We start from the raw sequence: 57,671 nt of genomic DNA on the forward strand, positions 1-57,671 counted from the left end.
CAGAAGCCGACCTTGATATACGGCTCTACCCGCCAGTAGAAGCCGATGCTGCCGGACACGGAGAAGAAGTTCAGCAGCGTCTGCATGACGATGCCGACGCCGAGGCCGACCGCGACGCCGGCGATGCCGAATTGGCTGCCGAAGACGAAGATCGACGCCGTCTTGAACGCCGTGGCCAGCACGAAGTTCCACAGCGCGGCTCCCGCCCGGCCGAGGCCGAGCAGAATCGCGTGCAGCGGCGCGTCGAAGTAGTGGAGGAAGAACATCGGCGCCAGGATCTTGAGCAGCAGCCCCGCTTCCGGCGCGTGATAGACGAGCGTCGTCAGCGGCGTGGCCCAGACGAACAGGATGACGGTCGCCGGCGCGCCGATGAGCAGGCCCATCCGCAGCGCTTGGTCCATCCGCGTGTGCATGAGCATGCCCTGCTTGTTCACCGAAGCTTCGCCGATCGCCGGGATGAGCGCCGTGGACAGCGAATGCGTGATGAAGCTCGGCATGAACAGGAGGGGAAAGGCGTAGCCGGCGAGCATGCCGAACTGCTTCGTGGCGACCGCCGTGCCGATGCCGGCGAGCGCCAGGCTGCTCGTGATGAGCAGCGGCTGGAAGGCGCCGTAGACCGACTGGACCACGCCCTGCCCGGTGGTCGGCAGGCCGATCTTCAGCAGCTCGGAAAGCGCGGGCTTGCCGGTCCTCAGATGGTTCGACCACGTCTCGCCCGGCTCCTTCGCTTCGCCGTGCAGCTTGTAGCTGAAGCCGAGGAACAGCAGGCTGACCGCTTCGCTGACGACGGAGGCGGCCATGGCGCCGGCGGCCGCGTACGCGACGCCGTACGGCATGAGCAGGTGCACCAGCGCGAGCACGCAGGCGATCTGCACCGTATGCTCGAGCACGTCGGAGGCGGCGATCGTCTTCATGCGCTGCATGCCGCGGAAGTAGCCCTTCAGCACGGCGGAGACGGCGACGATCGGCGCGATCGGCGTGATCGCGAGCATCGCGTAATACGCCCGCTGATCGCTCAGCAGCAGCTTGGCGATCCATTCGGAGCCGAGCAGCGAGGCGGTCGTGAGCGTGACGCTCAGGATGCCGGTGACGGCCAGCGACACGTGCAGGATGCGCCGCACCTTCGCCCGCTCGCCGCGGGCGCTGGCTTCCGCGACGAGCTTGGAGATCGCGACCGGCAGGCCGAGCTCCGTGATCGTGATGACGAGCGGCACGAGGGGATGCGCCATCATCAGGATGCCGATGCCCTCCGCGCCGAGCACGCGGGCGACGAACATGCCGCTGATGAAGCCCAGGATCCGGTTCACGAAGGCCGCGACGGACAAGACGAGCGTGCCTCGCATGAACGAATGTTCCGGTTTTGCCATGATAAGGGTACCTCCCGATGCTCGAATACTTACATGTGTATTCCGGCCGCGGGACAGACATGCGAACAAGCTCGCGGCCCGGCCGATCGCCCGCCCGTTGAATGTCCGTGAGGGCGGCGCCGGGTCGCGCGGCGCTTGCCGGGGCGGCGCGCTTGGGCCATAATGGGAACGGACGCCTATTCATGAAGACTGGACGGTGAATCCCTGAATGAACGAACCCCGCAAGCTCAATGTAGGCGTGCTCGGCTGCGGCCCGATTTCGCAGGCGGCGCATCTGGAGGCGTGCGCGCGCGCCCGCAACGCGGACTTGTACGCGATCTGCGACGTCGCCCCGGATCTGCTCGATAAAATGAACGCCAAATTCGCGCCCGCACGCGCCTACTCCGATTACGACGCCATGCTCGCGGACCCGAACGTGGACGCCGTCGTCATCGGCATCGCGGACCAATTCCACGTGCCGATGGCGGAGAAGGCGATCCGGGCCGGCAAGCACGTGCTGGTCGAGAAGCCGCTCGGCGTGACGATCGAGGAATGCGAGGCGCTGGAGGCGCTCGTCCTGCGGACGGACAGGGTGATGCAGGTCGGCAACATGAAGCGCTTCGATCCCGGCATCGCGTACGCGCGGCGCTTCATCCGGGAGGAGATGGGCGAGATGCTCGCGCTGAAGGCCTGGTACTGCGATTCGACTTATCGGTACGAAGTGACGGAGAACGTCATGCCGATTCTCGCCGCGAGCGAAGCGGCCTTGAAGCCGGAGGGCAACCCGAAGCTGGACAAGCAGCGGTACTTCATGATGACGCACGGCAGCCATCTGGTGGACACGGCCCGGTACTTGGGCGGCGAGATCGAGAGCGTCCAGGCGTGGCACGCGCAGCGGTTCGGGGCGTACAATTGGCTCTGCACGGTCGAATTCGCAAGCGGCATCGCCGGCCAGCTCGACCTGACGGTCGCCGTCCGCATGGACTGGCACGAAGGCTTCGAGGTGTACGGCGAGCACGGCAGCGTCGTCGCCAAGACGTACAATCCGTGGCTGTTCAAGGCAAGCGACGTGGAGGTGTTCTCGGCACGGGACGGGGTGTACCGCAGGCCGCTCGGCGCGGACGCCCACGTCTACCGGCTGCAGCTGGAGGGCTTCGCCGACGCGATTCTGCGCGGCGCGCCGCAGATCGGCGCGACCGTCGCCGACGGCACTCGGAACCTGCGCGCCATGGTCGCGATCGCGCGGTCGGCGGAGAGCGGGCGCAAGGTGCGGCTGGACGAAGTCGGCGGCGCCGTCTAGCGCGGGCGGCCGCCGGCGGCCTTCGGACGCGCCAGATTGCGTTTGCCGTCGGCGTTCGGCGCATCGCCCGGCCGGCGAAGATCGCATCGCGGGCGCTGCCATTGACCCTCTCATGGGCGTCAGGGTTTAGAATGGAACCACCCCATGCGGAAGGAGGGGACGACGGATGCGGATCGGGGAATTGGCGGCGCGCACGGGCGCCAGCATCCGCTCGCTGCGGTACTACGAGCAGCAGGGGCTGCTGACGCCGCTGCGGGAGGATAACGGGTACCGGGTCTACTCGCCGTTCGCGGAGGAGCAGGTGCGGACGATCCGCCTGTATTTGAACCTCGGGCTGACGACGGACGAGATCGCGGGCATCCTGCAATGCGTGCTGATGAACAAAGAAGCGTTCTGCGAGCAAGTGCTTCCCATCTACCGGCAGAAGCTGGAGCAGATCGACGAGCAGCTCCGGCTGCTGACGGGCATTCGCCGCAACTTGGTCGACCGCATCGACGCCATCGCGCGCGAACGGCAAGGCGAAGCGCGCGACGCTTAGACGGTTGCGATCGCGCGAGCTGCGCGGCACCGGCGCGTGCCGCTTCAGCTCCGGCAGCGGGCGCGAAGCGGAGGAACGCCGCCAGGGAGCGGCCGCGAATCCGCTCCGCGAACGAAGAAGAGGACCCCGCCGCAAGGCAACGGGGTCCTCTTCTTCGTTCCGGTCCGTTCGTTCGGGTCCGCATGCTCCGATCCGTTCGTTCCGGTCCGCTTGGTCCGCGGCCCGAACGCCGCTACGACCGGACCCGCGCTTCCTTCAGGCTCCGCAGCATCCGGAGGAAATTGTCGGCGTACTTCTCGCAGGAGAAATGCGTCTTGATGTGGCGTTCCGCCTGTTTGACGATCCGCCTGCGCAGCGGCGCGTCCCCCATAAGCGACTGCGCCGCCTGCACGGCTTTGGCGATATCCGTCCGGGGATACAGCTTCCCGGTGACGTCGTGCTCGAGAAACCGGCGGATGCCGTCCGAATCCGTCGTCAGCACGGGACAGCGGCACAGCATCGCCTCCGCGACGGCGTAGCCGAAGCCTTCCAGGATGGACGTCGACAGGAGGAAGCCGCCCGAGTCGCCGATGATCGACATGTAATCCGCCATCTGCTCGTGCGGAATGTTGGCGTGCATCACGAGCTTCTCCCGCAGCCGGAGGGCGTCCACCCATTGCTCGAACAGCGCCTTCTCCCGCGGCTCGCCCAGACTCAAGTCGCCGAATACCCACAAGTAGCAGGCCGGCTCCAGCGCGACCAGCCTCGCGCCGATCAGCAGGAAGTCCCGCCAGTTTTTGTTCTCCTCGATGCGGCCGACCCAGCCGACGACCGGGAAGGGCTTCGGAGGATAGGAGACGTAGCCGAAGTCCTTCGTATCGAGCGGGTCGTCGAAGCAGAAGTGCGGGACCCCCGGCATATTCTCGTTCATCAGCTGCCGGATATGGCTCGTTTCGGGATACAGCACGGCGTCCGCCGTCTGCAGCACGCGCCCCGCGATGTCCCGCAAGATGTCGCTCGCGGTCTTCAAGGTGCCGAGGCCTTGAATTTCGAAGATGAGCAAGCCCTCGTAGCCGATCCGCCGCAGCAGCTGCATCAGCACCACGTCGCTGCAAACGACGACGGCGTCGTACCGCTCGCGGTCGACGAGCCGCTTGATCGCCGCTTCGTCGTTCGTGACGAAGGTCGGGATGTTCTTGATGTTGCGCCGCCCGTTGCCGTCGACCGTGTAGAGCAGATGGCATTCTACCTTCTGCTGATTCAGCGCTTTGCAGCGGATCCGGTTCAACGTTTCCATGCCGCCGCTCGGGTTGAAGAACGTGAAGAGGACTTTCATGTGGCATCACCCGATTGCGCGCGGATCGTCTTCAAGCTGTCGATGAGCGCCTGCCGGCGGTACAGCTCGTCGTAGACGGCATGCGCGGCCGAAGCGAGCTCATGCCGGTAGCCGAGCTGCGTGCGGTCGTCGGTGTAATAGTCGGACAGCGCGCTCGGCGGCGCCTTCTCCAGCTGATCGTACAGGACGTTCATGTCCATGGCGTCCTTGAACAGCCTCGGCCCGAGCACGTAGCCATAGGGCGTCTGGAGCATCTGCGCCGCGTGCAGCAGCGCCGTCGCCGCGCTCGCGCCGGGAAACCATTTGAAATCCGTCACCGGATGCGAGATGCGCGACAGATCCGCCGTGACCCGCATATCCGGCGACAGGTCCAGGACGTAGCATAAGTAATTGCTGAACGTTTGCTCGTATAAGTTTTCGATCCGTTCGATCGCCTGCGGACCGGACTCCGCGAGCGGGTACAAGATCGTGACGGCCGGCGCGATGCCGCGGCGCATCCGGGCTTGATGCCGGGTCAGATGATACGCGTACCGCCACTTGCGGTGCTGTTCCGCCGTGCGAAGCGAGGCCGACACGCTGAAGGCGGAATCGACGCGGTAATCCATCAGCTCGACGGGGAGGAACTTGATCTCGCAATGCTCGGTCAGCTTGAGCCAGTAATCGTAATCCTCCACGGGCGCCATCCCGTATCCGTCCGTCATCGCGGCATAGCAGGCTTTATACATAAAGGAAACGCCGACGATCGAGGAGTCCAGCAGCTTCTCCTTGGGCTGCGACTGGTACTGACGCTGGACCGCGAGGTGCTGCTCGGAATTAAGCGGCCGTCCCTCGTCGTCGATGGACTGGAACGAGCTGTACACGAGCCCGAGCTCCCGCGGGCCTTTCGCGAGCGCGCTTCGGAGCGTGTCGAGAAAGCGGGGATAGTACACGTTGTCGGTGGATACCCAGGTCAGATACTTGATCTCCGGCTTGCCGAGAAGCGCCTTGAATCCGGTATTGAGCGCCGCCGCGACGCCTTGGTTGAAGGCATGGGAGATCACCTCGGCGCGGCGGTCGCCGCCCAGCAGCCCGCGGACGAGCGGCTCCATTTCCGGCGCGCCGTCGATGACGACGACGAGTTTGTAGTCGCGGAACGTTTGCTTCAGCACCGAGTTCACAGCCGCTTCCAGAAACGCGGGCTTTTGCTTGTAGACGGGCATGACGATGCCTAAATCGGTCATTCTCCTCGCTCCTTCCGCCGCAGCGATCTTGTAGCCAGTGTATGACGGCGGCCTGCTTTTGCTTGTGCGGCTATCCGGTCCGGGCGGCGATTCGCGCGGCGCGGACGCGAAGAAAGCCGGCGTATCCGCCGGCTCCCTCTGCCAATTGGCCCTGTTCCCGAACGATTATGCACCCGGCGGGGTCGCCAGCAAGGAAATCTCGGTCATTTCTTCCTGCAGCACGCGGTGGCCGTCGACGATTTTGCCGAATTCGTCCAGCCCGAAGGTCGTCATGACGACCTCCGTCAGCGGACCGATGACGGAAGTCTGCACTTCGTACGCCAGATTGCCGGCGATGAAGAAGCTGCGGATGTCGCTCGACTTGGCGTCGACGATATAGCCCGTCAAATAGGCCAGCGTCAGTACGCCCGTCGTGGCCGGCACGATGAATACTTCGACGATGACGAGCGCTTCGATGTTGGCGTTGTTGCGGGCGTTCACGACGACGTTCGATACCGCGGATCCCACGGAGTCGACATTGGTCAACAATCCGGTTGTAAATGGCATGTCCTCACTTCCTTTTCTCCAGGATATACCAGCTTATTCCTATCGAGAGGGAAGTTGCGAGACGAATTTCCGGCGCGAACCGCCCGTTTTGCGGCTCATCGGCATCCGTACAATCCGTTTCGGGACAGCACCCGTACACTGCCTTTAGAAGATTCATTAAGGTCAAATTAAGAGGGAGAAGGCCAATGACCAATTTCAACTTTCAGGTAACGCCGACGGGCAACAACAAGTTCGAGCCGAGCGTCGCGGTCAACCTGCTAGTGCCGGGCATCATGGTATCCGTCGCCGTCGACGAGACGACGGGCGTGCCGCTGATCGGCGCGTACCGGTCGCTGGACGGGGGCTTCAGCTGGTCGAACAGCCTGCTGCCGCTGCCGGCCGGCTACACCGGCGCGGAGGCGCCCTATGTATCCTACGGCTTCCCCAACGTTTTCGTCGTGACCGCGCACGTATTTCCGGGACCCTCTTCCGGTACGGCCGTGGCCTACACGTCCACGGACAACGGCGCCACGTACGGCGCGCCGGTTGTCATCGGGTCCGGCTACGGATCGTACATCAACAACGACGAAACGAACGTCTATATCGATACGTCGCAGTCGAGCCCATACCTCGGCAATATGTACATCAGCTACAACCACCAGTTCAACGTCGAAAACGGCGGCAACTCGACGGCGTTCATCCAGCGGCTGAAGAGCAATTCCACGACGTGGGACCAGCCGATCCTGCTCTCGAGCGAAGCCGATCAGGTCGAACGGCCGGACATCACCGTCGACTTGACCGGCATCGTCTTCGCGGCTTGGGTCACCGTTGACCCGAACTTCCGGTTCATCGTGCGGACATCGCTGGACGGCGGCACAACGTTCGACGGCGGCGTCGTCGTCTCCGCCGTCGTGCCCGTGCCGTCGCCGCTGCCCGTCGTCGGTTACAACTTCCGGGTCCTGACGTTCGCCGCCATCTCGTCGGACCGGTCCGTCGGTCCGTTCACGGGCACGGTCTACGCCGTCTGGCAGGATAACCGGCTGGGCTACGCGGACATCTTCATGTCGAAGCGCTCGACGGTCGACGGGTCCTGGTCCGTACCCGTGACGATCACGGGCGCGCCGGCGAACTCGCAGAATTTCTTCCCCGACGTCGACGTCGATCCGCTCACGGGCGTCGTCAACGTGATCTACTACAGCAACCAGGTGAACGGCTTCGACCTCGACGTCTACGTCGCGCGCTCCATCAACGGCGGCGCGACCTTCACGAACACGCGCATCACGAACCAGTCGTTCAACCCGAACGGCACCTCTCCGGTGCCCGTGCCGCTCATCGGCGATTACATCTCGATCGCGAGCGTGCCGCCGGGCGGCTACATCGGCGTCTGGATGTCGACGCAGCCGGCGGGCACGCAAACTATTTTCGCGGGCTATTCCGATATCGTCATTACGTAAGATCGCGGTCGTCAATCGCCGCCACTTGGCGGGGCGGCCGGACGCATACGGAAGCAACGGCTCATGCGGGCGCATGAGCCGTTAACCGTTTTCCGTCTGCGCTTCCCGTCTGCGCGAACGGGCATGTCCGACATGTTCACTTGGATGGACTGAGACCTAGGATGCCGTTCAGGTCGTTCTGCCTGAAGTGCTGATCGGTCACGAGATTCCCGAATTCGTTGATCCCGTAGACGGACAGCGCGACGCTCGGCGGCAGGAGGGACGTGTACATCTGCACCTCGTACGCCACGTTGCCCGCGACGCCGAACATCCGCACGTCGTAGGAATCCGGCGGCACGGTGTAGGAGACGAGATAAGGCGTATAGAAGACGGACGAATCGGCGGACGCGAACAGCTTCACGATGACCAGAAGCGGGTTCGCCAAATCCAGGTTCCGCGCGTTCACGACGACGTTGGCCGCGGCCGAGCCGATATCCCGCGTGTTGGTGACGATCCCCGTGGAATAAGGCAACTCGCATCACCTCCTTTCGGCGAGACATGCTCCATTCTATGAAAATCGTTTCAAAGGCGTACAGGCGAACCGCCGGCCTCGCGCAAATCCGCGAACGGCGGTCATTCGCGCGGCGCAAGCCGCCGGCGACGGATGAACCGCGATGCCGGGGACGGCGGCAAAAGAGGTATTGTGGGATGATCGCGCAGCGGCTATAATCATATGTGCCCGTGCACATGAAACCGTTAACACGGACAAGCGCGGCGACCGGGAGAACATCCACAACGCGAGGTGAACGAGGTTGAAGATTAGCCAAGAAGAACTGGAAACGCTGCAATTGAACGAAGCGACGATCGAGCTCGCCGTCAACCTGATCAAAGTAAACGGCTACGTCCTTTTCGAAGGCGTGCTGCCGGAGGCGAAAGTAACCGAGCTGCGCGAAGCTTTCAAGGCGAGCATGAAGTGGTTCCTCGATAAGCACGGCGAAGCGATCTATCTGAACAAGACGGGCTTCAACGAAGGCACGAACCACCTCGGCATCTTCCTGCCTTTCGCTCCGCCGTTCAACGATCCGCTCGTCATCGAGCATCCCTTCGCGCTCGCGGTCATCGACCGCCTGCTCGGGCCGGACCATGCCGTAACGCTGTTCTCGTCGAACACGTCGCTGCCGGGCGGCCGCAAGCCGCAGCCCGTTCACCCGGACTACGGCGCGCGCTTCGGCGACCTGTGCAAGGTCTCGCTGCCGATCACGGACCTCGTGTTCAACATACCGCTCGTCGACGTCCACGAAGGCAACGGACCGATGGAGATCTGGCCGGGCGGAACGCATTTGCTGCCGGACAACTATTACGGGCCGAACGGGCCGAACCCGGAGGAGCTCGCGCCGCACATGCATTCGATGAAGGTGCACATGCCGGCGGGCTCGATCCTGATCCGCGACGTCCGCATGTGGCACCGGGGAACGCCGAACCGGAGCGACGAGATCCGTCCGAATCTGGCGCTCATCTACAGCGCGTCCCACCGCGACAACACGGTGCAGATTCCGCAGGAGACGTACGACGGGTTATCCGAGCGGGCCAAGCATCTCTTCCGCTGGCAGAAGATCGGCTATCCCGCCATCGAGCCGACGCACGAATAGACGCCGCCGCGCATGCCGCCGGTTTGCCCCGGCCGGCATGGGCACGGCCGGCATGAAATACACCCGAACGCGAGCCGCGGATTCCGCGGCTTTTTGCATGGACACGACGCGCGGCGGTCCGGCCCGGCCGGCTTGCGCCGGAACCGAGGTCGTTAAGCGGGGCGGCGTCCCAGCCGGCCTCAGGTCAGCTCTGCCCGAGCCCAAGGCCGCAGAAGGTCATAAAACCGTCAATACGATCCTATTACGTCGTAGTTGAAGCGTCTCCGGCGCTCTATAGTGAATGGGAGAGGATCAGCAAACGATAGGATGTGAGACGATGCAACCGAAAGTGTTGACGAACGCGCAGATCGAGCAGTTCATCGAGCTCGGCTACGTGCATCTGGAAGAGGCGTTTCCGCGCAAGGCGGCGCTCGCCGCGCAGGATTACCTGTGGGCGCAGGTCGAGAAGCGAGGGGTACTGAAGCAGGACCGTTCGACCTGGAACCAGCCGATGGTGCATATCCGGGAGCAATTCGACGCGGAGGAATTCCAGGCTTGCAACACGCTGCGGCTGGCCGACGCCATCGAAGACGTGGTCGGCGCGGGCCGGTGGAAGGAGCGTTCCGTCTACGGCCAAGAAGGGGACAAGACGCTGTGGGGCTGGTGGCCGGTGAATTTCGCCGCCGGCGCCGATCAGCCGTGGGACGTGCCGACGAACGGCTGGCACTGGGACGGCATGAGCCGCCCGCATTACGTGGACAGTCCGGAGCAGGGACTGCTGCTGCTCTGCATTTTCTCCGACATCGGCCTGCGCAGCGGCAGCACGCTCGTGGCCGAAGGCTCGCACAAGATCGTGTCCAAGCTGCTGGCGGAGCATGGCGACGGACCGATGGCGGGCGAAGCGATCCAGCTCGCGAACCGCTCCCATCCGTGGCTGCGGGAGCTGACGAACACCAAGGAGAGCGACACGGGCGCCGTCGACGTCTACGCGGACGGCGCGGCCGCGCAAGCCGCGCCGGCAGCCGAGGCGGGGAATCGCGTCGCGGCGTTCATGGAGCGGGAGCACGCGGACGCGGACGGCTTCCGCCTGCGCGTCGCGGAGACGCCCGCGTCGGCCGGCGACGTGCTGCTCTGCCATCCGTTCCTCTACCACTGCGCGTCGCAAAACCATTCCGGCGTGCCGCGGTTCATGTGCAACCGCGCGACCCCGCTCGTCCGCCGGATGAATCTGAACCGGGCGAATCCGGCCGAGTACTCGCCGCTCGAGCTCAGCGTGCGGCAGTCGTTCGTCCGGGCGTAAGCCCGCGAGCGGCCGAAAGGAGAACCCGCGAGGCGCCGCGCGACGAGCGTTCCGGGTTCCTGCCGGGCCGCGCCTCGGTCCTGCTCCGTCTTCATTACAGCCGCGCGTCTCATGAAGAGCCGCGCAACGGGCTGCCGGAATTTTCCGGCAGCCTTGTTGACGTTGCGGGACAAGTATTCTAGGATAATGGCATACGCAAGCTATTCAAACCGACAAAGGAGTCACGCACATGCATAACAAAGCCGAGCGGCTGCAGCGGGCGAAGCCGCCCGTCGCCGAATCGCCCCCGGAGCTGGCCCACCGGCTGCCGCCGGGCCAAATTTGGACGGAGCGGTTTCCGATCCTCCACGAGGGCGAGGTGCCGAACTACGACATGGCGGCCTGGAATTTCCGGCTCTTCGGCGAAGTCGGAGAGGAGCTCGTCCTGAGCTACGATGACCTGATGGCGCTGCCGCAAACCGAAATCCAGGTCGACATTCACTGCGTCACGCGCTGGTCCAAGGCGGATACGACCTGGAAGGGCGTACGCGTCCGGGATCTGCTCGAGCGGCTGAACGTCGAACCGGAGGCGCTTCACGTTATGGTGCATGCCGACCCGGATTACGAGACGAACCTGCCGCTGCGCGACTTGCTCGGCGATCAGGTGCTGCTCGCCCACACCTACGACGGCCGGCCGCTGACGGCGAAGCACGGAGGACCGCTGCGGCTCGTCGTGCCGCATCTGTATTTCTGGAAAAGCGCCAAATGGGTCCGCGGCTTCGAATTCATGAAGCGCGACCGGCCGGGCTTCTGGGAGCGCAACGGCTTCCATAACGTGGCCGAGCCGTTCCGGGAGGAGCGGTTCTCCGAGGAAGGCCATATGCCGGAAGACGAGTGGAAGAATTTCGAATTTGATTGAATGCAGGCAGAAGAAGGCTGAATAAGGGCGGGATGTACGTCGCTCGAAACGGCCGAGGAGCAAGGGAGCTAGTCAAATCGAACGAAATCGGGCGATGAGGCGCGACGACCGTCAAGCGATGAACATCATGAATCCCCGCGCAGTCCGATATCCGTGAAAGAAGAGGTGCGTCCATGTCAGCGCTGGGAACGAAGAAGATCGCATTCATTACGCTGTTCGTCGAAGATTTGCCGCGCGCGAAGACGTTTTACGAGGCGGTCTTCGGCTCGCCCGCCGTATTCGAAGATCCGCATTCCGCCGTCTATCCCTTCGGCAACCTGAGCATCAACCTGCTGATCGCGTCCGAGGCGCCCGGGCTGATCGGCCCGGCGAAGGTCGCGGGCGGCGAGGCCGGCTCGCGGTTCCAATTCACGATCCCGGTCGAGGACGTCGACGGCGCGTGCGAGGAGCTGCGAGGCCGCGGCGTCGAGCTGCTGAACGGCCCGATGGACCGGCCGTGGGGCGTCCGCACCGCGTGCTTCGCCGACCCGGACGGCCATGTCTGGGAGCTCGCGCAGCAGCTGGGTTAAGCGTCGTCGCAACATGAAGAAATCCGCGTTCGCGCGGCTTTTTTTGTTGCTTCATGACCGCGCTTGCCCGGCGTGATCAGTCCAGCTCGACGTTCTTCGCGAACAGGTCGCTCAGCTGCTCCGCCATCGCCTCCGGGGAATGGGGCATGGCGCGCCGAATCCACCATTCCACGATGCCGACGAACGCGGAGGCCATGAATTCGGCGTGCAGCTCGTGATCGACGCGCGCCGCGCCGCCGTTCGTCTCAAGCTTTCGCCGGACGCCGCCGGCGACGAACGCCAGCATCCGTTCCCGGAACACGGACGTCCGCTGATTGGCGAACATGGCCGAGAAGAACGGATAGTTCGCCGCGAGGTAGTCGAAGACCGGCTTCAGCTCGCTGCCGAGCGCGGGAATATCGTCCGTTGACGCGGCGCCGCCGTGCCCGCAGAAGGCAAGGAGCCGGTTTAGATGGCTGTCGATGTTTTTGTCGAGGAGATCGTATTTGTCCGCGTAATGCAAGTACACCGTTCCGCGGTTCACGTTGGCGCGGTCGGAAATGTCGTTGATCGTAATCTGCTGGAACTCCTTCTCGGCGAACAGCTCCAAAAACGCTTTATTGATCGCTTCCCGCGTTTTCACCACGCGGCGGTCGAGTTTGGCTTCGGCGTTCATGGCGCACGCTCCTTTCGTTAATCAACATCATCCGATCGGATGTCGCATATGGGACGAAACCGCCGACATCGGCGATTGAAGTCCCGTTCGATCTCCTTATAATGATAATCAACGAACGCCAAATATTCAACGCGTGTTGAGTAAAAAGCGTTCGAAATCGATTAGGGCGAGGGGAAATCGAGCATGAATAACATCACGGGGAAAGTCGTCGTCATTACGGGCGCGTCGAGCGGCATCGGGGAAGCGACGGCCAAGCGGCTGGCGGAGAAGGGGGCCAAGCTGGTAGTGGCCGCACGGTGCGAGGACCGGCTGAAGGCGCTGGCGGCGGAGATCGTCCGGGCGGGCGGGGAGGCGGCGTACGCGGTCGCCGACGTGGCATCGGCGGAAGACATGCGCAAGACGGCGGGCCTGGCCTTGGAGCGTTACGGCCGGATCGACGTGTTGGTGAACAACGCCGGCATCATGCCGGTGTCGCGGCTGAGCGAGCTGCGGGTCGAGGATTGGGACCGGATGATCGACGTCAACGTCAAAGGCGTCCTGCACGGCATCGCGGCGGTGCTGCCGGCCATGCGCGAGCAGCGCTCCGGGCACGTCGTCAACGTCTCTTCGGTGGCGGGTCACGTCGTGAGTCCGACGTCGGCCGTGTACAGCGCGACGAAATTCGCCGTCCGGGCGATCACCGACGGGCTGCGCCAAGAGGAATCGGCGGCTTCGGGCATCCGCGCGACGGTCGTCTCGCCGGGGATTACGGACACGGAGCTGCTGAACACGGTGACGAGTCCCGAGGCGCAGGCGATGGCCAGCCATTTCCAAGGCATGGGCATCTCGCCGGACCGGATCGCGGACGCCATCGTCTATGCGATCGGGCAGCCGGACGACGCGAGCGTGAACGAGATCGTGATTCGGCCGACGGCGCAAACGATGTAACCGCCGATCAGCCGGCAAGCGCGCAAAGCAAGCAAAAAAAGCAAACCGGCAAAGCAGACGAATCCGACGTAACCGGCCGTCCCGAAAAGGGACGGTTTTTTGCGCGGTTTTGCGGCGATTCCGCCGATCGGATGACGGGCAAGCGTTATGGGAAGACTTTGGGAGGACAACAACGAAAGCACGGCCGTGCCACAAGCGGTAAACGAGCCCTACGAGTAAGTTTTAAAATGTCATTTTCACTTCAAAATCATGCGCTGGAAGCCGCTGCTTCCTCCGTTAATCGACGCGAACGGCCCGAGTGTCGCATAGGGGACAGAAGAGCCGACATCAACGATTGAAGTCCCGCCGGAACTCCTTATAATGATAATCAACGGACGCCAATTATTCAACGCGTGTTGAGTAATCGGCTTCGATTCGATAGGACGAAGGAGAAGATCGAGGATGGACAACATAGCGGGGAAAGTCGTCGTCATCACGGGCGCGTCGAGCGGCATCGGGGAAGCGACGGCCAAGCGGCTGGCGGAGAAGGGGGCCAAGCTGGTGCTGGCGGCACGGCGCGAGGACCGGCTGAAGGCGCTGGCGGATGAGATCGTCCGCCTGGGCGGCGAGGCGGCGCACGCGGTCGCCGACGTGGCATCGGCGGAAGACATGCGCAAGACGGCTGGGCTGGCCATGGAGCGTTACGGCCGGATCGACGTGCTGGTCAACAACGCGGGCATCATGCCGGTCTCGCGGCTGAGCGAGCTGCGGGTCGAGGATTGGGACCGGATGATCGACGTCAACGTCAAAGGCGTGCTGCACGGCATCGCGGCGGTGCTGCCGGTCATGCGCGAGCAGCGTTCCGGGCATATCGTCAATCTCTCCTCGACGTCGGGCTACGCGGTCAGTCCGACGTCGGTCGTGTACGGCGCGACGAAGTTCGCCGTCCGGGCGATCACCGACGGGCTGCGCCAGGAAGAATCGGCGGCTTCGGGCATCCGCGCGACGCTCGTCGCGCCGGGCTTGACCGAGACGGAACTGCTGAACGGGCTGACGAGCCCGGAGGCGCGGGCGATCGCCGAGCGGATCAAGGGGCTTGGCATGTCGCCGGACCGGATCGCGGACGCCATCGTTTACGCGATCGGGCAGCCGGACGACGCGAGCGTGAGCGAAATCATCGTCCGTCCGACGGCTTTGGCCATGTAACGGAACGAGCGGACATACGAGAAGCCGACCGGGCCGGTCGGCTACTTTGCGTATCCGTTCATGCGCATCGGAATTATTAATTTGCTTTAATGGCCATACCAGCCTACAACACGTCCGGCCGGCCGGAATACGTTGTGGCATCTCCTCCCGAACCGAAAGGAGCCCGCCATGAAGCTGCTGATCATCGCTCCCGAACAAATTCCCGTTCCGCCGAGAGCGGGCGGATCGGTCGAGAACGTCATCCACCAAATCACGAGCCGGCTGCCGGAGGGTCACCGCGTCACCATCGTCAGCTTATGGCGCGGCTATTTGCCCCGCAAGTCGGTCAACGGTCCCGTCACGAATTTGCGGGTGCCGGGCGGCTCGAAGAAGCGGTATCTCGCCAATGCGCTGCGCCGCGTGAAGGGCCTCGCGTTCGACCTGATTCAAATCGACAACCGTCCGGGCTTCGCCGCCGCCGTCCGGAACGCGTTTCCCCATACGCCGATCGCCGTGTTCATGCATTCCATGACGTTCGCGTCGCCGCCGATGACGACGAGGCGCAAGGCGAACGCCGATTTCCGGCACGCCGACCTCATCGTCGGCAACAGCTTGTCGCTGCAGCGCTCGCTGATGCGCCGCTTCCCCGCGCACCGGAGCAAGATCGCCTACGTGCATCTCGGCGTCGACACCGCGCAGTTCCGGCCGGGCGGCAAGCCGCGCCGCGGCGGCTATCGCTTCCTGTTCGCCGGCCGCATGATTCCGCGGAAGGGCGTGCCGACGCTGCTGCGCGCGTTCAAGATCGCCCGGAAATCGGTGCCGTCCATCCGGCTGTCCGTCGCGGGCGGGACGGGCAAGGCGGCCTATCGGGCTTTCCTGCGCCGCACCGCGCGCCGGTTGAACGTCCCCGTGCAGTTCAAGGGGAACCTGCCGCGCAAGCGCATGCCGGCGTTCTACCGGTCCGGCGATTGCTTCGTCTGCCCCTCGCAGGAGCATGAAGCGTTCGGGCTCGTCAACGTGGAGGCGATGGCGAGCGGGCTGCCCGTCATCGCTTCGCGCAACGGCGGCATTCCGGAGATCGTGAAGGACGGGCGCAACGGCTTTCTCGTGACCCGTTACGGGAAGCCTTCCGCGTTCGCCGCGCGGATGGCGGAGCTGGCCCGCTCCCCGGAGCTCCACCGGCGCCTCTCCGAGCAGGCGCGAACGGACGCGGAGCGCTATTTCGGCTGGCAGCTGACGGCCGCCAAGCTGATGGAGCTCTATGCGGAACGCTTGAAAACGGCCTCGGCCGGCAGGCGGACGAAATAAACCGCGGAGGTTCCGGCCGCGGGCCGGCGGCCGACGCGACCGGCGCGACCGCCGGCCGACCGCGATTCCGCCGGCCCGTAGGGACTTCTTGGCGCGATCAAACGAACGAACCGTGGCGCGCATGCGCCCGGAGCCGGACCTCGACGACCGTTCCCTCGCCGGGTTCGGACGCGATCGTTATGGCGCCGCCGTGCGCCTTCGCGATCCATTCCGCGATGGACAGCCCGAGACCCGTGCCGCCTTCCGCGCGCGAACGGGCTTTGTCCCCGCGGTAGAAGCGGTCGAACACGCGGGGGAGGTCTTCTTTGGCGATCCCGCAGCCGGTATCCGCGACGCCGATGACCGCGAACGATGCCTGCCTGCGGACCGTAAGCGCGATGCGCCCGTCCGGCGGCGTGTACTTGAGCGCGTTGTCCAGCAGGATCGCCAGCAGCTGGCGGACGCGCTCTTCGTCGCCCCGGATCGGCACCGGCGCATCCGCCTCGCAGCGGATCGCCACGCGCTTGGTCGCCGCGAGCAGCCGGAAGCGCGACGCAAGCTCGCGCGCGAGGACGTCGAGCTCGAAGTCCTCGGGGCGCAGCAGGAGACGGTCCGAATCCGAGCGCGCCAAGGTGAGCAGATCGTTGACGAGCCGGCTCATGCGCCGGCTTTCCTTCAAAATGACGTTGATCTGGCCGGCCTCCCGTTCGATGGTGTGTCCGGGGACGCGAAGCAGCAGCTCGGTCTGGGCCTGAACGACCGCGATCGGCGTGCGCAGCTCGTGCGACGCGTCCGCGACGAACCGCGTCTCCTTCTCCCGGGACCTGCGGATCGGCACGAGGGCTCTTCCGGCCAGAAACAGTCCGAGCGGAAGCGAGACCGCCACTCCGGCCGCGGCCGCCGCGTAAATATCCATCCGCAGCGCGCGCAGCGTGCCGCGCGCGTCGTCCAGGTTGCGGACGATGCCGATCTCGGCGATCGTGCGCGGCTCGAGCGCGAGATTGGGATAATTATACGCGCGGTAAGCATGCCCGTTCGCCATTAGCGTGCGGAGCGCGTTCTCGCCCTCGGCCCGCTTGAAGCGCGCGGCCAGCGCGTCCGGGAACGACCGGTTCGGCATCTGTCCGATCAGCTCGCCGCGGGCATCCCAGAACAGGTACGTCGTCGTTTCGTCCTGCGCGGGATCGGGGCCGCCGGCCGCCATCGCGGCGGACAAGTCGTGCAGCGAGGCGATCCGGCTCTCGGCGGCGCTGATGAACTCGTCCGCGTCGTGATACAGGCGGAACCGCATGTGGACGTAGAGCAGCGAGCTAAGCGCCAAGAGGACGAACAGAATGACGACCGCGTTCAGGACGGCAAGCTTGAGCCGGATGCTAGCGAACACGGGCTTTCCCCTGGAGCTTGTAGCCGGCCCCGCGAACGGTGCGCAGCATGGCGTCGGCCTTGTGGGCCGACAGCTTCCTGCGCAAATGATGCACGTAGACGTCGACGGCCGAAGCGCCGACCGCCGAGTGCAGGCCCCAGACGCGGCTCACGATCTGTTCCCGGGTCAGAATCTGGTCCTGATGGCAGATCAAATATTCCAGCAGCTCGTATTCCGTCGCGGTCAGCCGCAGCGCCTTCCCGCCGACGACCGCGTCCCTGGCCGCGGGCACGAGGCGGACGGAGCCGCAGGCAAGCTCGCCTTGCAGGCCGAGCGTGCCCCTGCGGCGGAGCACCGCCCGCGCCCGCGCCAGCAATTCCGAGACGGCGAACGGCTTGACGACGTAATCGTCGGCGCCGGCGTCCAGCCCGCCGACCCGGTCTTCGACCGCGTCCTTGGCCGTCAGCAGAATGATCGGCACGAGCAGGGCTTGCTCCCGCAGCTTGCGCATGATGTCGAAGCCGCTTAGCCCGGGCAGCATCACGTCCAGCACGATCAGGTCGTGGATCGCCCGGGACGCTTGCGCGTAACCGTCCTCGCCGTTGTCGGCGCCGTCGGTCCGGTACGCTTCGCTTTCGAACGCGCTTCGGACGATCCGAAGCAGCGCCGCGTCATCTTCGATCACCAGCACGCGCATGTCCGTCTTCCGCCTTTCCCGTTCCGTCGTTATGGTTCGCATCGCCTTAGTATACGGGAAGCGGACGCGAGAAATGATCGATCGGCGGGAGGAGGACCGTAATTAGGAGGCGTTCCTCCGCGAACCGGGCGGCGAGCGGCGCAGGTCGCGCGGACGTAACCGCTCGGTTTTACGGAGCGGCCGATGATTTAACGGCATTAATTATAGGAGGATTATTATTTCATGGCGTTAATTATGCGGTCACTCGACGGAGACTTTCGCTAGTCGCAACGGCCCGGAGCTTGAGGCGAATTGGCTGAAGCCGGAGGTTCGGGTATAATCGGGGTGCTAGCCAATCTCACACCTCAAGGAGCTGCACTTATGAAATTGATCGATCTCAGCGTTTCCATCAGTCCCCGCATCCGCGAGCCGCTGCCGGCGGCCATCGAATACGCATGCCACGAAGACGGCGCGAAGCAGGCGGCGGCCGTTCTCGGCCTGAAGCAGGAGGATTTTCCCGAAGGCAAAGCATGGGCGACGGAAACCGTCACGTTGAATACGCACGCGGGCACGCATATCGACGCGCCGTGGCACTATTGGCCGACGTCGGAGGGCGAGAAGGCCAGAACGATCGACGAGCTGCCGCTCGAATGGTTCTATGGCGACGGCGTGCTGCTCGACTTCAGCGCGAAGCCGCCGGGTTACGAGATCACGAAGGAAGATCTGATCGCCGAGCTGGACCGGATCGGGTATGCGCTGAAGCCGCTCGACATCGTGCTCGTCCGGTCCGACGCCGACAAGCGGCTCTACGACGACAACTACGCCTTTCTGCATGCCGGCGTGTCGGCGGAAGCCACCGTCTGGCTGCTCGATCAAGGCATCAAGGTCGTCGGCACGGACGGCTGGGGCTGGGATATCCCGCTCAATCTGCAGGCCGCCGCGTACAAGGCGCAGCCGCGCGACGGCGTGCTGTGGGCCGCGCACTACGTCGGCAAAGACCGGGAATACTGCCAGATCGAGAAGCTGGCCAATCTGGACCGGCTGCCGAAGCCGTACGGCTTCAAGGTGGCGTGCTTCCCCGTGAAGATCGAGCGGGCGAGCGCGGGCTGGGCGCGTCCGGTCGCCATCTTCGAAGACTGATGCCGGCGGAGCGAAGCGCCGCCGAAGTGGCTTGGACGACGTTCGAGCACGGCTTCTTCGAGGGGCGGCCGATTCGGCTGGCCGCGACCGAAACCGGGCTCTGCCTCGTGACGCTGCCGGGAGAATCGTTCGACCGCTGGCAGTCGGTGCTTCGGAAGCGCATCCCCGGCGCCGCGTTCGCGGAGGACGCCGTCCGCATGGCCCCATACGTCCGCGAGCTGGACGAATACTTGGCCGGCGGCCGCAAGGCGTTCGCGGTGCCGACCGATTACCGCGGCACGCCGTTCCAAATGGCCGTCTGGCGGGAGCTGGGCCGCATTCCGTTCGGGGAGACGCGCAGCTATTCCGAGCTCGCGGCGGCGCTCGGCAAGGAAGCCGCCGTCCGGGCCGTCGGCGCGGCCAACGGGGCGAATCCGATGCCGATCGTCGTGCCCTGCCACCGCCTCATCGGCAAAGACGGCGCGTTGACGGGCTTCCGGGGCGGCATGCGCATGAAGGAAGCGCTGCTTCGCCTGGAAGGCTTCGGGGACTTCGCCGCGCGCGGCCACGAACGGTACCGGTTTTGACGGGCGGCGGCGCGGCGGACACGATCGCGCCGCGGCATGGCGCGAACGTCGTCGACGATTGCCGGGCGAATCGTCAACGAGGTCTGTTCATGAACGCACGACAATAAACGCACGACAATGAACGTGCGGCTACGAGCATGCGGCTACGAAGCGCGAGCGCGCCGCCGGCCGCTCGTTTCGATTTCTGATGAATAAGAACCGAATGCTTCGCGCAAACGCGCGAATAAGCCGGCCGGCGCCTATGCCCGCCGGCTTATTTTGCATACGCAAACCTCAGTGAAATATGTCGAGTCATGTCGCAGGAAAGGGAAAAAGGAAAATACGACAATATTTTCAGGCCTTGTCGCAATATTAGAGCTATTCTTAAGTCAAATTTAGGATGCGGAATGAATGGAGATTATGCTAAATTAGTGGATAAATCCACGATGGATTTTGCCGATCTGGACAGATCGCCGCGAAATAATTATGATCAACGTTGACGCGTCCCTTTGGTTGCGAACCGGCCGAGATCGACCCGAAGCCGGCACGTTTGCAGGAACTTGCTTCTGACGTTTATGAAAACGGATACAAGAAAGGGTGAGCGGCGTGTTTTCGTTATTGGTTGTGGAGGACGAGCGTTGGATTCGCAGAGGGCTGTGCGAAACGATCGATTGGGCGACGGAAGGCATCCGGGTGTCGGGAGAAGCGTCGGACGGGGAAGAGGCCATGCGCTTCATGGAGCGCCATTCGCCGGACATCGTCATCACCGATATCGTCATGCCCGTCATGGACGGCATGACGTTCCTGAAGACGATGCGGGAACAGAAGATGTCGTCGGAGGTTATCATCATGAGCGGCTACAGCGATTTCGAATACGCCCGGACCGCGCTTAAGAACGGCGCGTTCGATTACGTGCTGAAGCCGATTCACGAGCAAAACATGCTGGGCGTCGTGCGCCGCTGCGTGCAGGAGCTGGAACGCAAGCGCAAGGCCGAAACCGAGATGAACCGGCTGGCCCGATCGGCCCGCGAGACGCTCTTTCTCGCCCGCCAGCGCTTGTTCGAAATGCTGCTCACGGAAGCGCCGTATTCGCCGGGCTGGCTGCCGGAGCAGATGAAGGCGCTTCAGATCGAGCTCGATCCGTGCCGCATTCGCACGTTCGCGGTGAAGATCGTCGATTGGGGGGACAAGGCCAAGACGGACCGGGACCGCGCGCTTATCCTATACGCCTTGTGCAACATGCTGGAGGAGACCGGCGCCCGGTTCGGCCCGGTCGTCGCGTTCCCGATCCATAACCAGAAGACGGCGGGCGAAGCGGACGTCGCGATGCTGCATACCGAGCGGTATCCGATCGGCAGGCAGGAGCCAGGCATCGCCGCCGACCTGCCCCGCTTGATCGGACAGGCGGAGGCGATGCTCGGCGTGCGCATCGGCATCGGCTACTCCGGCGAAGCGAGCTTCGGCCGGCTGGCGGGCATGTTCGAGGAGGCGCTCCACGCCGCCGCCTACTGGTTCTACGAGGGCGGCGGCAGCCTGCGCGGCGCCGAGCCGATCGCGGGCGCCATGCAGGCGGACTTGCCCTATTGCGGGCCCGCCGGCTGGGACTCGCGCTTCGCCTCGGCGCTGAAGATGGGCGACGCCCGGCTGCTCGAGCAGCTCGTCCGGGAGCTGGCCGAGCATCTGCGCGAGCACCGCGCCAAGCATCTGCCGCTGACGATCCGCCGCGGCTTGAAGCTGCTGTTCCAGAACGTCAACCAGAAGAGCGACGCGCTGCACCGCCGCTCGAACTGCGGCGACGGCGCGGCCCCCGTGCCGCTCGAGCTGCCCCCCTGCACGGCGGACGCGATCGAGGACGCCCTGCTCGAAAGCCTGTCCTGCGCGATGGCGAGCGAACGTCCCGTCCGCAGCCGGAAATGGATCGTCGAGCGCGCGCTGCAATTCATCGAGAGCAATCGGGACCGGATGGTCACGATGAACGACGTGGCCGCGCACCTGTATTTGAACCATTCGTATTTCAGCAAGATATTCCACGAGGAAATGGGCGAGACGTTCAGCCGGTACGTCCTGCGTTCGCGCATCGCGGCGGCGAAGCGGCTGCTGAAGGAGACCCCTCTCAAAATCTATGAAATCGCCGGCCAGCTCGGCTATACCGATATCCGCCATTTCACCAAGATGTTCAAGGAATTCGAGGGCTTGACCCCGGCGCAATACCGGGATCACGGCTTCTAAGAAGGGGACCCGCATATGAAATGGCTGCCGAAGTTCAAATGGACTTCCGTCGGACACCGCTTGTTTCTGCTCTGCTTCGTCGGGATATCCGTCAGCATCGCGATCATGGGTTATTATTTCTACGACAGATCGACGCGCATCATCCAGGACAAGGTCGGCTACATCACGCAGCAGACCATCCAGCAGTCGGGCGAGCGGCTCGACCTCATCATGGAGGAATACAGCACGCGGTCCTTCTACCTGCTCGGAAGCAAGAAGCTCCAGCAGGGCATCAAGGACGACTTCACGGACAATTACGACCGCGAGGAGACGAACAAGGAAATCGGCGAATTCATCGCCAACCTGCTCAATTCCAAGAACGATCTGGTCAACTTGTACATCTTCGGCGAATACGCCAATTCGTACAAGTATTCCACGGGCTACCTCTCGATGCCGGGCACGACGCAGGCGGTTCGCAGCGCGCAATGGTACAAAGAGGTCGTCGCCGGCCAAGGCAAGGTCGTCTGGTTCGGCATGCGGCCGTCGCTCGTCCCGAAGCCGTGGGGCGACGACCGGTGGCAGGGACCTGTATTCTGCTTCGGCCGGGCGATCAAGGACTTGAACAACCTGAACCGGATCATCGGCGTCATGCTGATCGAGATCGATCCGGCGACGATCCTGTCGCAGATCAACCTGGGCGAAGTGGGCAGCTCGATGATCGTGGACGGGCGGGGGCGCATCGTCGGCGGCCAACGACCGGACCAACTTCTGGAAACGATACCATTCCGGCTGCCGACGCAAACGTCGTCCATCGGCTCGCGCACGATCGACAACGAGCGGATGATGGTCACGCACACGCAGCTGATGAACGGCTGGAACCTGGTCGGGCTCGTGCCGGCGCGGAAGCTCGTGCAGGAGTCGCGGGTGCTCGGCTGGTTCACGCTCTACTTGGCCGCCGGCTTCATGGCGGTCGCGCTCGGGTACGCGCTGTTCGCGGCCTGGCAGATGAACAAGCCGGTCCAGCGGCTGCTGAAGGGGATGCAGGAGGCGCGGAACGGCAATTTCGAGATTCAGATCCATGCGGACCGCAAGGACGAATTCGGGCTGTTGTCGCGCGGCTTCAACACGATGATCGCCCGGATCAAGGAATTGATCGACGAGCTGTACGTGCAGCGGCTGCTGCAGCAGGAGCTGCAGCTGAAGATGTTCGCCTCGCAGATCAACGCGCACTTCCTGTACAACACCTTGGACTCCATCCACTGGATTTCGAAGCTCTATAAAGTGAAGGAGATCGACACGATGATCTATTCGCTTTCGAGTTATTTCCGCATCAGCCTGAGCGAGGGCCGGGAATTCGTCAAAGTCGGCGAAGTTATGGCGTTACTCGAGCATTATTTCGAAATTCAGCAAATCCGCTTCGGCGACCGGATCTCCCTGGCCATGTCCGCGGATCCCGAGCTGCTCGATTGCATGGTGCTGAAATTCGCCTTTCAGCCGATCGTGGAGAACGCCATCTTCCACGGCATCGAGAAGAAGAAGGGGAGCGGGAAACTGACGGTCGAATGGAAGCGCGGGGAGGACGGCTTGTTGTTCCGCGTCACCGACGACGGCGTCGGCATGCGCTCGGACAAGCTCTACGAGATTCGGCAGGTGCTGCAGGACAGCGAATCGATCCGGGCGGGGAGCAATTTCGCGATGAAAAACATCCATTCGCTGTTGAAGCTGACATACGGTCCGTCTTACGGACTAGAGATCGACAGCGCCTGGGGAACGGGCACCCGCGTGACGATGCGGCTGCCGATCGTGGAATCGGAACAAAGTGACAAAATCGCACACGGTAAAAACAAAAACGACCACCCTTACATCTCCCCTGAACGCGCTTACAATGAAGGAGTATCGAACAATCAAAAGGGAGGATTCATATGAAGAAATGGAAACTCACTAGCATTTCGATCGCCGCGCTGGCGACGGTCGTTGCGCTATCGGGCTGCGGCAGCAGCGGGAACGGCGGCAACGGCGGCAACGGCGGCAATACCGCCAACACAGACGGCGGCAATAAGGCTGCGAACGGCAACGCGGCAGGTGGCAACGCGGCCGGAGACAACGCGCCGGCCGACGCGGGCAGCAGCGACAAGGAAGTCACCGTCAATTTCTGGGTCAACTGGGGCGGCGATTTCAAGAAGGACTACCAGAAATACGTGATTGACGAATTCGAGAAGAAATACCCGAACATCAAGGTCAAAATGACCTACGTCGAAGGCACCGACAAACTCCTGACCTCGATCGCGGGGGGCAATCCTCCGGACGTGGCGCAGCTGGACCGTTTCATCGTGGGTTCCTGGGCCGCGAAGGGGTCGCTCGAAGATTTGACGCCGCTGGCCGAACGGGACAATATCAACAAGGACGATTATTACCCGGCGGTATGGGCGGAAGCCAACTACGACAATAAGACGTATGCCCTGCCGTGGGGTACGGACGACCGGGCGTTGTATTACAATAAAACGCTGCTGAAGGAAGCGGGGCTCGATCCGGAGAAGCCGCCGACCACGATGGAAGAACTCGACATGATGGCGGACAAGATCTTCAAGAAGGGCGGCAACGGCAAGTACGATACCGTCGGCTTCATTCCATGGATGAACCAAGGCTCGATCTACGCGTACTCCTGGGCGATGGACGGCAAGTTCGAGGACGGCGGCCAGCTGACGCCGAACGACCCGCAAAACGTCAAGGCACTGCAATGGATGGCCGATTACGCGAAGAAATACAACATCGCCACGCTGTCGAGCTTCTCGAACGCGATGGGGCAACGGGCCTCAATCCCTTCTGGACGGGCAAAGTCGGCTTCGTCGTCGACGGCAACTGGATCCTGAACGACCTGGCGAAAACGAAACCGACGTTCGAATGGGGCGTCACGCCGATCCCGGGTCCGGAAGGCACGCAGCCGACGACGTGGTCCGGCGGCTTCTCGTACATCATGCCGAAGGGCGCGAAACAAAAGGAAGCGGCATGGACGCTGCTGAAATTCATCGCGGGCTACGACGGCACGCTGCTCTGGGCCAAACGTCCGGACGCGGGCAACGACATCACGGCGATGCCGAAAGTCAACGCCGAGCTGAAGATGGAAGAGAACCCGAACCTGAAAGTATTCCTCGATCTGATGCCGAACGCGCATTTCCGCCCGGTTTCGCCGGTCGGCCAGAAGCTGTGGGACGAAATGTTCCGCGTGCAGGACTTGGCGATCAACGGCAAAGGCGAACCGCAGGCGCTGCTTGACGAGGTCAAGAAGAACGTCGACAGCGAGCTGGCGAAAATCTCGAAATAAAACGGTAAAGGCGCCTCCGGCTTAAGCGGAGCTCTCCAGTCCCGCTTGCCCCCGGATCCCGCCGGGGGCGCCTTACGATCGGGGAGGAAAATGACTTATGGCCGCGAACGAGAATGTGGCGACGACGCTGAAGGCCTATCCGCAGACGAAGCTGAAATCCTCGAATTACAAACGAAAAATGGCGTTGTACGGACTGTTGTTCGCCTCGCCTTGGATCATCGGCATTCTGGTGTTCAGCGCTTATCCGCTGATCATGTCCATCTATTACAGCTTCACCACCTACAGCATTCTGGACCATGGCAAATGGGTCGGCTTCGGCAACTACAAGGAATTGATGAGCGACAATACGTTCAAGATCAGTATTTACAATACGCTCTACTACACCTTCATCTCCGTGCCGCTGAACATCGCCGTCGGCGTCGGACTCGCGCTATTGCTGAACACGAAAATCAAAGGCCAGGGCATCTACCGGACGCTGTTCTTCATTCCGAGTCTCGTGCCCGCCGTTGCGACGACGATCATTTGGCTGTGGCTGCTCAATCCGCAGTTCGGTCTTGTCAACTATTGGCTGGAGCAGATCGGCATTCCCGGCCCGCCGTGGCTGGGCGACGAGAGTTGGTCCAAGCCGTCGCTGATCCTGATGAGCCTGTGGGGCGTCGGCCAAGCGATCGTCATTTATTTGGCGGGGCTGCAGGATATCCCGCAAGATTACTACGAAGCCGCGGACATCGACGGGGCGAACACGGTGCGCAAGCTGCGGCATATCACGCTGCCGCTCATGACCCCGGTCATTTTCTTCAACCTCATCATGGGCGTCATCGGGACGATGCAGAACTTCGTCCTGCCGTATACGCTGACGAACGGCACGGGCTCCCCGGCCGACTCGCTGATGTTCTACGTCATGTACCTGTACCAGAACGCGTTCTTGTATCTGAAAATGGGCTATGCTTCCGCGATGGCGTGGATTCTGTTCCTGATCGTGGTCGTGTTGACGGCATTGATCTTCATCTCGCAAAAACGCTGGGTCCATTACCAAGGAAAGGAATGACGCACGATGACCCCACGCTCGATCCGCATCATCAAGAACGCCGCGACGCATGTTTTCCTGGTGGTGTTCGGCCTGTTCTTCCTGTCGCCGTTCCTTTGGATCATCTCGACCTCGCTGAAGCCGGATGAGGAGCTGTTCCTGTGGCCGCCGAAATGGATTCCGTCCACGCTCATGTGGAGCAATTTCCCGGACGCGATCAGCTACTTTCCGTTCTGGCACTACCTGGGCAACACCATGACGATCACGGCGCTCGCGACGCTCGGCGTCCTGTTCTCGTGCCCGATCGTGGCGTACAGCCTCGCCCGCATTCCGTGGAAGGGCTCCAAGCCGCTGTTCGGCCTGACGATGATCATCATGATGCTTCCGTACCAGGTCACGATGATCCCGATCTTCATCGTCTTCAAGAATCTCGGCTGGGTCGGCACGAACGTGCCGCTGTGGCTGCCGGCCTTCTTCGGGGCGCCGTTCTACATCTTCCTGCTGCGGCAGTTCTTCATGGGCTTGCCCAAGGAGCTCGAGGACGCGGGACGCATCGACGGCGCGTCGGAGATGCGCATCTACGCCCAGGTCATGCTGCCGCTGTGCAAACCGGCCTTGCTGACGGTGGCGCTGTTCCAAGTCATCGGCAGCTGGACGGATTACCAAGGGCCGCTCATCTACCTGTCGGACGAGGCGCAGTATACGCTGATGCTCGGCCTGTCCTCGTTCAAGACGCAGCACGGCGCGGAATGGCAGATGATGATGGCGACGAGCGCCATGATCACGCTGCCGGTCATCATCCTGTATTTCGTCGTTCAGAAGGCGTTTATCCGGGGGATTACGTTCTCCGGCATTAAATAACAAGCTGAAGGAGTGTACATGGCATGAGCAACGTACGCATCGGATTCATCGGAACCGGAGGCATCGCGGGATTGCACGCCAAGCAGCTGCAGGAGCTGCCAGAGGACGCCGCCATCGTCGCCATCGCCGACCCGAACGAAGAGAGCCGCCGGCGTTTCCTGACGAACAACCCGGCGCTCGCGCAAGTCGCGCAGTTCGCGGACCATATCGAGATGCTGGACGGAGCCGAGCTCGACGCCGTCGTCATTTGTTCGCCGCACACGCTGCACTTCGCCCAAGCAGCGGACGTGCTGCGCGCCGGGCTGCACGTCCTGATCGAGAAGCCGATGACGTGCTCGTCCGCCGAAGCCGAAGAGCTGCTGCGCATCGCGGAGCTGTCCGGCAAAATCATGCAGGTGTCCTACCAGCGCCACTTCCAGCCGGAATTCCTGTTCATCAAGGAAGCGATCGACGGCGGCCTGATCGGCAAGCTGACGTCCGTGACGGCTTCGCTCTATCAAGGCTGGGCGCAGGGCGGCAAGAATTCCTGGCGGAAAAATCCCGCGCTGTCCGGCGGGGGCATGCTCATGGACTCCGGAAGCCACATCGTCGACGTCCTGCTCTGGACGACGGGCCTGACGCCGAGCGAGGTGTTCACCGTCATCCATCAGCAGCAGACGCCGGTCGAGATCGATTCCTTTACGTCGATCCGCTTCGCCGAAGGCGCCGTCGCCGGCCTGAACATCATCGGACACGCGCCGTGCTGGCACGAGACGTACGCGTTCTGCGGCGAGACGGGCGGCATCTTCTACGACAACGGCCAGATCACGATCCGCCGGCTCCGCGAAGAGCATGTCGTGCCGGAGCTGCCGCAGCAAACGACGAACCAGGACAAGAGCTTCATCGACGCCGTACTCGGACGCCGCGAGGTTGCGGTGTCCGGCGAGTTCGCGCTGAAGGTCGTCAAGCTGACGGAGACGATCTATCAAGCGGGCCGGTACAGCCCGATTCCGGTTACGAACTAAAGCCCGGTCCGCCGGCCGGAAGCGTCCGGGTTGCGCATCGGCGCGCCGGCGGCGCATAATCGGGACGGAGACGTCGCCAGCAGGAAAGCCCGCGGGATGGTCCCGGCGGGCTTTCTTAACGCCTTCCAGGCGATTCGGGAGAGGAGAGACGGAGTATGCATCGGCATCAGCATTTCGATCTTATGCTTCACGATGACGGCGAATTGGCGGAGGTGCTCGGCAGTCCGGTGACGGAGCGGACCGTCATCCACGAATGGCCGCTGTCCTGCGTCCAGCGCGTCCGCACCGCGGACGGCGCGAGCCATATCTACAAGGTGCAGGCGCCGCCGACGCTGGAAGCGGAATTTTACGCCAAGGCCCGGTCGCCGCTGCTCGCGGCCGCGCGCGTGCTGGAGACGGCGGGCCGCCCGGCCGCCCTGGTCATGGCGGACATCGACGCGCCGCGGCTCGGCGACCTTGGCCTGTCGGAGCCGGAGGCCGTCGCGGCCGCCGACGAGCTGCTCGCGGGCATCGCGGCCATCGAAGCCATAGAGGGCGACCTGCCCGCGATGGCGGACCTGCGCACGGAGGAACGGTTCGCCGCGTACATCTTCGCCGCGCTGGACGACGTGCAGGCGTCGGTCGACGACGGCAGCTTCGTCCAAGTCGACGATGCCATGGTCGGCCGCCTCCGCCTCTGGAGCGGCGCGGCCGCGCTGCGCGCGGCGTTCCGCGCGCCGTCCGGCTACGTCCACTCCGACTTCAAGGCCGACAACGTGCTGGCGGCGCCGGACGGCTACCGCATCCTCGACTGGCAGCGGCCGATTCTCGGCCCGGTCGCGCTCGACCGCGCGACGCTGCTCCTCTCGCTCGGCCTCGATCCGGCGCGCTACGTCGAGCCCGGCGTCGTGCAGCTGTACCGGTATTTGCATATCGCCTGGTACGCGCAGGCGGGTCGGCGCTGGTTCCCGGAGGGCAAGCCGTGGTTCGACGGCATCATCGCGAAGCTTGCCGGCGAGCTGGAACGGCTTCAGCCGGAGGGGTGAGCGGGAGTTCGAGCTTGGAAGGATAAGGCAAGGCAAGGCTGCAAGCCCGCCGAGCATGAAAAAACCGTCGAAGGCGTTCCTTCGACGGTTTTTTCATGCCGCCCGGGCCGGGCGGGCGCGTTGCCGGCGCCGACGGCGCTTGTGGCCCGCGCCGCCCGTCGAGCCGAGTTACGCTTCGCGGCGGACCGGCGGGACCGTCGAGTCCCGAAGCAGCAGGTGCGGCGGCAGGAAGAGCTTGCGCCGCTCCCGCCGCGGCTGCTCGATGACCGCGAGCAGCATGCGGGCGGCCTCTTGGCCGAGCAGCCGCGAATCTTGGACGACGCAGGACGGGCGCACGGCGTGGAATTCCGAGAATTCGAAATCGTCGAAGAAGACGAGCGACAATTCCTGCGGCAGGCGGAGGCCGAGTCCGCGCGCGGCATCGGCGACTTCGAGCCCGAGCCCCGGATTGATGGCGAAGACGGCCGTCATGTCGGGGTTGCGCGCGAGGAAGGAACGGAGCTCCGCCTGCTTCGGCACTTCGATCTCGAGGTGGGCGAGGCGGAAGCGGCGGTCGATGGGAAGGCGGTAGTCGGCATGCGCCTGCTCGTAGCCCGCCAGGCGGTCTTCGATGCTGCTCGTGCCGGCGACGACGGTGGAGACGAAGCCGATGTTGCGGTGACCGAGCGAGATCAGATGGCCGACCGCCTCCCGCGCGCCGGCGACATTGTCCGCGCCGACGAAATGCGTGTCGATGCCGCGCAGATCGCGATCCACGACGACGAACGGAACGTCGTTCAGCGCGAGCTGCACGAGCTCCCGGTTGTAGGTTTCGCCTTCGACGGGATAGACGATCAGCCCGGCGAGGGGGGCTCGTTTCAGGCGGCGGAGGATGCGTTCCTCGTTCGCCTGGGAATTGCCGGTATGGCAGAAGAGGAGCGGGTAGCCGGCGTCGGCGAGCACGCTTTCGACGCCTCCGAGCAGGAGGGCGTTGAACCGGTTGTTGATGAACGGGAGCAGCAGGGCGACGGGGGAACGGAGGGAGACGGAGTCGATGCCGGACGGCGCGGCGGGAGCCTGGCCGTCCATGGGGCTTACGTAGGAGCCTTTGCCTTGAATCCGATAGACGAGTCCTTCCTTGACGAGATCCGACATCGCCTTCTTGACGGTGATCCGGCTCACGGCGAAGCGCCGGGTCAACTCGTGCTCGGAAGGGAGCAGATCGCCGGGCTTCCAGGCTTGCCGGCCGATCTCCGAACGGATGAAATGCTTGATTTGCTCATACAGCGAAGTGGATAGCGGTTTGTCGGTCATCGCGTCAGCCCCTCGGTTCGCATTCGTCTTGCTGTTAAAATCTTAGCGTCCGGCCGTGCGTTTGTAAATGACGCCGGACGAGCCGGAAATCCGGACAGGCCACGATTCGAAATCATGCGTAAGGAAACCCGTCTCCGACCTGGGAAATTCCGGTAAACAATCCGGACACCCGGCAAGGGGCGGGTTTTTCGTCTTTTACAACCCCGGACGACGGGTGCTAGACTCAGTCACAAGCCAAGCGACAAGCCAAGCAACAAGCCAAGAAGGATGACCTATATCAAGCATGACAAGTCGCGATTTCCGCAAATCGCAAGCGCCTGCGTCGCCCCTGGCATGCCATTCGGCTATCTAAGGCGCGCTTGCGCAGGAGCCGGGCGGCCGTCCGGTTCGCGATCGGCTGTAAGCGCATTCCGACCGCCGGTGAAACGTTCCTTCGGGAACCTTTCATAGCATCGCCATAACGAAAAGGGAGGTTTTGATTCGATGCGCTATTCGATGCGGTTAAGGATGCACCCGCGCCACGCGCGCGGAACGAAGACGAGGAAGACGCTTGCGGCGGTCTTCGCGGCGGCGACGCTGCTGCTCGGGCTCGCCGGCTGCTCGTCGGGCTCGGACGGCAACGGGAACGCGAACGGGCAGGCCGCGGAAGGGAATGCCGACGGCGGCACCGCGTCCGGGGAGAACGCCGGACCGCTCAAGTTCAGCTACGTCCGGCCGACGTGGGGGCCGGCGACGTACACGAAAGGGGGCGCGTACGAGAAGGAGCTGTTCAAGCGCGCGAACGTCGACATCGACGTCCGCATCATCCCCGTCGTCGATTACGACGCCACGATCAAGACGACGGCGGCGTCCGGCGACATGCCCGACGCGATCTGGGGCTGGGGGCCGGTCGATCCGTTCTGGAAGGATCTCCAGGACCAGGGCGCCTTCGTCAAGCTGAACGACTATCTCGACAAGTACCCCGCGGTGAAGGCGGCGGTGCCCGACGGCATCTGGGACAAAATGGCGGACGACAAGGGGGACATTTATTTCGTTCCGAACCTGATCTATCCGGTCGTGCCGTTCTTCATCAACTACCGCGCCGACATTTTCGCGAAGCTGGGCATCCCCGAGCCGACGTCCGTGCCCGAGCTCGAAGCGGCGCTCCGGAAGATCAAGGACAGCGGCCTCGGCATCGTGCCGATGACGCACGGCAACACGGTTCCGTTCTGGGCGGGCAAGGACGTCGCGACCTCGTTCGGCGCCGTCAGCGGCTGGGCGCCTTCCAAGGAAGACCCGAACAAGCTCGTCCCGCCGGAGATGCAGGAAGAGACGCTGGATTACAAGTTCTGGCTGCAGGACTTGAAGAAGCGGGGGCTGTTCGACGAGGAAGCCGGCGTCAATCCCGACGCGTCGTTCGGGGAGACCAAGTTCAAGGCCGGCCAGGCGGCCGTCATTCTCGGCGGCAATCTGGCCGGGCTGCTGACCGAGCTTCGGAAGAACGTGCCCGACGCGCAAATCAAAATCATGCCGCCGCTCGCCGGACAAGGCGGGCAAAAAGGCGGAACGCGGGTCGTCTTCCCGCAGGACCGCGGCTTCTACATCAACGCCAAAGCGGCCGATAAGGCGGAGGGCATCTTCCGGTTCCTGAACTGGACGCTCACCGAAGGCTCGGACTTCCGCCGCTACGGCATCGAGGGCAAGACGTACAACGTCGATCCCGAAGGCCGCAAAGTGCCGATCCCGGACGAACAGCGCGAGAACGACTACAAAGGGGCGCAGATCGAGCCGCTCAAGTTCCTCGATCCCATGAGCGAGAAGCTCGACTGGCAGGCAACCGAGCTGCAGTTCGTCGGCGTCGGCATCGGGGACCAATTCCCGTATTACAAGGACATGTTCGAGAAGTACGCCGCGACGCCGTACAACGATTACAAGGACCCGACCGTGCAGTCGCCGACCGCCGCCAAGATCGGCGCGCAGATCTGGGAGGACTACATGGCCAAGGTGGACGGCAGCATTCTGACCGACATGAACCTGACCAAGGACGCCTACAAGAAAGCGCGGCAGAAATGGCTGGACGCCGGCGAACAGACGATCATCGACGAGGTTAACGAGCTGCAAGCCGACAAGTCCGAGCCGAACTACGTCGACTAACGCGGAAGGGCGGGGGGAGCGGAACGGCCGGCGCCGTTCCGGCCGCCTCTTCCGCGCCGGCGTCAGAAAGGAATGAGGTTCCGTGGGCATACGCATCTGGCAAGCCCGCCATATCTATCTATTGATCTTGCCGACCATCGCCTTCTTCGCGGTCTTCACGTACGCGCCGTTCTACGGCATTACGCTCGCGTTCAAGGATTTCAAAATCATGTCCGGCATCCTGCACAGCCCCTGGGTCGGATTCGAGCACTTCCGGTCGATGTTCGCGTCGGAGAAGTTCCCCGAGCTGCTCCAAAATACCGTCGTCATCAGCCTGTACCGGCTGGTCTTCGGGTTCCCGGTGCCGATCCTGTTCGCGCTCCTGCTGAACGAGGTGCGGCAGCTCTGGTTCAAGCGCTCGATCCAGACGATCACGTACTTCCCGCACTTCCTGTCCTGGGTCGTCTTCGGCGGCATCGTCTACAACTTCATCGGCCCGAGCGGGATCATTAACCTGCTGCTCGCCAACGCCGGGCTCGACAAGTTCAACTTCACCACCAACGCCGAGGTGTTCCGGACGGTCATCGTGGTCACGGCGATCCTGAAGGAATTCGGCTGGGGCGCGATCATTTACCTCGCGGCGCTGTCCGGCATCGACGCGCAGCTCTACGAGGCTGCCAAGATCGACGGCGCGGGGAAGCTGCGGCAAATCTGGTACGTGACGCTGCCGGGCATCCGGCCGATCATCGCCCTGCTGTTCTGCCTGCAGCTGGCGGGCATTTTGGATGCCGGATTCGATCAAATCTTCATCTTCCTGAATCCCGCCGTCTATGACGTCGGCGACATCATCGACACGTACGTGTACCGCCTCGGCCTGCTGCAGTCGCAATTCGAGCTGGCCACGGCCGTCGGATTGTTCAAGGGCGTGATCGGCATGGTCCTGATCATCGCCGCCAATACGACGATACGCAGGATGGGGGAGAAGTCGCTATGGTAGCACGGGAGCAAGACATCGGCCATTCGGAGGAAGGCGCCGCGCTCGCGCTGGGCGTCAATCGCAAGCTGGACGCGAATCCGCGGTGGGCGCAGGCGATCATCCTCGTCCTGCTCGCCGCGGCGGGGCTCGCGACGCTGCTGCCGATGGTGAACGTGTGGGCCATCTCGTTCAGCGAAGCGCACGAGGTGTTCAAGAATCCGATGATGCTGTGGCCGAAATCGTTCACGCTGGAAGCGTACAAGTACATTTTCCATACCAACGTTCTGTTGAAATCGTTCGGCATCACCGTCTTCGCCGCCGTCATGGGCACGTTCCTCAGCCTCGTCTTCACCGCCACCGGCGCGTACGGACTGTCCAAAACGCATATTCCCGGGCATAGACTGTTACTATGGCTCGTCATCATCCCGATGCTGTTCGGCTCCGGCCTTATCCCGATGTACATCCTGCTCAAGAATCTGGGCCTGCTGAACAGCGTCTGGGTCCTGATCCTGCCGAAGCTGGTCGCCCCGTTCAACCTGATTCTGATGCGGAATTTCTTCTGGAGCATTCCGGAGAGCCTGGAGGAATCCGCGCAGCTCGACGGCGCTTCCGAGCTTCGCATTCTATGGAGCGTCATCCTGCCGCTGTCCAAGCCGGTCATCGCGACGGTCGGGCTGTTCTACGCGGTCGGGTACTGGAACGACTTCTTTACGGGGCTGTTCTTCATCAGCGACAACAGCAAGTGGCCGCTGCAGATGGTGCTGCGGTCCATCGTGATCGATTTCAACATGCTGAACATGGGCAGCCAGAACACGAACACGATGAACGACGCGGCCCATATGGTGGTGCAGCCGGAGAACATCAAGGCGGCGACGATTATTTTCGCGATCGTGCCGATCCTGCTCGTGTATCCGTTCCTGCAGAAGTATTTCGTGAAGGGCATCATGCTCGGCTCCGTGAAAGGCTGAGCGGCCGAAGGATGAACCGGATGATGAAAAAAGGCGATGAGAAAAAACGATGTAAAATAGCGATGAATCAAAGGCGAGGGAGCTGAAGCAATGAAGAGGACCGAGACGCAAAAGACGCGGGAAGAGATTTTGGCCCATTACCAGGCGTTCGGCTACGCCGTCATTCCGGATGCGCTGTCGGCGGAGGAGCTGGACGAACTGAACCGGCTCGTCGACCGCGAGCTGGCGGCCGATCCCGACAGCTGGCACAAGCCGATCGAGGGCGCCGTCGGCAACGGCAGCCTGCTGCTGAAGTATCCGCGCGAGATGGACCGGTTCGTCCGGCACCGCAAGCTGTTTCCGCTGATCCAGGAGGTGCTGCGCGGCGAGGCCCGGTTCGCCCAGTTCGATTTCCGGGACATCACGGTGGAGCGGGCAAGCGGCAGCGCGATGGGCTTTCACCGCGACATCAGCTGGTACGGAACGGTCGGGGGAAAAATCTGGGACCCGGAAAATCCGTACAAAAGCACGTACGCGTGCGTGATCTATTACTTGAAGGACGTGCACGACTGCTGTCCCGCCTTCTGCTTGGTGCCGAACAGCCACGAGTACGGCACGCTGGACGAAGCGAAGGAGAAGCTGGGCGCGGCGTACGAGGAAGTGCCGATCCGGGGAAAGGCGGGCACCGCGATCCTGTACAACATCACGACCTATCATACCCGCAAAGGCGGCAAGCCCGAGTGCGCGCACGGCCGAAGGACGATGCACAACTATCATTCGCGGGAATCGAGCGCGCCGCTGACGAACTGGGCCACGGTGCCGGAGGAGCTCGCGCTGAGCGCCGACAAGGATACCCGGCTGTTCTATTCGCAGTGGACGCCGAACCAGATCAAGTACGCGAGGGACCATTACAAGCAGCCGGTGCCGTCGTACTATCCCGTCAAGTCGATCAAGTGACCGTCCGGAACGGAGAGGTCCAATGCAAGAGCAGTTGGGAGGAGGGGCGGAGGAATGGCGAAAATCGCGCGCGTGCGGCTGATTCGCACGCGCCACGACGCGAGCTGGACGATCGTCAAGGTGGAGACGGATCAGCCGGGCCTGCACGGCATCGGCTCGGCGAACGATCATTTCAATCCGGGGGCGGTGGCCGCGGTCGTCGAGGAGCTGCTGGCGCCGACCCTCGTCGGGCGCGACGCGGGGGCGATCGAGGACATCTGGCAGTCCATGTACCAAAGCGGCTATTGGCGCAACGGCTCCGCGCTCATGACGGCGATCGGCGCCATCGACACGGCGCTATGGGACATCAAGGGGAAGGAGGCCGGCATGCCGGTCTACCGGCTGCTCGGCGGTCCGTGCCGGGCGGCGGTGCCCTGCTACGCGCACGCGAGCGGCGGCGACGCCGCCGAGCTGGCCGAAGCCGTCGCCCGGTACCGCGAGGAGGGCTATTCCGTCGTGCGCTGCCAGCTCGGCGCGTACGGCGGCGGGGGCTTCGTTCCCGCCGGGCGGGCGAGGCGGCCGCATAACGCGTGGCCGGCGGAGAGCATCTTCGACGAGGAGGCGTATCTGGAGGGGATTCCGGCGATGTTCGAGCAGCTCCGGCTGCGGTTCGGCGGCGAGGCGAAGTTCACGCACGACGTGCACGAGCACTTGAGCCCGCAGGGCGCGGTCATGCTGGCGAAGCGGCTGGAGCCGTACCGGCTCTTCTTCCTCGAGGACGCGCTGCCGCCCGAGCAGATCGCCTGGTACCGGGCCGTGCGGCAGCAGTGTACGACGCCGCAGGCGATGGGCGAGCTCTTCACGAGCCCGCACGAATGGCTGCCGCTTATCCAGGAACGGCTGATCGATTACGTGCGGGTGCGCGTCTCCAAGGCGGGCGGCATCTCGGCCTGCCGCAAGATCGCCGCGCTCGCCGAGGCGTACGGCGTCCGCACGGCGTGGCAGGAAGGGGGCGACAACGACCCCGTCAATCAGGCCGCGGCGATGCACCTCGACATGGCCGTCTGGAACTTCGGCATCCAGGAGGACAATACGTTCCGACCGGAAGAGCTGGAGGCCTTTCCCGGCCATCCCGTGCTTGCCGGGGGCTACCTGTACGCCTCCGAGCGTCCGGGCCTCGGCGTCGATATCGACGAGGAGAAGGCGGCGAAGCTGCTCTCGCCGGAAGCGCGGACGCGTCCGTACCATCGGCCGTATCCGATCGACCGCAAGGCGGACGGCACGATCGTCCGGCCGTGAGGATCGGAGGACGGCCGGGCCGCGCTTGTCGTCCGCGCGGTTGCGTTTCGGCTTATCGGAAGACGAATCAAGCTTGCGCGTCCTCCTCGCCGTAATGGCTCGCCGCCGGCCGCCCCTTGAACCGGTACCGGGACGGCGGGGCGCCGTAGTGCTGCTTGAACGCTTTGCTGAAATGATAGATGTCGGAATAGCCGAGCGCCGCAGCCACCTCGGTGATGTTCATCGAGGTCTCGCTCAGCAGGAAGCGGGCCCGTTCCAGGCGGAAGCGGGTCATGTACGCCTTGAGCGAATGGCCGGTATGCTGCTTGAACAGCTGGCTCAGGTGGCGCGGGGACACGCCGACGGCCGCGGCGAGCTGTCCGGCGGAGACCGCGCGGCCGGCCCGGTCGGCCAATTCGTCGATGACTTTGTGCACGAGCTGCCGGTGCATGGCGGAGAGCGGTTCCCGCATCGCTTCTTCCCGGCGGGCCATGTGGAGGAGGACGAGTCGGATCAGCAGCCCGAATTCCTCGTCCTGCCGCGGTTCGCCGCGCAGCCGCAGGTCGAGTATCCGCTGCAGGCATTTCTCGACGAGCGACCCGTCTTCGAACTGGACGTGCCGTCCGGGCAGCTCCGGTTCCGGGCTGCCCTCGATCGCGAAATGCACGAATATGACCGTCAGGCGATGGTCGTCGTCCTGCGTCGCGCGGACGCGGTCGCCGGGACGCAGCAGGAAGCAAGAGCCCTTCCCGATCGGGAAGCGGTCTCCGTTGATCGTCATCCTTCCCTTGCCTTCGAGCGCGTACCAGACGTCGTAATCGGGCATCGGCTGGCTCGGCGACCAGGCCCAGCCCGACTCGCACCGGGCTTTGCCGAGCGAAGCCCCGCAGCGGTAATCGATCATGCGCATGCTCCCTTTCGGCGGCGGCTGCCGCAGGTTCTTACAAAAATGCCGCGGTTCCTTCCATTTCCCGCGAAACCGCTTCGCGCTATGCTAATCGTAGCAAAACGGAACCGATTAGGAAATGGGGGAATGCGGCATGAACGGCAGCAACGTACAACAAGCCGAGGCTATCAACGCCCGCATGTACCGGTTCGACCGGGCGCACGCGCCGCTCGCGTCGGCGGCCGAATTCACGGACGACCATGTCCGGCAGTACCGGGAGCAGGGCTTCGTCGCGATCGAAGGGATGCTCGCGCCGGACGAGGCCGAAGCCTGCATCGCGGCGATCATGGAACTGATCAAGGATCCGGAGCCGAAGGCCAAAATCCAGTTCACGCGGCCGCAGGGCGAGCTCGCGACCGCCGAGGAACGCGAGCTCGCGGTGCGCAAAGTGTACGATTACGTCGACGCGCATCCCGCGCTGCATGCCGCCGCGTTCCATCCGGCGATCGGGGCGGTCGTCGAGAAGCTGCTCGGCGAACCGGCGATGCTCGCGCAGGACCAGGCGCTGCTCAAGCCGCCGTACGGCGGCGGCGAGAAGCCGTGGCACCAGGACATGGCGTACGGAAACCTGTCTTACGAGAAGGCGGTCGTCGGCGTCTGGATCGCGCTTGACGAAGCCGGGCTCGACAACGGCTGCATGCACGTCGTTCCGGGCTCGCACGCGGACGGCGCCAACCCGCATTACGCGGTGCGCGACTGGCAGCTCTGCGACGCGAACGTGGCCGTCGACCGCGACGTCGCGGTGCCGCTGAAGCCGGGCGGCGCGCTGTTCTTCCACGGGCTGCTCCATCACGGCACGCCGTTCAACGTCTCCGCCAAGCGGCGGCGCGCGCTGCAGTTCCACTATGCGCCGGCGCCGTCGGGCAAGCTGTCGCCCGGCGAATACAAGCGGATGTTCATGAACGAGATGACGTCCGCGGAATGCTGACGTCCGCGCGCGGCGCCGGTACGAGGCCGCCGCTGAGGAGCTTCCGTCGAGGCGGCTCCGAATCGAATCGGCGCGCGCGGGCACAACCCGAAGGCGTAACCGAAGAGTAACCCGCAGACGTAACCCGCAGCTGTAACGAAATCCGCCGTGAAGCGCCGGATCGTTCCGGTAACCCGATGAAAAAGCCGATCGAGCCCGCCAAGGGCCGATCGGCTTTTTTTCATGAGCAAACCTTAACCTTGCAAGCGACCGAAACATTCCGGCGGCCGCGAACGTTATGAACTGGAACGGTTATCCAGCGAAAGGAGACGGCATGAACAAGAACCTTAGCTTTGCAACGGCGGCGCTGCTCGCGCTCGCCGCGCTGTCCGGAACGGTTTCCCGCGCGGAGGCGGCCGCGTTCAAGGACGTGCCCGCCGCAAGTCCGTACTACGCGTACATCGACGAACTGGTGGCGCTCGGCGTCGTCGACGGCATCGCGCCCGGCCAATTCGGCCCCGAAAGCACCCTGACCCGGGGACAATTCGCCAAGCTGGCCGCGGAAGCGTTCCGGCTCCAGGATCCCGGCGGCTCGCTGCCGTTCAAGGATCTCGGCGGTCATTGGGCCGCGCCTTACGTCCGGGCCGCGTACAAGGCGGGCATCGTGAACGGCACGTCCGCCTCGGCGTTCTCGCCGAACGCGCCGGTGAAGCGCGAAGAAGCCGCCGCGATGGTATGGCGCTACGCCAAGAAGGTCGGCCTCAAGCTGCCGGCCGCGCCCGCTATGGGCGACAAGCCGGACGCCTGGGCCGCGGAGGGCGTCGGCGCCGCGATCGTCCACGGCTGGCACGGCGTGGACGCCGCGCAGAACGGCGGCGCCTGGACGTACCGCCCGCAGGCGGCCATGAACCGCCAGGAGGCGGCCGCGCTGATCGACCTGTCGATGAAGGACATCCCCGGCAGCCTGGCGAAGGCCGGCCTGATCGATGCGCTCGACGATTGGAAGCAGCTGAACGATCGTTCGAACGTCTACTTGGCCGGGAACAGCCCCGAATACTTCGGCGGCGACGGGAAGCGGGCGACGCGTTCGACGACCTCGCCGGGGAGCGTCGTGTACCATACCGGCTACGACATGACGTCCTTCCAGACGTCCAGCTACTACTTCACCGGCATCGCCCTCGAGAAGAACCGGTACTTCGCGTCGGCGGACGGCAAGACCTACAAGGAAGTCGCCGCCGCGTCCTATCCGGTCGGCGTCGCGTCGGGCAGCTGGCAGCAGTACGCCGAAGAATCGTTCGCGCTGCCGGCGAAGACGCGCTACCTGAAAGTCGAGCTGCGCGGCGCCGCCAAAGCCTGGTCGCCGCAGCTCGCCAAGGTGCTGATCAACCGCGCCACGGCGACGGTCGCGGCCACGACGTCCCGCGGCGCCGGCGGGCTGACGGTCGAGCTGTCCACGCGCTCGCAGGGCGCGCCGATCTATTATCGGCTGAACGGCGTCTCGCCGTATCGGCCATATACGGGTCCGATCCGGCTGACGGACTATGCCGTGGTGGACGCGTACGCGGTCAAGGACGGCAAGGAGCCGAGTCCCGTCCGGACGTACAAGCTGAACGGCCGCGCCGACTTCACGGTCGACGCGTACGGCCAGGTGGCCGCGGCGAATTTCCCGGAGAAGGTGAAGAGCGACGCGGAGCTGAAGGCGGACGCGTCCGCGGACGCCGCGTACTACGGCGGCCTGCAAGCCCCGTCCGGCTTGGACGGCTACGGCGGGCTGGCCGGCAGCGCGGCCAAGTACGGCCTCAAGGGCACCGGCTATTTCGCGATCCGGCAGGCCGGCGGCCGCACGGTGATGACGACGCCGACCGGCGACGTCTTCTTCAGCCTCGGCATGAACGGCATCCATGCGGACGAGACGTATACGAAGGTGGCGGGCCGCGAAGAGGCGTTCGAGTGGCTGCCGCTGTACGACGGCGCGTACAAGCCGGCTTTCGTGCCGTCCGATTCCGGCAGCTTCTCCTTCTACATGGCGAACAAGTACCGGAAAACGGGCAAGTTTCCGACCGACGCGGCGTTCTACGCGGAGGCGGTCCAGCGGCTGCGCAAATGGGGCTTCAACAGCGCGGGCGGCTACTCGCCCGAGCAGTACGGCAAGGCGAACGGCTTCCCGTACGTGCGGATGCTCCCGCTCGACATGGATTGGGCCAAGCTCGACGGCATCTCGATCTTCGACATCTTCGCCCCCGGCGCCGAGACGAAGCTCGACCAGGCGTTCGCGAAAGCGGTCGCGCCGAACAAGAACGACCCGATGCTGATCGGCTACTTCATGGGCAACGAGTACGATTTTCACAAATTTTACGACGTCGTGCCGAAGCTGAAGGGCTCGGCGGCGATCAAGCTCCGGCTCGTCAAGCTGCTGGAGGACAAGTACCAGAAGATCGGCGCGTTCAACGCGAGCTGGGGCACGGGCTTCAAGTCCTTCGCGGAGCTGAAGGACGCCGCGCTTCCGGTCTCGACGTCGGCGTCCTGGAAGGACATGGACCAGTTCTTCCGGTTCTACCTCGACACGTTCTACGGCACGGTCTCGCGCGTCTACCGCAAGTACGATCCGCATCATCTCCTGCTCGGGGACCGGTGGATCACGACGTCGTTCCACAACGCGAAGTACCGCGACGTGCTGGCGGAGGTGGAAGGGAAGTATTCGGACGCGATCAGCATCAACTACTATTCGTACAAAATCGAGACCGACCTGCTGGACGACGTGCACGCGAAGTCCGGCGGCAAGCCGGTCCTGATCAGCGAATTCGGCTACGGCACCGGGGAGCAGGGATTGGCGCCGCTGCTGCCGAACGCGGCCGCGAACCAGTTCGAGCGGGGCATGCGCTACCGCAATTACGTGGAAGGCGTGGCGAGCCTCGGGTACGTCGTCGGCGCCCACTGGTTCAATTACGTCGATCAAGCCGCGACGGGCCGGTATTGGCAGGGGATCGGCGATTGGGCGGAGCATTACAACACCGGCATCCTGAACGTCGCCGACCGGCCGTACAAGCCGTTCCTGAGCGGCGTCATGCAGACGAACGACGAGATCTACAAGGTGCTGTTCGGACAGCGGGCGAAATTTTATTACGCGTTCAAGTAACGATAGCGTTCGGCGGGGACCCGCGTTCGGCCGACGCGAGCGCCCGTTCGACGGGAATTCGGAGCCGCTTCCCATCGGGAGGCGGCTCTTTTTCGCCTGCCCAAGCCCGGAGACGGATAGTTCCGGCGCCGGCGGAATACATATTAGCATAAAGCGCAATTCGACATCGTCCGCAGCAGCGAGGACTTGAAGCAAGGCAATCGCGGAAAAGGGTGTGACGGCATGAAGAAACGGCGGATCGAGCAGCACGCGCCGGATTTTTTCCCGGTGCGGGGAATCGACTACATCGAGCTTTACGTCGGGAACGCGAAGCAGGCGGCCCATTATTGGAGCAAAGGGTTCGGCTTCACGCCCGTCGCCTACGCCGGCCTCGAAACCGGCGAAACGGAAATCGCCTCGTACGTGCTGGAGCAGCAGCAAGCGCGGATCGTCGTGACCGGCGCGCTGTCGCCCGGCCATCCGGCCGCGGAGTTCGTCCGCAAGCACGGCGACGGCGCGAAGGACATCGCGATGCGGGTCGACGACGTGGAGAAGGCGTACCGGGAAGCGGTCGCGCGCGGCGGCATCCCAATCGAAGCGCCGCGGGAGCGGTCCGACGCGCACGGCAAGGTCGTCACGGCGGTCGTCGGCACGTACGGGGACACGGTTCATACGCTGATCGACCGCAGCGGATACAAGGGCCTCTTCCTCCCGAACTACGTCCCGTGCGAGCTGGATATCCCGCATGCCCCCTCGGGTCTGATCGGCATCGATCACGTCGTCGGCAACGTGGAACGGATGGAGGAATGGGTGCAGTATTACGAGCGGGTCATGGGCTTCAAGCAGATGATCCATTTCGACGATCAGGACATATCGACGGAATATTCCGCGCTCATGTCGAAGGTCATGTTCGGCGGCGGCCGCATCAAGTTCCCGATCAACGAACCGGCCGACGGGAAGCGCAAATCGCAAATCCAGGAATTCCTGGATTATTACCACGGCGCCGGCGTGCAGCATATCGCCGTCCTGACCAACGACATCGTCGCCACGGTGTCCGCGCTCAAGCGCAGCGGCGTCGATTTTCTCGACACGCCGGACAGCTACTACGAGATGCTGCCGGACCGGGTCGGCGCGATCGACGAGGACATCGCGAAGCTGCGGGAGCTGAACATTCTCGTCGACCGCGACGACGAAGGGTACCTGCTGCAAATTTTCGCGAAACCGATCGTCGACCGGCCGACGCTGTTCCTCGAAATCATCCAGCGGAAAGGCGCGGTCGGCTTCGGGGAAGGCAACTTCAAGGCGCTGTTCGAATCGATCGAGCGGGAGCAGGCCCGCCGCGGCAACCTGTAGGCGGGTCGGCGCGCCCGTTATCGGCGCGGTCAGGCGGGCGCGGCGGCGAGACGAACGCGCGGGGGAGGGGATGGTCATGCCGTTCTATCATCGGATGGGGAACGTGCCGCCGAAGCGGCACACGCAGTTTCGCCGGCCCGACGGCGCGCTGTACCGCGAGCAAGTCATGGGGACGAAGGGCTTCTCGGGGATCCAGTCGATTCTGTATCATCACGACGCGCCGACGGAGATCGCGGAAGCGGCGCTGCTCGGCGAACGCGCGCCCCGTTACGAAGCGCCCGGACCGCTGCGCCACCGGCACTTCCGCACCGCGGGCCTGGCCGCGGGCGGGGACGCCGTCGAAGGCAGGCGGTACGTGCTCGGCAACGAAGACGTGCGGATCGCCGTCGCCTCGCCGACGGAAGCGATGGCGTATTATTACCGGAACGGCGACGGCGACGAGCTGCTGTTCGTCCGCGAAGGCGAAGGCGCGGTGGAGACGATGTTCGGCACGCTGCGCTACGGGCAGGGCGATTATATCGTGCTGCCGGTCGGCACGATCTATCGGGTCGTGCCGGACGAAGGCGCCGGGACGCGGCTGCTCGTCGTGGAAACGAACAGCTGGCTGGCGCCGCCGAAGCGCTACCGCAACGACCGCGGGCAGCTGCTGGAGCACAGCCCGTACTGCGAGCGGGACATTCGCCCGCCGGGCAAATTGGAAACGTTTACGGACGAAGGCGAATTCGAAGTGCGCTTGAGGAAGGACGGGCGGCTGCACGCCCACGTCTACGCCCGCCATCCGCTGAACGTCGTCGGCTGGGACGGCTACTTGTATCCGTGGATTCTGAACATCTCCGACTTCGAGCCGATTACGGGCCGCGTCCATCAGCCGCCGCCGGTTCACCAGACGTTCGAGGGCGACGGGTTCGTCGTCTGCTCGTTCTGCCCGCGGCTGTACGACTACCATCCGCAGGCGATTCCCGCGCCGTACGCGCACAGCAACGTCGACAGCGACGAAGTGCTCTATTACGTCAGAGGCCATTTCGGCAGCCGCAAGGGGATCGAGGAAGGCTCGTTGACGCTGCACCCGGCGGGCATCCCGCACGGCCCGCATCCCGGCAAGGCGGAGGCCAGCATCGGCAAGAAAGAGACGACGGAGCTCGCGGTCATGATCGACACCTTCCGGCCGCTGCGGGTCGCGGAGCAGGCGCTGGGCATCGAGGACGGGGGCTACGCCCGCAGCTGGCTGACGACCCCGCCGCAGCCGTAAGGTCCGATCGGAAAGGAGGCCGCGCGCATGGGACAAACGCCCGTCTGGTTCCCGTCGCAAGCCGAGGCGGAACAAACGCGTCTCTACCGGCTGATGCGGGGACTGGGCTTCGCCGATTACGACGAATTCCACAAGCGGTCGGTCGACGACGCCGCCTGGTTCTGGGACGCCGCCGTCCGGGACATGGGCATCGTCTGGACGCGCGCGTACGACCGGGTCGTCGAGCTTGGCGGCGGCATCGCGCGGCCGTCCTGGTTCCCCGGCGGTCGGCTCAATATCGCGCAAAGCGCGCTCGACCGCTGGCTCGCGGATCCCGGCGCGGCCGCCCGGCCCGCGCTGATCTGGGAAGGAGAGGACGGAGCAACCCGGCGCATGACTTACGCGGAGCTGGCGGAGCAAGCGGACTTGGCGGCCGCCGGCTTTCGCGGGCTCGGCGTCGCGAAGGGGGACCGCGCGGCCGTCTACATGCCGATGCTCCCGGAAACCGTCGTCGCCCTGCTCGCGCTCGCGAAGCTCGGCGCCGTCGCCGTGCCGATCTACTCCGGCTACCGCGCCGACGCCGCGGCGAAGCGCCTCGCCGGAGCCGGCTGCTCGCTGCTCGTCACGGCGGACGGCTTCTACCGCCACGGCAAGGCCGTGCTCCTGAAGCCGGAGGCGGACGCGGCGGCCGATGCCGCCGGCAGCGCGCTTCGCGCGGTCGTCGTCCGCCGGCTGGGCGCCGCGATCCCGTGGCGGCCGGAACGGGACGTGGATTGGACGGCGCTGATGGGCGGCGCCGGCGGGAAGCCGCCCGAAGCCGTGCCGATGGACGGCGGCGATCCGCTCATGCTGCTGTACACGTCCGGGACGACCGGCGCGCCGAAGGGCATCGTGCATACGCATGGCGGCTTTCCGCTGAAAGCGGCGTTCGACGCCGGCTACGCCATGGACGTGAAGCCCGGCGACGCCATGCTGTGGATCACGGACATGGGCTGGATGATGGGGCCGTTCCTGCTCTACGGCACGCTGCTGAACGGCGCGGCGATGGCGCTCTACGAGGGGGCGCCGAACCATCCCGGACCCGATCGGCTGTTCGGGCTGGCCGCCCGCCACGGCGTCACGCATCTCGGCCTTTCGCCGACGCTCGTCCGGAGCCTCATGCCGCACGGCGATGACTGCTTCCGCGGACACGACCTCTCCGCGCTGCGGGTCTTCGGCTCCACGGGCGAGCCGTGGAATCCGGAGCCGTGGCTGTGGTTGTTCCGCGAGGCGGGCAAGGGGCGGATTCCGATCGTCAATTACTCGGGCGGCACGGAAATCTCCGGCGGCATCCTCGGCAACGTGCTGCTGAAGCCGATCGCGCCCGCGGGCTTCAACGCGGCGCTGCCGGGCATGGACGCGGACGTGTTCTCGGAAGCGGGCGCCCCGGTGCGCGGCGAGGTCGGGGAGCTGGTGCTCCGGCGGCCGTGGGTCGGCATGGCCGCCGGCTTCTGGGGCGAGCCGCGCCGCTACGAGGAGACGTATTGGTCCCGGTGGGCGGATATTTGGGTGCACGGCGACTGGGCGCGGCTGGACGCGGACGGCTATTGGACGATTACGGGCCGCTCCGACGATACGCTGAACGTCGCGGGCAAGCGGCTCGGTCCCGCGGAGATGGAATCGGCGCTCGTCGCGCATCCGCGCGTCGCGGAGGCGGCCGTCGTCGGCGTGCCCGACGAAGCGAAGGGCGAGGCCGCCGTTTGCTTCGTCGTGGCGGCCGGAGCGGCGCCGGACCCGGCCGAGGCGCCCCAGCTCGCGGCGGCGCTGGCGGCCTGGGTCGCGGACCGGCTCGGCAAGGCGTTCAAGCCGAAGGCGGTCCATCTCGTCGGCGCGCTGCCGCGGACGCGCAACGCGAAGGTCATGCGCCGCGTCGTCCGTGCCGCTTATCTGGGGCAGGATCCGGGCGATCTGTCGGCGCTGGAAAATCCCGAGGCGGCGGACGAGATCCGCGGCTTGGGCGGCGGCGGGCGTTCCGGCGCCGGGCCAGGGCCGGAAACGGGGTGAACCGGAGCGAGGCGGGGCGAGGCGAGACAGCCGGCGGTGATCGTAAGGCTTGCCGCAGCCGGCTGGGAAGCGGAAGCAGCCTGCGCGGCTCGCGAGCGGTTGGCCGGAACGCTTCGAGAACCTGCTGCTTTCGCATCGTCCCCTTTCGCGCAAGACGGATGTCAAGCGTCCAACCGCGGTCTCAAGGCGAGCCATACCGAAAGGAGCGCATGCATATGCGAACCGGAACGAAGGCGTTCATGGAATCGCTGATCGACTACGCGGGCTTGTACCCGCCGGCGGCGCTGCCGATGGAGGCGGCCATGCGGAACTATTGCCGCTACCAGCGCGATCGCGACGGCTGGATGCTCGGCGGCTTCGTCGTCCCCGTCGCGCGGCTCGGCGAGCTGCTGCCGTTCAAGCCGCTGTTCGCCGCGGATCGGCCGCTCCGGCTGACGGTCATCGCGGCGCGCAGCCGCAGCGCCGAGGACTGCCTGCCGCAGCTGCGGGAGAACCTGGCGCGGATCGCCGTCTTCCGGCGCCGGTTCGCGGAAGCGGCCGCGGTCGCGGCGCTGGAGCTGCCGCTGCCTCCGCCGCCGTTCCCGCCCGGCCTGTTCCGGGCGCTCGAAGAGACGGCCGCCGGCGCGGGCTTGCGGCTGTTCTGCGAGCCGGCGCAGCCGCTCGACGCGTGCTGGGAGGCCGCCATGCTCGAGGCGCTGGACGCCATGGCGGCCGCCGGCGCGAGCGCGAGCGGCGGGCCGGGCCTCGGCGCGAAGCTGCGGACCGGCGGCGTGACGGCGGCCGCGATTCCTTCGCCGGGCCAGGTCGCGCTCGTCCTGGAAGCATGCCGGGACCGGTCGCTTCCGCTGAAGTGCACCGCCGGGCTGCATCATCCCGTCCGCATGCACCGGGAAGAAGTGAACGCGCGGATGCACGGCTACCTGAACGTGTTCTTCGCGGGCATGCTCGCTTACGCCCGCCGGCTCGGCCGGACGGACATCGAGGCGATCCTCGAGGACGAGGACCCGGCAAGCTTCGGCTTCGCGGACGTCGGGCTGCGCTGGCGGGACCGCATCGCGTCGGCCGCCGACATCCGGACGTGCCGCGGGCGCGGCCTCGTCGCCTTCGGCAGCTGCAGCTTCGACGAGCCGATCGGCGAGCTGCGGGCGCTCGGATTACTGGAGCAGAGGAGCTGAGCCGATGAAACGATCCTTCGTTCGCGTGGAACCGGATTCCCATTTTCCGATCCAGAACCTGCCTTACGGCGTGTTCCGCCCGCGCGGCGGGGGGCCGCCGCGGGTCGGCGTCGCGATCGGCGGCGAGGTGCTCGACCTGGACGCGCTCGACCGGGCGGGCTGCTTCGCCCCTGCCGCCGCTTCCGGCCTCGGCGTCTTCGCGCAGCCTTCGCTGAACCGCTTCCTGGCGCTCGGCCGTCCGGCGTGGCGGCAGGTGCGCGAGACGATCTCGCGTCTTCTGGACGCGGACGAACCGGCGCTGCGGGACAACGAAGCGCTGCGCGCGGCGGCGCTGCGCCCGCAGCGCGAGGTCGAGCTGCTGCTGCCCGCCGAGGTCGGCGATTACACGGATTTTTACGCCTCGCGGGCGCACGCGGAGCACGTCGGGACGTTGTTCCGCGGCAAGGACAACGCGCTCATGCCGAACTGGCTGCACCTGCCGGTCGGCTACCATGGCCGGTCGAGCTCCTTGATCGCCGGCGGGACGGACGTGCGCCGCCCGAACGGCCAATTGAAGCCGCCGGACGCGGAGGCGCCGCGCTTCGGCCCGAGCCGCCAGCTGGACTTCGAGCTGGAGGCGGGCTGGCTGATCGGGACGGGGAACGGGCAGGGACGGCCGATTGCGGTTGCGGACGCCGAAGATCATCTGTTCGGGCTTACGCTCGTCAACGACTGGAGCGCGCGTGACATCCAGGCCTGGGAATACCAGCCGCTCGGGCCGTTCCTCGGCAAAAGCTTCGCCACCTCCGTCTCGCCCTGGGTCGTGCCGCTCGAGGCGCTCGCGCCGTTCCGCGTCCCGGCCGGCAAGCAGGAGCCGGAGCCGCTCCCGTACCTGCGGAGCCCCTCGCCGGAGACATTCGACATCCGGCTCGAGGCCTACCTGCAGGGCGGCGCCATGGAACGGCCGGAGCGGATCGCGGCGAGCAGCTACCGCGAGCTGTACTGGACGATCGCGCAGCAGGTCGCGCATCACACGTCCGGCGGCTGCAATTTGCGCCCCGGCGATTTGCTCGCCTCCGGCACGATCAGCGGGGCGGCGAGGGGCGCGCGCGGCTGCTTGCTGGAGCTGACGTGGCGCGGCGCGGAGCCGCTGCGGCTCGGCGGGGGCGAGACGCGCACGTGGCTCGAGGACGGCGACCTCGTCATCCTGACCGGCTGGTGCCAGGGCGACGGCTACCGCGTCGGCTTCGGCGAGCTCGCGGGACGGGTGTTGCCGGCGCTCCCGTACCCTTGACCGGCGGACGCAACCAGAAGAGGGAGGGAACGACATGACGAACATTCCGCCGCACTTGGCCCCGTACGTCGCCGACCAGCGGTACGACCGGTACACGCCGGTCGATCATGCCGTCTGGCGGTACGTGATGCGCCAGAACCGCCGTGCCTTGCGCGGGAAGGCGCACGACGCGTACGTGAACGGGCTGGCGCTCTCCGGCATCGGCACGGAACGCATCCCCCGCGTATCGGAGATGAACGACTGCCTCGCGCGGATCGGCTGGGGAGCGGCGATCGTGAACGGCCTCATTCCGGGCGCCGTCTTCTACGAGCTGCTGGCGTCCGGCATCCTGCCGATCGCGGCCGAGATCCGCAAGCTGTCGAACATCGCGTATACGCCCGCGCCGGACATCCTTCACGAGGCGGCCGGCCACGCCCCGATCCTGTTCGATCCGGACTACCGGTCCTACGTGCGGGAAATCGGGGCGATCGGCGCCAAGGCGTTCTCCTCGCCGGCCAAGGGCGCCGCGTTCGAGGCGCTGCGGCGGCTCACGATCGTCATGGAGGATCCGGCCTCGACGGCGGAGGAGCGGGAGGCCGCCAAGCGGGACGCGGAAGAGAAGCAGCGCGCGGCCGCCGAAATGACGGAGGCGGAGAAGGTGTCCCGGCTGTTCTGGGCCACGGTGGAGTACGGCCTGGTCGGCGACCTTGCCGATCCCAAGATTTACGGCGCCGGCTTGCTGTCGTCCGTTGGCGAGAGCAAGCACTGCTTCACGGACGCGGTCACGAAGCTGCCGTATTCCGTCGAAGCGTGCGCGGCGAGCCCGAAAATCGTCACCGAAATGCAGTCGAAGCTGTTCGTTTGCAAAAATTTCGACGAATTGAAGGAAGGCGCGCGGTCCATGGCGAATACGATGGCATTCCGGGTCGGGGGCACGCCGAGCCTGGAGACGGCGAAGCGGTCCGGCGGCATCGCCACGTTCGAATTCGATTCCGGCCTCGGAGTGACGGGCGTCGTCGCGTCGATCGTCAAGGACAAGGACGGCGAAGCGGTCTACGTGAACACCGCCGGCGAGACGGCGCTGTCCGCGCGCGGCCGGCAGCTGCCGGGACACGGCCGGGAACGGCACCCGCGCGGCTACGGCACGCCGATCGGCCGGCTGCTAGGGAACGTCGCGCTGGAAGCCTGCGGCGCCGACGCGCTGGCGGAGCTCGGCATCGCGGAAGGACGCGACGCGCGGCTGGCGTTCGAAAGCGGCGTAAGCGTTTGCGGCCGCGTGGCGGGCATCCTGCGCGACGAGCGGCACGTGCTGCTCGTTTCCTTCGAGGCCTGCACCGTCGCGCTGGACGGCCGCGAGCTGTTTCGCCCCGAATGGGGAACGTACGATATGGCGGCCGGGTCGCGCATCGCGACCGCTTATCCCGGCGCCGCGGACCCGGTCGCCTACTTCGGCGCGCCGCCGCCGCGGGCGGCTCCCGCGGACGAACCGCCGCCGCCGACCGAATTGGAAGCGCTCTACGGAACGGTCGCGCGCCTTCGGGCGGAGGGCGGATCGGGCGTCGTCCGCGCGGAGGCGCTGCGGGAAGTCCATCGCGGTCTGGACCGCGCGTTCCCCCGGGACTGGCTGCTTCGGCTGGAGCTGCTGGAGCTCGCCGCGTCCGCCCCCGAACTCCGCGACATGGAAGCGATCCTTCGCGCGCAATTGGATGCGCTCGCGGGGCACGCTTCCGTCGCGAACCTCATCCGCGACGGCCTCGCCGTTCTGGCCTGATCCGCCGCTGCGGTACCGACCGCGCATGTTCGTCCCCGGCCGGACATACGCATGGGAAGAGGGACGTCCGAACGGTCCGGCCGCGCGCGAACGGCGCGCGCCCGGATCAAGGGCGCGCCGCCCGGCCAAGCCGGACAAGCCTTGGCGAAGCGGCTATCCGCCGCCGCGGCCGCCCGCCGCCTCGCTAGCCACGTAAGCCACGTAAGCCATGCAAACCGCGCAACGCACGCAAGCATCCGCATCCGCATCCCCGGAATACGCGGGGCGGAACCATTATGACAGTGGGAGTGATCGCCATGCAAACGATGGGATTGCAAGGAAAGAACGCGCTAGTTACCGGTTCAAGCCGAGGGCTCGGCAAGCAGTACGCGCTGGATTTGGCCCGCGCCGGCGCCAACGTGATCGTGCACGACGTCCGCGACAGCTCGGCGGCGGAATTCAACGAGGCGCCGTCCGGCCACGCGGTGGCCGAGGAGCTGCGCGCGTTCGGCGTGCGCTCGGCTTTCGTCGCCGCCGATCTGGCCGACCCGGCGCAGGCGGAGCGGCTCGTGAACGAAGCGATCCGGGAGCTCGGCTCGCTCGACATCGTCGTCAACAACGCCGGCGGCGACATCGGCTTCAATACGCCCCGCCCGGACCCGAACGACGCCATCGACATCTCCGTGGAGGACATCCGTTCTGTCGTCGAGCGGAACTTGCTGTCCGCGATGTACGTCTGCAAATTCGCCGGCGCGCACATGCGGGAACGCCGCTCGGGCAAAATCGTGAACGTCGGCTCGGTCGCGGGCCACGTGCCGGTCACGGCCGGGCTGATCTACGCCGCCGCCAAGACCGGCGTCTCGTCGTACACGCGAAGCCTCGCGGAGCAGCTGCGCCCGTACGACGTCAACGTGAACTGCATCTCGCCGGCGCCGACCTTTACCGGCCGCTTCCTCGCGACGCGGACCGTGAAGAGCGAGGAAGGGAAGTCCCGGCTGCAGCGCATCGCCCAGCCCGAGGACATGTCGAACATCGTGCTCTTCCTGTGCGGAAGCGCTTCCGACGCCATGACCGGCGAGACGATCGTTTGCTGGAAATGACGACCGCGACATCAGGGGAGAGCGAGGGAAAACAACGATGAACGAAGCATTGCGCGCCATCATGGGGCCGGAGGCGTCCGGCCTGTACGACATCCATACCCACGCGGCCGGGCCGGAAGGCAAGCTGCCGCTGACGGCGGACATGCTGACGGAACTGCCCTCCGGGGACCTGTTCGGCCTGAGCCAGAACGTCGGCATGGGCTGGAAACCGGACCGGCTGCTGGGCCGGCAAATCCTGATCTTAAGCACGCAGGGCGGCATTCGCGCCGAGGACGGCACGCCGGTCGCCCTCGGCTTCCATACCGGCCATTGGGAGGTCGGGCTGCTCGCGCGGGAAGCGGCGCGCGAGACGGCCGCGCTCGGCGGCGTGCCGTTCGCGGCCGCGGTCAGCGACCCGTGCGACGGCCGATCGCAGGGGACGACGGGCATGTTCGATTCGCTGCCGTACCGCAACGACGCGGCGATCGTCTTCCGGCGGCTCGTCCGGTCGCTGCCCACCCGCAAGGGCGTCATCGGCATCGGCACCTGCGACAAAGGGCTGCCCGCCATGATGATCGCCCTCGCGGGCATGCGCGACCTGCCGACGATCGTCATCCCGGGCGGCGTGACCCTGCCGCCGACGGACGGCGAGGACGCGGCCAAGATCCAGACGATCGGGGCGCGGTACGCGCACGGCCAGATCTCGCTCGAAGAAGCGGCCGATCTGGGGTGCCGCGCCTGCGCGACGCCCGGCGGGGGCTGCCAGTTCCTCGGCACGGCGGCGTCGGCCCAGGTCGTCGCGGAGGCGCTCGGCATGTCGCTGCCGCACGCGGCGCTGGCGCCGTCCGGCCAGCCGATCTGGCTCGAGCTCGCGCGGCAGTCGGCCCGGGCGATGCAGCGGATGGCGGCCGCGGGCACGAAGACGCGGGACATCGTCACGGACGCCGCCCTGGAGAACGCGATGGCGGTGCACGCGGCGTTCGGCGGCTCGACGAATCTGCTGCTGCACGTCCCGGCGATCGCGCACGCGGCGGGCCTTCGGATTCCCGACGTCGGGGACTGGACCCGCGTGAACAAGGCGGTGCCGCGGCTCGTCAGCGTGCTGCCGAACGGCCCGGAATACCACCCCACGGTGCGCGTGTTCATGGCCGGCGGGGTCCCCGAAGTCATGCTCCATCTGCGCAAGCTCGGGCTGCTGAACCTGAACGCGCGGACCGTCTCCGGCGAGACGCTCGGCGCCGTCCTCGATTGGTGGCAGGATTCCGAGCGGCGCCATGAGGTGCGCAAGCGGCTGCTGGCCGTCGACGGCATCGATCCGGACCGGGTCATCCTGCCGCCGGCGCAGGCGGCCGCGCGGGGGCTCGCGTCCACGGTCGCGTTCCCGGTCGGCAATTTGGCGCCGGAGGGCTCCGTCATCAAGTCGACGGCGATCGATCCCGACGTCGTCGGCGCGGACGGCGTCTACCGCCACGTCGGGCAAGCCAAGGTGTTCACGTCCGAGAAGGCGGCGGTGAAGGCGATCAAGGACGGCGCCATCCGGGAAGGCGACATCCTCGCGCTGATCGGCAGAGGCCCGTCGGGCACCGGCATGGAGGAAACGTACCAGCTGACCTCCGCGCTGAAGCATCTCCCGTTCGGCAAGCGCGTGACGCTGATCACGGACGCGCGCTTCTCGGGCGTCTCCACCGGCGCCTGCATCGGCCACGTCGGACCCGAGGCGCTCGCCGGCGGCCCGATCGGCAAATTGCGCGACGGCGACTGGATCGACGTCCGGATCGACCGCAACGCGCTGGAGGGCAGCCTTGATTTCGTCGGCGAAGGCGAAGCGCGGTTCGCGCCGGACGCCGGAGCGGCGATTCTGGCCGCGCGTCCGCCGCATCCGGGCTTGGCCGCGGACCCGGCGCTGCCGGACGACACCCGGCTGTGGGCGGCGCTGCAAGCCGCGAGCGGGGGCACGTGGCGCGGAAGCATCTACGACGCGGACCGGATTATCGAGACGCTGCAGGCGGGCATGGCCGCTCTGGCAAGCGGCAAGGAGAGGGGAACGGAAGCATGAGGAAACGGCTGGAGGGCAAAGTGATCGTCGTGACCGGCGGCACGCGGGGCATCGGCAAGGGCATCGCGCTGATGTGCGCGGCCGAAGGAGCCCGGGTGGCCGTGAGCGGCCGCAACGAGCAGGAAGGAAGCGACGTCGTGCGGCAGATCGCCGAGAACGGCGGACCGGAAGCGAAGTTCATCGCGAAGGACATCAGCGGCGAGACGGGCTGCCGGGAGCTGATGGAGGAGGCGGCCGCGCATTTCGGCCGGATCGACGGACTGGTCAACAACGCCGGCGTCTTCCCGCGGGGCAGCGTGCTCGATACGACGGAGGAGCTGTTCGATTTTATATTCGACGTCAACATCAAGGGCGCGTTCTTCTGCTCGCAGTACGCGATGAAGGAGATGCTGAAGACCGGCGGCGGGTCGATCGTGCAGATCGGCTCGACGAACGGCTTCAAGGGGGCGAAGGAGCTTGCGGCGTACGCCTGCTCGAAGGGCGCGCTGCGAACGCTGAACCGGAATATCGCGGCCCATTACGCGAGGGACGGCATCCGCTCCAATTGGGTGACCGTCGGCTGGGTGCCGTCGGAAGGGGAAGTGGAGCTGCACGGGAAGAACGGGCTGCAGGTCGAAGACTTGCACGAGATGGCGGCGGTCCGCATTCCGACCGGCCGGATGCAGACGCCCGAAGACATGGCTTACGGCGTCGTCTATTTGCTGTCGGACGAATCGAGCCAGGTCACGGGGACGGAGCTGGCCATCAACGGCGGACTGGGCTTATAGCCCATGCTTCGCGAGTAGGGGGACATCCGGACCGGGACGTTCCTCGGACCTATACGCCGGCTCTCCGTCTATACTCGCAAAAAAACCGCCCGCGGAAACGCGGGCGGTTTTTGTATGGGCGATTAGCGGGCGATCAGCCAAATGACCAAAATCCAAAACGGCATGACGGCCAGCGCGCCGTTGAACAGGCCGAACTTGAAATTGTTTCCGTCTTCCTTCGCTTCGAATTCGGAAGCGGCCGGTGCCGCGGCCATGGAATCGTGCATCTTCGTGCCTACGCCCAGCAGCGCGGCGTCGGCGGTTTTGCGTGGCATCCCTTTCATAATTAACCCTTCTCTCCTGGATCCTTTGCATGACCATCGTCATGCAAGCTAGTCGTTATTGTTTATATCGGTAACGAAGAGATAGGAATGAAGACCTTGATGAAATATTTTTTTCGCGCATAACCTAGGTCTTCCATACGACGACGAAAGCCCTTTCGCGAATGCCGGGACCGGGTCCGACGGCCGCTTTCCGGTCCCTGCCGGTTAGGCGGTTCATTTTCTTTTCTTTACACGCGCGGACGCCGCGTTTAATCGTTTCCGCCGTCAACGGCTTATTCGGCGGTGTGCGTAGGCGTGCAAGGTACGAAAGCACCGGGGCTAAAAGTCCGTTCCTTCGTACTGTATGATACGTCGTCGCAATCGATTCGGCTTCAAACGTTCCGAAGCCGAATTCGACCAAGGGCATTCGGCCGGTCCGCCTCGCTGCCGCTGTACATTTCGCGGACGAGCCCGTACAATCACGATGAACCGCATCTTCCGACGCAGAGGAGGGAACCGGGCATGCGATCCGAGGATCAAGTCAAAGCGAAATTGCATCAGCTGAAGCAGCTGCAGCAATCCGCCGATTCCGAAGCCGTCCGCATTCAAATCGAAATGCTGGAATGGGTGCTGAATCAGCCGACCGGCAGCTACCACGAATAACCGCGCGCAAGCGCGCCCGCGGGCAGGCCGCCGAATCTTCGGCGGCCTGTTTTGCCGCTCGGGGCGGCGCATGCAACTTTTGGCAGACGGATTTCGTCATGGTTGCGTCAGGGCGGGCAGGAGCGCGGCCAAGCACGCGTCGTTCCCTCGTTCGTACCGCTTGGCGCGGTACCGTTTGCGCATGGAAATGTGTCCAAAGGATGAAATAATTCCATATTTTCGCAACATTTACATTCCATGTGCGTTAAACAAGGGGAAGCAGCCGCAAGGACTGCCCGAACGGGACGCGGACGCGTTCGACACAGAAGAGAGAGAGAAGGGAAGACGTGGCATGAAATCAATGAAGTGGTTATTGGCGGCATCATTCTTACTCGGGTCTTACTCCAGCGCGGGATTGACCGGCGCGAACGCGGAGGGAATCTTAGCGCCCGCGCAGCCTCCGGCCGCCACGGATCGTCTGGATCTGACGATGGGCAGCGCGAAAATGCTCCATAACGGCGCCGTCTATCAGTCGGCGCAGCCCGTGGCCAGCATCGCCGGCAGAACGTTCCTGCCGTTCAGTTCCATCGCGGCCCGCTACGGGTACAAAATCTCGTACGACGCGAAGAAGAAGGAATCGACCGCGTCGAACGACCGGCACACGCTGGTCTTCAAGATCGGCAGCGCCGTCGCGTACCGGGACGGCGCGGCGACGAAGCTGACCGGCGCGCCGTACATTTCGAACGGCTACCTGATGGTCCCGCTCCGCTCCTGGGGCGAAATGGCCGATAGCACGATCGCCGTCGTCGGCAAGACGATCACGCTGAAATGGTCCTCCGTCGTCGTGCCGCCGAAGCCGACCGCGAGCTTCGACGTGCAGCCGGCCGAGATCTACGCGGGCCAGACGGCCGTGACGTACGTGGACCGCGCGACGAGCGCGACGGGGCTGCCGTTCGTGGACGAGCGGTGGACCGGCCGGATGGACGTCTTCCCCCAAGCGGGAACGTACGTCGTCACGCGGGAAGTCGAGGACAGCAACGGCGTTTGGAGCGATCCTTACTCCGTCACCGTGACGGTCAAGGCGCCGAACCTGCCGCCGGTCGCCGACTTCGCCACGGATAAGCCGACGTACCGGATCGGCGAGAACGTCGCGTACACCGACCTCAGCACCGACGACGAGAACGCCATCGTAAAGAGCACCTTCGCGGGCAACGACAAGGCCTTCTTCGAGCCCGGCGACAAGTCGGTCACGCTGACCGTCGAGGACAGCCACGGACTGACGTCCACGATCACCAAGACGGTGACGGTCACGAACGACGTGCTGTATACGAAGGACGAGTACGACCGGCTGTTCACGCCGCTCGGCGACATCTACTCCGTCGACGGCGCCGCGGTGCTCCATTATCCGGCGTACAAATATTCGATCGTGAACGAAGCCGCGCAGATGGTGCGCAGCAACAGCCCGGAGACGCTCGTCCAGGAGGGCATCGCGTACCACGCCCAGATGACGGGCAACGTCCGGTTCATGTTCCATAACGTCAACAACATCGGTTATCCGGTCTCCGTGCATCTGCTCGCGACGAATCTCGGCAGCGGCCCGGCCATGTTCAGCAAGAGCGCCATGGGCATGGGCGGCCCGACGCCGTCGCCGGAGCTCGCCGGCAAGCTGTCCACGTCCCGCTACCTGACCGCGCTGACGGCCAATCCGGCGCCGGTCGCGATGACGATCGCCCCGGGCGAGACGAAGGAAGTGCTGCCCGAAATCGCCAAGGTACCGCTGAAGGCCGGCGACTCGCTCAGCTCGTACGCGGACGTTTACTCCGATAAAGAGCTGCTGTACAACATCGTCGTGGTCGCGGCGGGCAAGGATCCGGTCGCGGAGCTGGATAACCTGACGGTCATGCCGCGCGACGGGATTCATACGCGGGGAACCTTCTACAGCGCCGACCGTTCCATCACGATCGACGATCGAATCGGCGAGCAGCCGCAGCGGGTCATGTTCGGCGACGTCGGCAAAGACGCGTTCGACACGATTCTGGACGGCATCGACGAAACGTCCGGTCAGCTGGAGTACAACCGGGGCAACTTCGGCGTCCTGTACCGCATGCATCTGTCGCATGTCGCGCCGCACACCTTGATCTCGCTGAACGCGCGGGGCGGGCTCTATACGGGCGCGTTCCTCGTCAACGGCCAGCTCGTGACCGTCGCGAACAATCAGGCGCTTCGGAGCAACACCCA

49 protein-coding genes (2 of these 49 running past the window's edge) are annotated in these 57,671 nt (G+C 65.0%); 38 read left to right on the forward strand and 11 right to left on the reverse strand.

What is annotated here, in order from left to right:
• Positions 1-1,367 carry the 5' portion of a stage V sporulation protein B gene (gene spoVB, locus BMZ79_RS03470; protein WP_090636557.1) on the reverse strand. The gene continues 181 nt to the left of window position 1, outside the view, so the window shows 1,367 of its 1,548 coding nt (coding positions 1-1,367); its start codon is at positions 1,365-1,367; its stop codon lies off the left edge, out of view.
• A gap of 208 nt (positions 1,368-1,575) precedes the next feature.
• Between spoVB and BMZ79_RS03475 the strand changes: the two genes are divergently transcribed.
• Together BMZ79_RS03475 and BMZ79_RS03480 are read left to right on the forward strand one after the other, a co-directional pair.
• The gene (locus tag BMZ79_RS03475; RefSeq protein WP_090636558.1) at positions 1,576-2,646 is read left to right on the forward strand and encodes a Gfo/Idh/MocA family protein; all 1,071 of its coding nucleotides are present in this window, start codon (positions 1,576-1,578) and stop codon (positions 2,644-2,646) included.
• A 166-nt stretch (positions 2,647-2,812) separates the two neighbouring features.
• A complete protein-coding gene (locus BMZ79_RS03480; RefSeq protein WP_090636560.1) occupies positions 2,813-3,184 on the forward strand; it encodes a MerR family transcriptional regulator in 372 nt (123 codons plus the stop codon).
• 232 nt (positions 3,185-3,416) lie between these two features.
• On the opposite strand, the gene BMZ79_RS03485 is transcribed toward BMZ79_RS03480, so the two are convergent.
• The 3 genes from BMZ79_RS03485 to BMZ79_RS03495 form a co-directional block, all read right to left on the reverse strand.
• Positions 3,417-4,499: a glycosyltransferase family 4 protein gene (locus BMZ79_RS03485; RefSeq protein WP_090636561.1), complete on the reverse strand. Its 1,083-nt coding sequence runs from the start codon at positions 4,497-4,499 to the stop codon at positions 3,417-3,419.
• Entirely contained in the window at positions 4,496-5,719 is a 1,224-nt protein-coding gene (locus BMZ79_RS03490; protein WP_090636563.1) for a glycosyltransferase family 2 protein, read from the reverse strand. The genes BMZ79_RS03485 and BMZ79_RS03490 overlap by 4 nt, the downstream gene beginning before the upstream one ends.
• A 165-nt stretch (positions 5,720-5,884) precedes the next feature.
• Positions 5,885-6,265, reverse strand: a complete 381-nt coding sequence (locus tag BMZ79_RS03495) for a hypothetical protein (protein WP_143088879.1) — start codon at positions 6,263-6,265, stop codon at positions 5,885-5,887.
• Between the two features lie 185 nt (positions 6,266-6,450).
• Here BMZ79_RS03495 and BMZ79_RS03500 point away from each other — a divergent pair, with 185 nt between their 5' ends.
• On the forward strand, positions 6,451-7,698 hold the full coding sequence (locus BMZ79_RS03500) for a hypothetical protein (protein WP_090636566.1): 1,248 nt from the start codon (positions 6,451-6,453) through the stop codon (positions 7,696-7,698).
• Positions 7,699-7,834: 136 nt separating this feature from the next.
• Here the strand turns inward: BMZ79_RS03500 and BMZ79_RS03505 are convergent, their stop codons facing one another.
• On the reverse strand, positions 7,835-8,209 hold the full coding sequence (locus tag BMZ79_RS03505) for a hypothetical protein (protein WP_090636567.1): 375 nt from the start codon (positions 8,207-8,209) through the stop codon (positions 7,835-7,837).
• 280 nt (positions 8,210-8,489) lie between these two features.
• On the opposite strand from BMZ79_RS03505, the gene BMZ79_RS03510 reads away from it, so the two are divergent.
• The 4 genes from BMZ79_RS03510 (at position 8,490) to BMZ79_RS03525 (ending at position 12,072) form a co-directional block, all read left to right on the forward strand.
• Positions 8,490-9,326, forward strand: a complete 837-nt coding sequence (locus BMZ79_RS03510; RefSeq protein WP_090636569.1) for a phytanoyl-CoA dioxygenase family protein — start codon at positions 8,490-8,492, stop codon at positions 9,324-9,326.
• Between the two features lie 316 nt (positions 9,327-9,642).
• Positions 9,643-10,605, forward strand: a complete 963-nt coding sequence (locus tag BMZ79_RS03515; protein ID WP_090636571.1) for a phytanoyl-CoA dioxygenase family protein — start codon at positions 9,643-9,645, stop codon at positions 10,603-10,605.
• A gap of 229 nt (positions 10,606-10,834) precedes the next feature.
• Complete coding sequence (locus BMZ79_RS03520; RefSeq protein WP_090636573.1) at positions 10,835-11,503, forward strand: sulfite oxidase-like oxidoreductase; 669 nt, start codon at positions 10,835-10,837, stop codon at positions 11,501-11,503.
• Positions 11,504-11,676: 173 nt separating this feature from the next.
• Positions 11,677-12,072 (forward strand): VOC family protein, encoded by a 396-nt coding sequence (locus BMZ79_RS03525; RefSeq protein ID WP_090636575.1) that lies wholly within the window; start codon positions 11,677-11,679, stop codon positions 12,070-12,072.
• A 76-nt stretch (positions 12,073-12,148) separates the two neighbouring features.
• Here the strand turns inward: BMZ79_RS03525 and BMZ79_RS03530 are convergent, their stop codons facing one another.
• Positions 12,149-12,727 (reverse strand): TetR/AcrR family transcriptional regulator, encoded by a 579-nt coding sequence (locus BMZ79_RS03530; protein WP_090636577.1) that lies wholly within the window; start codon positions 12,725-12,727, stop codon positions 12,149-12,151.
• 183 nt (positions 12,728-12,910) lie between these two features.
• On the opposite strand from BMZ79_RS03530, the gene BMZ79_RS03535 reads away from it, so the two are divergent.
• From BMZ79_RS03535 to BMZ79_RS03545, 3 genes are all read left to right on the forward strand, one after another.
• On the forward strand, positions 12,911-13,654 hold the full coding sequence (locus tag BMZ79_RS03535) for an SDR family oxidoreductase (protein ID WP_090636580.1): 744 nt from the start codon (positions 12,911-12,913) through the stop codon (positions 13,652-13,654).
• A 441-nt stretch (positions 13,655-14,095) separates the two neighbouring features.
• Positions 14,096-14,839 (forward strand): SDR family oxidoreductase, encoded by a 744-nt coding sequence (locus tag BMZ79_RS03540; protein ID WP_090636581.1) that lies wholly within the window; start codon positions 14,096-14,098, stop codon positions 14,837-14,839.
• A gap of 168 nt (positions 14,840-15,007) precedes the next feature.
• Positions 15,008-16,126, forward strand: coding sequence for a glycosyltransferase family 4 protein (locus tag BMZ79_RS03545; protein ID WP_090636582.1), 1,119 nt, complete (start codon positions 15,008-15,010; stop codon positions 16,124-16,126).
• A gap of 97 nt (positions 16,127-16,223) precedes the next feature.
• Here BMZ79_RS03545 and BMZ79_RS03550 read toward each other — a convergent pair whose 3' ends face one another.
• Together BMZ79_RS03550 and BMZ79_RS03555 are read right to left on the reverse strand one after the other, a co-directional pair.
• A complete protein-coding gene (locus tag BMZ79_RS03550; protein WP_090636583.1) occupies positions 16,224-17,489 on the reverse strand; it encodes a sensor histidine kinase in 1,266 nt (421 codons plus the stop codon).
• Complete coding sequence (locus BMZ79_RS03555) at positions 17,479-18,207, reverse strand: response regulator transcription factor (protein WP_256252529.1); 729 nt, start codon at positions 18,205-18,207, stop codon at positions 17,479-17,481. Before BMZ79_RS03555 ends, BMZ79_RS03550 begins: the two co-directional genes overlap by 11 nt.
• Positions 18,208-18,525: 318 nt before the next feature.
• Between BMZ79_RS03555 and BMZ79_RS03560 the strand changes: the two genes are divergently transcribed.
• From BMZ79_RS03560 to BMZ79_RS03605, 10 genes are all read left to right on the forward strand, one after another.
• Positions 18,526-19,284 (forward strand): cyclase family protein, encoded by a 759-nt coding sequence (locus BMZ79_RS03560; protein ID WP_090636585.1) that lies wholly within the window; start codon positions 18,526-18,528, stop codon positions 19,282-19,284.
• The gene (locus BMZ79_RS03565) at positions 19,284-19,850 is read left to right on the forward strand and encodes a methylated-DNA--[protein]-cysteine S-methyltransferase (protein ID WP_090636586.1); all 567 of its coding nucleotides are present in this window, start codon (positions 19,284-19,286) and stop codon (positions 19,848-19,850) included. The genes BMZ79_RS03560 and BMZ79_RS03565 overlap by 1 nt, the downstream gene beginning before the upstream one ends.
• A 603-nt stretch (positions 19,851-20,453) precedes the next feature.
• Complete coding sequence (locus BMZ79_RS03570; RefSeq protein ID WP_218154642.1) at positions 20,454-22,058, forward strand: response regulator transcription factor; 1,605 nt, start codon at positions 20,454-20,456, stop codon at positions 22,056-22,058.
• A gap of 15 nt (positions 22,059-22,073) precedes the next feature.
• Positions 22,074-23,963 carry a cache domain-containing sensor histidine kinase gene (locus tag BMZ79_RS03575; protein ID WP_090636589.1) on the forward strand — a complete coding sequence of 630 codons (1,890 nt, stop codon included), beginning with the start codon at positions 22,074-22,076 and terminating at the stop codon, positions 23,961-23,963.
• Positions 23,960-24,907, forward strand: a complete 948-nt coding sequence (locus BMZ79_RS03580) for an extracellular solute-binding protein (RefSeq protein ID WP_090636590.1) — start codon at positions 23,960-23,962, stop codon at positions 24,905-24,907. Before BMZ79_RS03575 ends, BMZ79_RS03580 begins: the two co-directional genes overlap by 4 nt.
• Entirely contained in the window at positions 24,799-25,359 is a 561-nt protein-coding gene (locus BMZ79_RS34985) for an extracellular solute-binding protein (protein ID WP_256252560.1), read from the forward strand. Before BMZ79_RS03580 ends, BMZ79_RS34985 begins: the two co-directional genes overlap by 109 nt.
• 97 nt (positions 25,360-25,456) lie before the next feature.
• Positions 25,457-26,407 (forward strand): carbohydrate ABC transporter permease, encoded by a 951-nt coding sequence (locus BMZ79_RS03590; RefSeq protein WP_090636595.1) that lies wholly within the window; start codon positions 25,457-25,459, stop codon positions 26,405-26,407.
• A 6-nt stretch (positions 26,408-26,413) separates the two neighbouring features.
• A complete protein-coding gene (locus BMZ79_RS03595) occupies positions 26,414-27,247 on the forward strand; it encodes a carbohydrate ABC transporter permease (RefSeq protein WP_090636597.1) in 834 nt (277 codons plus the stop codon).
• Between the two features lie 23 nt (positions 27,248-27,270).
• Complete coding sequence (locus BMZ79_RS03600; RefSeq protein ID WP_090636599.1) at positions 27,271-28,251, forward strand: Gfo/Idh/MocA family protein; 981 nt, start codon at positions 27,271-27,273, stop codon at positions 28,249-28,251.
• Positions 28,252-28,406: 155 nt separating this feature from the next.
• Positions 28,407-29,276 carry a phosphotransferase gene (locus BMZ79_RS03605; RefSeq protein WP_090636601.1) on the forward strand — a complete coding sequence of 290 codons (870 nt, stop codon included), beginning with the start codon at positions 28,407-28,409 and terminating at the stop codon, positions 29,274-29,276.
• A gap of 168 nt (positions 29,277-29,444) precedes the next feature.
• Here the strand turns inward: BMZ79_RS03605 and BMZ79_RS03610 are convergent, their stop codons facing one another.
• Positions 29,445-30,569, reverse strand: coding sequence for a GntR family transcriptional regulator (locus tag BMZ79_RS03610; RefSeq protein WP_090636603.1), 1,125 nt, complete (start codon positions 30,567-30,569; stop codon positions 29,445-29,447).
• A 483-nt stretch (positions 30,570-31,052) separates the two neighbouring features.
• Here BMZ79_RS03610 and BMZ79_RS03615 point away from each other — a divergent pair, with 483 nt between their 5' ends.
• The 5 genes from BMZ79_RS03615 to BMZ79_RS03635 all read left to right on the forward strand — a co-directional run bounded on the left by BMZ79_RS03615 (position 31,053) and on the right by BMZ79_RS03635 (position 36,839).
• Positions 31,053-32,702, forward strand: a complete 1,650-nt coding sequence (locus BMZ79_RS03615) for a type 2 periplasmic-binding domain-containing protein (RefSeq protein WP_090636605.1) — start codon at positions 31,053-31,055, stop codon at positions 32,700-32,702.
• Between the two features lie 82 nt (positions 32,703-32,784).
• Entirely contained in the window at positions 32,785-33,678 is an 894-nt protein-coding gene (locus BMZ79_RS03620; protein ID WP_256252530.1) for an ABC transporter permease, read from the forward strand.
• Entirely contained in the window at positions 33,672-34,625 is a 954-nt protein-coding gene (locus BMZ79_RS03625; RefSeq protein ID WP_090636606.1) for a carbohydrate ABC transporter permease, read from the forward strand. The genes BMZ79_RS03620 and BMZ79_RS03625 overlap by 7 nt, the downstream gene beginning before the upstream one ends.
• Before the next feature lie 90 nt (positions 34,626-34,715).
• Positions 34,716-35,561: a phytanoyl-CoA dioxygenase family protein gene (locus tag BMZ79_RS03630; protein WP_090636608.1), complete on the forward strand. Its 846-nt coding sequence runs from the start codon at positions 34,716-34,718 to the stop codon at positions 35,559-35,561.
• Positions 35,562-35,615: 54 nt separating this feature from the next.
• Complete coding sequence (locus tag BMZ79_RS03635; RefSeq protein WP_090636609.1) at positions 35,616-36,839, forward strand: enolase C-terminal domain-like protein; 1,224 nt, start codon at positions 35,616-35,618, stop codon at positions 36,837-36,839.
• A 67-nt stretch (positions 36,840-36,906) separates the two neighbouring features.
• Here BMZ79_RS03635 and BMZ79_RS03640 read toward each other — a convergent pair whose 3' ends face one another.
• Positions 36,907-37,722 carry a helix-turn-helix domain-containing protein gene (locus tag BMZ79_RS03640; RefSeq protein ID WP_177221990.1) on the reverse strand — a complete coding sequence of 272 codons (816 nt, stop codon included), beginning with the start codon at positions 37,720-37,722 and terminating at the stop codon, positions 36,907-36,909.
• A gap of 136 nt (positions 37,723-37,858) precedes the next feature.
• On the opposite strand from BMZ79_RS03640, the gene BMZ79_RS03645 reads away from it, so the two are divergent.
• The 11 genes from BMZ79_RS03645 to BMZ79_RS03695 all read left to right on the forward strand — a co-directional run bounded on the left by BMZ79_RS03645 (position 37,859) and on the right by BMZ79_RS03695 (position 54,489).
• On the forward strand, positions 37,859-38,692 hold the full coding sequence (locus BMZ79_RS03645) for a phytanoyl-CoA dioxygenase family protein (RefSeq protein ID WP_177221991.1): 834 nt from the start codon (positions 37,859-37,861) through the stop codon (positions 38,690-38,692).
• A gap of 313 nt (positions 38,693-39,005) precedes the next feature.
• Positions 39,006-41,807: an S-layer homology domain-containing protein gene (locus BMZ79_RS03650; protein WP_177221993.1), complete on the forward strand. Its 2,802-nt coding sequence runs from the start codon at positions 39,006-39,008 to the stop codon at positions 41,805-41,807.
• Between the two features lie 222 nt (positions 41,808-42,029).
• On the forward strand, positions 42,030-43,139 hold the full coding sequence (gene hppD, locus BMZ79_RS03655) for a 4-hydroxyphenylpyruvate dioxygenase (RefSeq protein WP_090636616.1): 1,110 nt from the start codon (positions 42,030-42,032) through the stop codon (positions 43,137-43,139).
• A gap of 76 nt (positions 43,140-43,215) precedes the next feature.
• Positions 43,216-44,388 carry a homogentisate 1,2-dioxygenase gene (locus tag BMZ79_RS03660; protein ID WP_090637124.1) on the forward strand — a complete coding sequence of 391 codons (1,173 nt, stop codon included), beginning with the start codon at positions 43,216-43,218 and terminating at the stop codon, positions 44,386-44,388.
• Positions 44,389-44,415: 27 nt separating this feature from the next.
• A complete protein-coding gene (locus tag BMZ79_RS03665) occupies positions 44,416-46,410 on the forward strand; it encodes an AMP-binding protein (RefSeq protein ID WP_090636618.1) in 1,995 nt (664 codons plus the stop codon).
• Positions 46,411-46,625: 215 nt separating this feature from the next.
• On the forward strand, positions 46,626-47,585 hold the full coding sequence (locus BMZ79_RS03670; RefSeq protein ID WP_090636620.1) for a hypothetical protein: 960 nt from the start codon (positions 46,626-46,628) through the stop codon (positions 47,583-47,585).
• Positions 47,586-47,589: 4 nt separating this feature from the next.
• The gene (gene fahA / locus BMZ79_RS03675) at positions 47,590-48,858 is read left to right on the forward strand and encodes a fumarylacetoacetase (RefSeq protein WP_090636622.1); all 1,269 of its coding nucleotides are present in this window, start codon (positions 47,590-47,592) and stop codon (positions 48,856-48,858) included.
• Between the two features lie 34 nt (positions 48,859-48,892).
• On the forward strand, positions 48,893-50,608 hold the full coding sequence (locus tag BMZ79_RS03680) for an aromatic amino acid hydroxylase (RefSeq protein ID WP_090636623.1): 1,716 nt from the start codon (positions 48,893-48,895) through the stop codon (positions 50,606-50,608).
• Between the two features lie 275 nt (positions 50,609-50,883).
• Positions 50,884-51,687, forward strand: a complete 804-nt coding sequence (locus BMZ79_RS03685; RefSeq protein WP_256252531.1) for an SDR family NAD(P)-dependent oxidoreductase — start codon at positions 50,884-50,886, stop codon at positions 51,685-51,687.
• A 37-nt stretch (positions 51,688-51,724) separates the two neighbouring features.
• On the forward strand, positions 51,725-53,722 hold the full coding sequence (locus BMZ79_RS03690) for a YjhG/YagF family D-xylonate dehydratase (protein ID WP_090636625.1): 1,998 nt from the start codon (positions 51,725-51,727) through the stop codon (positions 53,720-53,722).
• The gene (locus tag BMZ79_RS03695; protein ID WP_090636626.1) at positions 53,719-54,489 is read left to right on the forward strand and encodes an SDR family NAD(P)-dependent oxidoreductase; all 771 of its coding nucleotides are present in this window, start codon (positions 53,719-53,721) and stop codon (positions 54,487-54,489) included. Before BMZ79_RS03690 ends, BMZ79_RS03695 begins: the two co-directional genes overlap by 4 nt.
• Before the next feature lie 122 nt (positions 54,490-54,611).
• Here the strand turns inward: BMZ79_RS03695 and BMZ79_RS03700 are convergent, their stop codons facing one another.
• Entirely contained in the window at positions 54,612-54,812 is a 201-nt protein-coding gene (locus tag BMZ79_RS03700) for a hypothetical protein (protein ID WP_090636628.1), read from the reverse strand.
• Between the two features lie 501 nt (positions 54,813-55,313).
• Here BMZ79_RS03700 and BMZ79_RS34130 point away from each other — a divergent pair.
• Complete coding sequence (locus tag BMZ79_RS34130) at positions 55,314-55,454, forward strand: hypothetical protein (protein ID WP_177221994.1); 141 nt, start codon at positions 55,314-55,316, stop codon at positions 55,452-55,454.
• Between the two features lie 331 nt (positions 55,455-55,785).
• A protein-coding gene (locus BMZ79_RS03710) for a copper amine oxidase N-terminal domain-containing protein (RefSeq protein WP_177221995.1) crosses the window boundary here: on the forward strand, positions 55,786-57,671 show its 5' portion. 124 nt of this gene lie beyond the right edge of the window; 1,886 of the gene's 2,010 nt are visible here — the first part of the coding sequence; the start codon lies at positions 55,786-55,788; its stop codon lies beyond the right edge, outside the window.

The organism is Paenibacillus sp. UNC496MF (genome assembly GCF_900113915.1).
Taxonomy (GTDB): domain Bacteria; phylum Bacillota; class Bacilli; order Paenibacillales; family Paenibacillaceae; genus Paenibacillus_Z; species Paenibacillus_Z artemisiicola.

Excerpts from the sequence above, each read along its gene's own strand:
- BMZ79_RS03475 (WP_090636558.1), top strand. The coding sequence starts at position 1,576 with ATGAACGAACCCCGCAAGCTCAATGTAGGCGTGCTCGGCTGCGGCCCG.
- BMZ79_RS03480 (WP_090636560.1), top strand. The coding sequence starts at position 2,813 with ATGCGGATCGGGGAATTGGCGGCGCGCACGGGCGCCAGCATCCGCTCG.
- BMZ79_RS03485 (WP_090636561.1), bottom strand. The coding sequence starts at position 4,499 with ATGAAAGTCCTCTTCACGTTCTTCAACCCGAGCGGCGGCATGGAAACG.
- BMZ79_RS03490 (WP_090636563.1), bottom strand. The coding sequence starts at position 5,719 with ATGACCGATTTAGGCATCGTCATGCCCGTCTACAAGCAAAAGCCCGCG.
- BMZ79_RS03495 (WP_143088879.1), bottom strand. The coding sequence starts at position 6,265 with ATGCCATTTACAACCGGATTGTTGACCAATGTCGACTCCGTGGGATCC.
- BMZ79_RS03500 (WP_090636566.1), top strand. The coding sequence starts at position 6,451 with ATGACCAATTTCAACTTTCAGGTAACGCCGACGGGCAACAACAAGTTC.
- BMZ79_RS03515 (WP_090636571.1), top strand. The coding sequence starts at position 9,643 with ATGCAACCGAAAGTGTTGACGAACGCGCAGATCGAGCAGTTCATCGAG.
- BMZ79_RS03520 (WP_090636573.1), top strand. The coding sequence starts at position 10,835 with ATGCATAACAAAGCCGAGCGGCTGCAGCGGGCGAAGCCGCCCGTCGCC.
- BMZ79_RS03525 (WP_090636575.1), top strand. The coding sequence starts at position 11,677 with ATGTCAGCGCTGGGAACGAAGAAGATCGCATTCATTACGCTGTTCGTC.
- BMZ79_RS03530 (WP_090636577.1), bottom strand. The coding sequence starts at position 12,727 with ATGAACGCCGAAGCCAAACTCGACCGCCGCGTGGTGAAAACGCGGGAA.
- BMZ79_RS03535 (WP_090636580.1), top strand. The coding sequence starts at position 12,911 with ATGAATAACATCACGGGGAAAGTCGTCGTCATTACGGGCGCGTCGAGC.
- BMZ79_RS03540 (WP_090636581.1), top strand. The coding sequence starts at position 14,096 with ATGGACAACATAGCGGGGAAAGTCGTCGTCATCACGGGCGCGTCGAGC.
- BMZ79_RS03545 (WP_090636582.1), top strand. The coding sequence starts at position 15,008 with ATGAAGCTGCTGATCATCGCTCCCGAACAAATTCCCGTTCCGCCGAGA.
- BMZ79_RS03555 (WP_256252529.1), bottom strand. The coding sequence starts at position 18,207 with ATGCGAACCATAACGACGGAACGGGAAAGGCGGAAGACGGACATGCGC.
- BMZ79_RS03560 (WP_090636585.1), top strand. The coding sequence starts at position 18,526 with ATGAAATTGATCGATCTCAGCGTTTCCATCAGTCCCCGCATCCGCGAG.
- BMZ79_RS03565 (WP_090636586.1), top strand. The coding sequence starts at position 19,284 with ATGCCGGCGGAGCGAAGCGCCGCCGAAGTGGCTTGGACGACGTTCGAG.
- BMZ79_RS03575 (WP_090636589.1), top strand. The coding sequence starts at position 22,074 with ATGAAATGGCTGCCGAAGTTCAAATGGACTTCCGTCGGACACCGCTTG.
- BMZ79_RS03580 (WP_090636590.1), top strand. The coding sequence starts at position 23,960 with ATGAAGAAATGGAAACTCACTAGCATTTCGATCGCCGCGCTGGCGACG.
- BMZ79_RS03590 (WP_090636595.1), top strand. The coding sequence starts at position 25,457 with ATGGCCGCGAACGAGAATGTGGCGACGACGCTGAAGGCCTATCCGCAG.
- BMZ79_RS03595 (WP_090636597.1), top strand. The coding sequence starts at position 26,414 with ATGACCCCACGCTCGATCCGCATCATCAAGAACGCCGCGACGCATGTT.
- BMZ79_RS03600 (WP_090636599.1), top strand. The coding sequence starts at position 27,271 with ATGAGCAACGTACGCATCGGATTCATCGGAACCGGAGGCATCGCGGGA.
- BMZ79_RS03605 (WP_090636601.1), top strand. The coding sequence starts at position 28,407 with ATGCATCGGCATCAGCATTTCGATCTTATGCTTCACGATGACGGCGAA.
- BMZ79_RS03610 (WP_090636603.1), bottom strand. The coding sequence starts at position 30,569 with ATGACCGACAAACCGCTATCCACTTCGCTGTATGAGCAAATCAAGCAT.
- BMZ79_RS03615 (WP_090636605.1), top strand. The coding sequence starts at position 31,053 with ATGCGCTATTCGATGCGGTTAAGGATGCACCCGCGCCACGCGCGCGGA.
- BMZ79_RS03625 (WP_090636606.1), top strand. The coding sequence starts at position 33,672 with ATGGTAGCACGGGAGCAAGACATCGGCCATTCGGAGGAAGGCGCCGCG.
- BMZ79_RS03630 (WP_090636608.1), top strand. The coding sequence starts at position 34,716 with ATGAAGAGGACCGAGACGCAAAAGACGCGGGAAGAGATTTTGGCCCAT.
- BMZ79_RS03635 (WP_090636609.1), top strand. The coding sequence starts at position 35,616 with ATGGCGAAAATCGCGCGCGTGCGGCTGATTCGCACGCGCCACGACGCG.
- BMZ79_RS03640 (WP_177221990.1), bottom strand. The coding sequence starts at position 37,722 with ATGATCGATTACCGCTGCGGGGCTTCGCTCGGCAAAGCCCGGTGCGAG.
- BMZ79_RS03645 (WP_177221991.1), top strand. The coding sequence starts at position 37,859 with ATGAACGGCAGCAACGTACAACAAGCCGAGGCTATCAACGCCCGCATG.
- BMZ79_RS03650 (WP_177221993.1), top strand. The coding sequence starts at position 39,006 with ATGAACAAGAACCTTAGCTTTGCAACGGCGGCGCTGCTCGCGCTCGCC.
- hppD (WP_090636616.1), top strand. The coding sequence starts at position 42,030 with ATGAAGAAACGGCGGATCGAGCAGCACGCGCCGGATTTTTTCCCGGTG.
- BMZ79_RS03660 (WP_090637124.1), top strand. The coding sequence starts at position 43,216 with ATGCCGTTCTATCATCGGATGGGGAACGTGCCGCCGAAGCGGCACACG.
- BMZ79_RS03665 (WP_090636618.1), top strand. The coding sequence starts at position 44,416 with ATGGGACAAACGCCCGTCTGGTTCCCGTCGCAAGCCGAGGCGGAACAA.
- BMZ79_RS03670 (WP_090636620.1), top strand. The coding sequence starts at position 46,626 with ATGCGAACCGGAACGAAGGCGTTCATGGAATCGCTGATCGACTACGCG.
- fahA (WP_090636622.1), top strand. The coding sequence starts at position 47,590 with ATGAAACGATCCTTCGTTCGCGTGGAACCGGATTCCCATTTTCCGATC.
- BMZ79_RS03680 (WP_090636623.1), top strand. The coding sequence starts at position 48,893 with ATGACGAACATTCCGCCGCACTTGGCCCCGTACGTCGCCGACCAGCGG.
- BMZ79_RS03685 (WP_256252531.1), top strand. The coding sequence starts at position 50,884 with ATGACAGTGGGAGTGATCGCCATGCAAACGATGGGATTGCAAGGAAAG.
- BMZ79_RS03690 (WP_090636625.1), top strand. The coding sequence starts at position 51,725 with ATGAACGAAGCATTGCGCGCCATCATGGGGCCGGAGGCGTCCGGCCTG.
- BMZ79_RS03695 (WP_090636626.1), top strand. The coding sequence starts at position 53,719 with ATGAGGAAACGGCTGGAGGGCAAAGTGATCGTCGTGACCGGCGGCACG.
- BMZ79_RS03700 (WP_090636628.1), bottom strand. The coding sequence starts at position 54,812 with ATGAAAGGGATGCCACGCAAAACCGCCGACGCCGCGCTGCTGGGCGTA.
- BMZ79_RS34130 (WP_177221994.1), top strand. The coding sequence starts at position 55,314 with ATGCGATCCGAGGATCAAGTCAAAGCGAAATTGCATCAGCTGAAGCAG.